The organism is Salmonella sp. 2018103, assembly GCF_026247685.1.
Taxonomy (GTDB): Bacteria; Pseudomonadota; Gammaproteobacteria; order Enterobacterales; family Enterobacteriaceae; genus Salmonella; species Salmonella enterica.
Genome location: NZ_CP111029.1, coordinates 1,664,311 through 1,721,981 on the forward strand (window position 1 = coordinate 1,664,311; position 57,671 = coordinate 1,721,981).

Annotated in this window: 51 protein-coding genes and 1 riboswitch (2 of these 52 only partly in view); of the genes, 26 read left to right on the forward strand and 25 right to left on the reverse strand. The window is 52.6% G+C overall.

Annotation, left to right across the window (positions count from 1 at the left end; genetic code table 11):
- A protein-coding gene (gene dusC / locus OLG56_RS07905; RefSeq protein ID WP_023212310.1) for a tRNA dihydrouridine(16) synthase DusC crosses the window boundary here: on the forward strand, positions 1-903 show its 3' portion. Its footprint begins 36 nt before the window's first position; the window shows 903 of its 939 coding nt (coding positions 37-939); the start codon falls outside the window, past its left edge; its stop codon occupies positions 901-903.
- 57 nt (positions 904-960) lie between these two features.
- Here the strand turns inward: dusC and yohP are convergent, their stop codons facing one another.
- On the reverse strand, positions 961-1,044 hold the full coding sequence (gene yohP / locus OLG56_RS22185) for a small membrane protein YohP (protein ID WP_000698460.1): 84 nt from the start codon (positions 1,042-1,044) through the stop codon (positions 961-963).
- A gap of 317 nt (positions 1,045-1,361) precedes the next feature.
- On the opposite strand from yohP, the gene mdtQ reads away from it, so the two are divergent.
- On the forward strand, positions 1,362-2,798 hold the full coding sequence (mdtQ, locus tag OLG56_RS07915; protein WP_001081464.1) for a multidrug resistance outer membrane protein MdtQ: 1,437 nt from the start codon (positions 1,362-1,364) through the stop codon (positions 2,796-2,798).
- Between the two features lie 65 nt (positions 2,799-2,863).
- Positions 2,864-3,625 carry an SDR family oxidoreductase gene (locus OLG56_RS07920; RefSeq protein WP_058111926.1) on the forward strand — a complete coding sequence of 254 codons (762 nt, stop codon included), beginning with the start codon at positions 2,864-2,866 and terminating at the stop codon, positions 3,623-3,625.
- A gap of 47 nt (positions 3,626-3,672) precedes the next feature.
- Here the strand turns inward: OLG56_RS07920 and OLG56_RS07925 are convergent, their stop codons facing one another.
- Positions 3,673-4,242 (reverse strand): DedA family protein, encoded by a 570-nt coding sequence (locus tag OLG56_RS07925; RefSeq protein ID WP_001523476.1) that lies wholly within the window; start codon positions 4,240-4,242, stop codon positions 3,673-3,675.
- A 158-nt stretch (positions 4,243-4,400) separates the two neighbouring features.
- On the opposite strand from OLG56_RS07925, the gene OLG56_RS07930 reads away from it, so the two are divergent.
- Together OLG56_RS07930 and pbpG are read left to right on the forward strand one after the other, a co-directional pair.
- Positions 4,401-4,988 (forward strand): Yip1 family protein, encoded by a 588-nt coding sequence (locus OLG56_RS07930; RefSeq protein ID WP_001017057.1) that lies wholly within the window; start codon positions 4,401-4,403, stop codon positions 4,986-4,988.
- Between the two features lie 165 nt (positions 4,989-5,153).
- A complete protein-coding gene (gene pbpG / locus OLG56_RS07935; RefSeq protein WP_000911551.1) occupies positions 5,154-6,101 on the forward strand; it encodes a D-alanyl-D-alanine endopeptidase in 948 nt (315 codons plus the stop codon).
- Positions 6,102-6,159: 58 nt separating this feature from the next.
- On the opposite strand, the gene dld is transcribed toward pbpG, so the two are convergent.
- Complete coding sequence (gene dld / locus OLG56_RS07940; RefSeq protein ID WP_000095234.1) at positions 6,160-7,890, reverse strand: D-lactate dehydrogenase; 1,731 nt, start codon at positions 7,888-7,890, stop codon at positions 6,160-6,162.
- A gap of 266 nt (positions 7,891-8,156) precedes the next feature.
- Between dld and bglX the strand changes: the two genes are divergently transcribed.
- The 5 genes from bglX to OLG56_RS07965 all read left to right on the forward strand — a co-directional run bounded on the left by bglX (position 8,157) and on the right by OLG56_RS07965 (position 14,380).
- Complete coding sequence (gene bglX, locus OLG56_RS07945; RefSeq protein ID WP_061377522.1) at positions 8,157-10,454, forward strand: beta-glucosidase BglX; 2,298 nt, start codon at positions 8,157-8,159, stop codon at positions 10,452-10,454.
- Positions 10,455-10,634: 180 nt separating this feature from the next.
- Positions 10,635-11,552 (forward strand): glycine betaine ABC transporter substrate-binding protein OsmF, encoded by a 918-nt coding sequence (gene osmF / locus OLG56_RS07950; RefSeq protein ID WP_061377523.1) that lies wholly within the window; start codon positions 10,635-10,637, stop codon positions 11,550-11,552.
- 3 nt (positions 11,553-11,555) lie between these two features.
- The gene (locus tag OLG56_RS07955) at positions 11,556-12,725 is read left to right on the forward strand and encodes an ABC transporter permease (RefSeq protein ID WP_001278099.1); all 1,170 of its coding nucleotides are present in this window, start codon (positions 11,556-11,558) and stop codon (positions 12,723-12,725) included.
- Complete coding sequence (locus OLG56_RS07960) at positions 12,718-13,665, forward strand: ABC transporter ATP-binding protein (RefSeq protein ID WP_000569166.1); 948 nt, start codon at positions 12,718-12,720, stop codon at positions 13,663-13,665. The genes OLG56_RS07955 and OLG56_RS07960 overlap by 8 nt, the downstream gene beginning before the upstream one ends.
- Entirely contained in the window at positions 13,649-14,380 is a 732-nt protein-coding gene (locus OLG56_RS07965; protein WP_000824854.1) for an ABC transporter permease, read from the forward strand. Before OLG56_RS07960 ends, OLG56_RS07965 begins: the two co-directional genes overlap by 17 nt.
- Here the strand turns inward: OLG56_RS07965 and OLG56_RS07970 are convergent.
- Both OLG56_RS07970 and mlrA read right to left on the reverse strand, forming a co-directional pair.
- Positions 14,361-14,468 carry a protein YohO gene (locus OLG56_RS07970; protein ID WP_001261696.1) on the reverse strand — a complete coding sequence of 36 codons (108 nt, stop codon included), beginning with the start codon at positions 14,466-14,468 and terminating at the stop codon, positions 14,361-14,363. The genes OLG56_RS07965 and OLG56_RS07970 overlap by 20 nt on opposite strands.
- 59 nt (positions 14,469-14,527) lie before the next feature.
- On the reverse strand, positions 14,528-15,259 hold the full coding sequence (gene mlrA, locus OLG56_RS07975) for an HTH-type transcriptional regulator MlrA (protein ID WP_001240418.1): 732 nt from the start codon (positions 15,257-15,259) through the stop codon (positions 14,528-14,530).
- Positions 15,260-15,481: 222 nt separating this feature from the next.
- Here mlrA and OLG56_RS07980 point away from each other — a divergent pair, with 222 nt between their 5' ends.
- Genes OLG56_RS07980 through OLG56_RS07990 form a run of 3 tightly spaced genes read left to right on the forward strand, consistent with a single transcriptional unit; the run spans position 15,482 to position 18,397 of the window.
- On the forward strand, positions 15,482-17,167 hold the full coding sequence (locus tag OLG56_RS07980) for a sensor histidine kinase (protein WP_000272850.1): 1,686 nt from the start codon (positions 15,482-15,484) through the stop codon (positions 17,165-17,167).
- Positions 17,164-17,883, forward strand: coding sequence for a two-component system response regulator BtsR (gene btsR / locus OLG56_RS07985; RefSeq protein ID WP_001645191.1), 720 nt, complete (start codon positions 17,164-17,166; stop codon positions 17,881-17,883). Before OLG56_RS07980 ends, btsR begins: the two co-directional genes overlap by 4 nt.
- A 46-nt stretch (positions 17,884-17,929) precedes the next feature.
- The gene (locus OLG56_RS07990) at positions 17,930-18,397 is read left to right on the forward strand and encodes a YehS family protein (protein ID WP_000950412.1); all 468 of its coding nucleotides are present in this window, start codon (positions 17,930-17,932) and stop codon (positions 18,395-18,397) included.
- Between the two features lie 56 nt (positions 18,398-18,453).
- Here the strand turns inward: OLG56_RS07990 and OLG56_RS07995 are convergent, their stop codons facing one another.
- From OLG56_RS07995 to metG, 3 genes are all read right to left on the reverse strand, one after another.
- On the reverse strand, positions 18,454-18,984 hold the full coding sequence (locus tag OLG56_RS07995; RefSeq protein ID WP_001645190.1) for a YehR family lipoprotein: 531 nt from the start codon (positions 18,982-18,984) through the stop codon (positions 18,454-18,456).
- A gap of 171 nt (positions 18,985-19,155) precedes the next feature.
- The gene (locus OLG56_RS08000) at positions 19,156-19,614 is read right to left on the reverse strand and encodes a YehR family lipoprotein (RefSeq protein WP_001645189.1); all 459 of its coding nucleotides are present in this window, start codon (positions 19,612-19,614) and stop codon (positions 19,156-19,158) included.
- 240 nt (positions 19,615-19,854) lie between these two features.
- Positions 19,855-21,888, reverse strand: coding sequence for a methionine--tRNA ligase (gene metG, locus OLG56_RS08005; protein ID WP_023215239.1), 2,034 nt, complete (start codon positions 21,886-21,888; stop codon positions 19,855-19,857).
- A gap of 164 nt (positions 21,889-22,052) precedes the next feature.
- Between metG and apbC the strand changes: the two genes are divergently transcribed.
- The 6 genes from apbC to OLG56_RS08035 all read left to right on the forward strand — a co-directional run bounded on the left by apbC (position 22,053) and on the right by OLG56_RS08035 (position 28,828).
- On the forward strand, positions 22,053-23,162 hold the full coding sequence (gene apbC / locus OLG56_RS08010) for an iron-sulfur cluster carrier protein ApbC (protein ID WP_001005424.1): 1,110 nt from the start codon (positions 22,053-22,055) through the stop codon (positions 23,160-23,162).
- Positions 23,163-23,439: 277 nt separating this feature from the next.
- The gene (locus tag OLG56_RS08015) at positions 23,440-23,721 is read left to right on the forward strand and encodes a DUF2574 family protein (protein WP_207011600.1); all 282 of its coding nucleotides are present in this window, start codon (positions 23,440-23,442) and stop codon (positions 23,719-23,721) included.
- 278 nt (positions 23,722-23,999) lie between these two features.
- Positions 24,000-24,533 (forward strand): fimbrial protein YehD, encoded by a 534-nt coding sequence (yehD, locus tag OLG56_RS08020; RefSeq protein ID WP_000830680.1) that lies wholly within the window; start codon positions 24,000-24,002, stop codon positions 24,531-24,533.
- 61 nt (positions 24,534-24,594) lie between these two features.
- Entirely contained in the window at positions 24,595-25,275 is a 681-nt protein-coding gene (locus tag OLG56_RS08025) for a fimbrial assembly chaperone (RefSeq protein ID WP_061377525.1), read from the forward strand.
- Positions 25,276-25,303: 28 nt separating this feature from the next.
- Positions 25,304-27,790 carry a fimbrial biogenesis outer membrane usher protein gene (locus OLG56_RS08030; protein ID WP_061377526.1) on the forward strand — a complete coding sequence of 829 codons (2,487 nt, stop codon included), beginning with the start codon at positions 25,304-25,306 and terminating at the stop codon, positions 27,788-27,790.
- Positions 27,791-27,805: 15 nt separating this feature from the next.
- Positions 27,806-28,828 carry a fimbrial protein gene (locus tag OLG56_RS08035; protein WP_000825909.1) on the forward strand — a complete coding sequence of 341 codons (1,023 nt, stop codon included), beginning with the start codon at positions 27,806-27,808 and terminating at the stop codon, positions 28,826-28,828.
- 43 nt (positions 28,829-28,871) lie between these two features.
- Here the strand turns inward: OLG56_RS08035 and rcnB are convergent, their stop codons facing one another.
- Complete coding sequence (gene rcnB / locus OLG56_RS08040) at positions 28,872-29,186, reverse strand: Ni(II)/Co(II) efflux transporter accessory subunit RcnB (protein WP_000837534.1); 315 nt, start codon at positions 29,184-29,186, stop codon at positions 28,872-28,874.
- Positions 29,187-29,467: 281 nt separating this feature from the next.
- Positions 29,468-29,564: riboswitch (TPP riboswitch) on the forward strand.
- A 31-nt stretch (positions 29,565-29,595) separates the two neighbouring features.
- On the opposite strand from rcnB, the gene thiM reads away from it, so the two are divergent.
- Genes thiM through OLG56_RS08055 form a run of 3 tightly spaced genes read left to right on the forward strand, consistent with a single transcriptional unit; the run spans position 29,596 to position 31,962 of the window.
- Positions 29,596-30,393 carry a hydroxyethylthiazole kinase gene (gene thiM / locus OLG56_RS08045; protein WP_001182171.1) on the forward strand — a complete coding sequence of 266 codons (798 nt, stop codon included), beginning with the start codon at positions 29,596-29,598 and terminating at the stop codon, positions 30,391-30,393.
- The gene (thiD, locus tag OLG56_RS08050; RefSeq protein WP_000822248.1) at positions 30,380-31,180 is read left to right on the forward strand and encodes a bifunctional hydroxymethylpyrimidine kinase/phosphomethylpyrimidine kinase; all 801 of its coding nucleotides are present in this window, start codon (positions 30,380-30,382) and stop codon (positions 31,178-31,180) included. Before thiM ends, thiD begins: the two co-directional genes overlap by 14 nt.
- Positions 31,181-31,215: 35 nt before the next feature.
- Positions 31,216-31,962: a GntR family transcriptional regulator gene (locus tag OLG56_RS08055; RefSeq protein ID WP_000434062.1), complete on the forward strand. Its 747-nt coding sequence runs from the start codon at positions 31,216-31,218 to the stop codon at positions 31,960-31,962.
- Here the strand turns inward: OLG56_RS08055 and OLG56_RS08060 are convergent.
- The 3 genes from OLG56_RS08060 to OLG56_RS08070 are packed head-to-tail and all read right to left on the reverse strand — an operon-like array spanning position 31,936 to position 35,170.
- Complete coding sequence (locus OLG56_RS08060; RefSeq protein WP_001012673.1) at positions 31,936-32,901, reverse strand: PfkB family carbohydrate kinase; 966 nt, start codon at positions 32,899-32,901, stop codon at positions 31,936-31,938. The genes OLG56_RS08055 and OLG56_RS08060 overlap by 27 nt on opposite strands.
- Positions 32,898-33,902: an ADP-ribosylglycohydrolase family protein gene (locus OLG56_RS08065; protein WP_023226716.1), complete on the reverse strand. Its 1,005-nt coding sequence runs from the start codon at positions 33,900-33,902 to the stop codon at positions 32,898-32,900. The genes OLG56_RS08060 and OLG56_RS08065 overlap by 4 nt, the downstream gene beginning before the upstream one ends.
- Positions 33,899-35,170 (reverse strand): nucleoside permease, encoded by a 1,272-nt coding sequence (locus tag OLG56_RS08070; RefSeq protein WP_001606221.1) that lies wholly within the window; start codon positions 35,168-35,170, stop codon positions 33,899-33,901. Before OLG56_RS08070 ends, OLG56_RS08065 begins: the two co-directional genes overlap by 4 nt.
- A 253-nt stretch (positions 35,171-35,423) precedes the next feature.
- On the opposite strand from OLG56_RS08070, the gene fbaB reads away from it, so the two are divergent.
- Positions 35,424-36,476, forward strand: a complete 1,053-nt coding sequence (gene fbaB / locus OLG56_RS08075; RefSeq protein ID WP_000129590.1) for a class I fructose-bisphosphate aldolase — start codon at positions 35,424-35,426, stop codon at positions 36,474-36,476.
- Positions 36,477-36,528: 52 nt separating this feature from the next.
- On the opposite strand, the gene yegS is transcribed toward fbaB, so the two are convergent.
- Complete coding sequence (gene yegS, locus OLG56_RS08080; RefSeq protein ID WP_001273393.1) at positions 36,529-37,428, reverse strand: lipid kinase YegS; 900 nt, start codon at positions 37,426-37,428, stop codon at positions 36,529-36,531.
- 558 nt (positions 37,429-37,986) lie between these two features.
- Between yegS and steD the strand changes: the two genes are divergently transcribed.
- Both steD and OLG56_RS08090 read left to right on the forward strand, forming a co-directional pair.
- Entirely contained in the window at positions 37,987-38,322 is a 336-nt protein-coding gene (steD, locus tag OLG56_RS08085; protein ID WP_031602137.1) for a type III secretion system effector SteD, read from the forward strand.
- A gap of 121 nt (positions 38,323-38,443) precedes the next feature.
- Positions 38,444-38,860: a CesT family type III secretion system chaperone gene (locus OLG56_RS08090; RefSeq protein ID WP_079900503.1), complete on the forward strand. Its 417-nt coding sequence runs from the start codon at positions 38,444-38,446 to the stop codon at positions 38,858-38,860.
- A gap of 29 nt (positions 38,861-38,889) precedes the next feature.
- On the opposite strand, the gene sseK2 is transcribed toward OLG56_RS08090, so the two are convergent.
- The 11 genes from sseK2 to mdtA form a co-directional block, all read right to left on the reverse strand.
- Entirely contained in the window at positions 38,890-39,942 is a 1,053-nt protein-coding gene (sseK2, locus tag OLG56_RS08095; protein ID WP_079900502.1) for a type III secretion system effector arginine glycosyltransferase SseK2, read from the reverse strand.
- Positions 39,943-40,392: 450 nt separating this feature from the next.
- Positions 40,393-41,754 carry a prephenate-dependent tRNA uridine(34) hydroxylase TrhP gene (trhP, locus tag OLG56_RS08100; RefSeq protein WP_001606214.1) on the reverse strand — a complete coding sequence of 454 codons (1,362 nt, stop codon included), beginning with the start codon at positions 41,752-41,754 and terminating at the stop codon, positions 40,393-40,395.
- 115 nt (positions 41,755-41,869) lie between these two features.
- Positions 41,870-43,981 (reverse strand): DUF4034 domain-containing protein, encoded by a 2,112-nt coding sequence (locus tag OLG56_RS08105; protein ID WP_207011599.1) that lies wholly within the window; start codon positions 43,979-43,981, stop codon positions 41,870-41,872.
- Positions 43,982-43,991: 10 nt separating this feature from the next.
- Positions 43,992-44,708: a DUF1266 domain-containing protein gene (locus OLG56_RS08110; protein ID WP_057394939.1), complete on the reverse strand. Its 717-nt coding sequence runs from the start codon at positions 44,706-44,708 to the stop codon at positions 43,992-43,994.
- A complete protein-coding gene (locus OLG56_RS08115) occupies positions 44,708-45,910 on the reverse strand; it encodes a cytoplasmic protein (protein ID WP_057394938.1) in 1,203 nt (400 codons plus the stop codon). The genes OLG56_RS08110 and OLG56_RS08115 overlap by 1 nt, the downstream gene beginning before the upstream one ends.
- A gap of 268 nt (positions 45,911-46,178) precedes the next feature.
- Positions 46,179-46,901 carry an envelope stress response regulator BaeR gene (baeR, locus tag OLG56_RS08120; RefSeq protein ID WP_000137854.1) on the reverse strand — a complete coding sequence of 241 codons (723 nt, stop codon included), beginning with the start codon at positions 46,899-46,901 and terminating at the stop codon, positions 46,179-46,181.
- Positions 46,898-48,301, reverse strand: a complete 1,404-nt coding sequence (gene baeS, locus OLG56_RS08125; RefSeq protein WP_000870081.1) for an envelope stress sensor histidine kinase BaeS — start codon at positions 48,299-48,301, stop codon at positions 46,898-46,900. Before baeS ends, baeR begins: the two co-directional genes overlap by 4 nt.
- On the reverse strand, positions 48,301-49,713 hold the full coding sequence (locus OLG56_RS08130; RefSeq protein ID WP_000137815.1) for an MFS transporter: 1,413 nt from the start codon (positions 49,711-49,713) through the stop codon (positions 48,301-48,303). Before OLG56_RS08130 ends, baeS begins: the two co-directional genes overlap by 1 nt.
- A complete protein-coding gene (gene mdtC, locus OLG56_RS08135; RefSeq protein ID WP_001210106.1) occupies positions 49,710-52,790 on the reverse strand; it encodes a multidrug efflux RND transporter permease subunit MdtC in 3,081 nt (1,026 codons plus the stop codon). The genes OLG56_RS08130 and mdtC overlap by 4 nt, the downstream gene beginning before the upstream one ends.
- Positions 52,791-55,913 (reverse strand): multidrug efflux RND transporter permease subunit MdtB, encoded by a 3,123-nt coding sequence (mdtB, locus tag OLG56_RS08140; protein WP_001197800.1) that lies wholly within the window; start codon positions 55,911-55,913, stop codon positions 52,791-52,793. It lies immediately after the preceding gene.
- Entirely contained in the window at positions 55,913-57,154 is a 1,242-nt protein-coding gene (gene mdtA / locus OLG56_RS08145) for a multidrug efflux RND transporter subunit MdtA (protein ID WP_000678803.1), read from the reverse strand. Before mdtA ends, mdtB begins: the two co-directional genes overlap by 1 nt.
- Before the next feature lie 282 nt (positions 57,155-57,436).
- Here mdtA and OLG56_RS08150 point away from each other — a divergent pair, with 282 nt between their 5' ends.
- Positions 57,437-57,496: a type I toxin-antitoxin system Ibs family toxin gene (locus OLG56_RS08150; protein WP_105887528.1), complete on the forward strand. Its 60-nt coding sequence runs from the start codon at positions 57,437-57,439 to the stop codon at positions 57,494-57,496.
- Between the two features lie 98 nt (positions 57,497-57,594).
- Here OLG56_RS08150 and yegD read toward each other — a convergent pair whose 3' ends face one another.
- Positions 57,595-57,671 carry the 3' portion of a molecular chaperone gene (gene yegD, locus OLG56_RS08155; RefSeq protein ID WP_000469623.1) on the reverse strand. 1,276 nt of this gene lie beyond the right edge of the window, so the window shows 77 of its 1,353 coding nt (coding positions 1,277-1,353); its start codon lies beyond the right edge, outside the window — the gene reads right to left on this strand; its stop codon occupies positions 57,595-57,597.

Sequence of the window (57,671 nt, forward strand, 5' to 3'; positions counted from 1 at the left end):
GACGCGTTAGTGCGCGAGCTGCTGACCGAAGTGAATGATTACGATCTCTGCATCACCGAATTTGTGCGCGTGGTGGATCAGCTGCTGCCGGTAAAAGTGTTTCATCGCATCTGCCCGGAGTTGCATCACGCCAGCCGCACGCCGTCCGGCACGCCGGTGCGTATTCAGCTTCTGGGCCAGCACCCGCAGTGGCTGGCGGAAAACGCCGCGCGGGCGACGGCGTTGGGATCGTATGGCGTGGACCTGAACTGCGGCTGTCCGTCAAAAGTGGTGAACGGCAGCGGCGGCGGCGCGACATTGCTCAAAGATCCCGAACTCATCTATCAGGGCGCGAAAGCGATGCGGGCCGCGGTACCGTCGCATCTGCCGGTGACGGTAAAAGTGCGTCTCGGCTGGGATAGCGGCGATAGAAAATTTGAAATCGCCGATGCGGTGCAGCATGCCGGCGCCAGTGAACTGGTGGTGCATGGCCGTACCAAAGCGCAGGGCTACCGCGCCGAGCATATCGACTGGCAGGCGATCGGCGAAATACGCCAGCGTCTGACTATTCCGGTTATCGCGAATGGCGAAATCTGGGACTGGCAGAGCGCGCAGGCATGTATGGCGGCCAGCGGCTGCGATGCGGTGATGATTGGCCGTGGGGCGTTAAATATTCCTAACCTGAGCCGGGTGGTGAAGTATAACGAACCGCGTATGCCGTGGCCGGAAGTGGTAACGTTATTACAAAAATATACCCGACTGGAAAAGCAGGGCGATACCGGTTTATACCATGTCGCGCGTATTAAACAGTGGTTGGGATATTTACGTAAGGAATATATTGAGGCGACGGAACTCTTTCAGTCGATTCGGGCGTTAAACCGTTCGTCCGAGATTGCGCGGGCGATTCAGGCTATTAAAATCTAATCTCTACAGCGTCCAGAACGTGTGCCGGACAGATACTATCGCTGCCCGGCGCAGGAATCAGAAAATCATCTTAAACACGCCCGTTACCACCAACAGCCCAATCAGAAAAATAATTAAGATTGCCCATAGAAGAATTTTCATTGTTTGTCCCTTTATTGGTAAATACAAACAAAGTATAGGAAAGTATTAAGCCATCTGCTGCTTTGTTGGGCACGGCGACGTTTAACTCATGAAGGCTGCTGGCGCGTATTGCAGCAAAATCGTTCATTTATTAACGGGTTAATGGGACTTTACATTGAATCATTACATCAAAAAATGTATCAGATGAAATTATTTGCTAATCATATAAATTTCAAAATATGTCTTTTGTTGTCTGATGATGTATTGCCACGCGTAACTAAAAAATAGATCGTCGTAAGACGTACTCTCTGCGCACCTTTTTTTATCAGAACACCTCCATGAATCGTAATTCTTTCCTTGCCGCGACAGCGAGCTTACCGCTTTTTATTTTGCTGGCGGGCTGCGCCCCAATGCACGATACCCGCCAGTCGCTGACCCAGCAGACGCCCTCTTCTCATGTTGATTCCAGCCTGCCGGCGGCATTGAAAAACGGTTGGCCGGATAGCCAGTGGTGGAAGGCGTATCACGATACGCAGCTTGACGCGCTGATTGATAATGCCATACAGCATTCGCCGGATATGCAGGTGGCTGAACAGCGTATTCAACTGGCGGAAGCGCAGGCGAAAGCGGTTGAGGCGCAGGACGGCCCGCAGCTCGACTTTTCTGCCGACATTGAGCGCCAGCGAATGTCCGCAGAAGGACTGATGGGGCCATTCGCGATTACCGACCCCGCGGCGGGAACGACCGGGCCGTGGTATACCAACGGTACATTCGGCCTGACGGCGGGCTGGGATCTGGATTTATGGGGGAAAAACCGCGCTGAAGTTACTGCGCGGATCGGGGCGGTCAAAGCGCGCGAAGCGGAGCAGGAGCAGACCCGACAATTGCTGGCAAGCGGCGTGGCGCGACTCTACTGGGAGTGGCAAACACAGGCAGCGCTGAAAAATGTGCTGATGCAAATCGAGCATGAGCAGCAAAACGTGGTGACGGTAAACCGGGAGCTGTATCAACACGGCATTACTTCTTCTGTTGAAGGGGTCGAGACCGATATCGACGCCAGCAAAACCCAGCAGCAGCTGAATGACGTTAACGGTAAAATGAAGGTGATTGAAGCGCGGCTCAGCGCGTTAACCAATACGCAATCGGCGGCGCTCAAGCTGCGTCAGGTGAGTCTCCCCGCCGTTGAAAGCCAGTTACCGTCGCAACTGGGGTATTCGTTGCTGGCGCGCCGGGCGGATCTACAGGCCGCGCACTGGTACATTGAATCCTCGTTGAGCAGCATTGACGCCGCGAAGGCCGCGTTTTATCCCGATATCAATCTGATGGCTTTTTTACAGCAGGATGCGTTACATCTGAGCGATCTGTTCCGCCATTCCGCACAGCAATATGGCATTACCGGCGGGCTGACGCTGCCGATTTTCGACAGCGGCAGGCTGAATGCCAACCTCGATATCGCCAAAGCGCAAAGCAACCTTTCTATCGCCAACTACAACAAAGCGGTGGTAGATGCGGTTAATGATGTGGCGCGCGCCGCCAGTCAGGTAGAGACGCTGGCGCAGAAAAACCAGCATCAGCAGCAGATTGAGCATGATGCGCAGCGTGTGGTCGGTCTGGCGCAAGCGCGCTTTAATGCCGGCATTATTGCGGGTTCCCGCGTGAGCGAGGCCAAAATCCCGGCACTGCGCGAGCAGTGTAACGGCTTGCTGTTGCAGGGCCAGTGGCTGGATGCTTCTATTCAGCTTACCAGCGCGCTGGGCGGCGGTTATCATTCCTGATTTTTCCGAATGATTCAGACAGGGTTCCTATACTTAGGCTGTGTATGAATCATCCGGAGAGGAATATGACCAAAGTCGCAATTGTAACGGCATCAGATTCGGGAATTGGCAAAGCGTGTGCGTTGTTATTAGCACAAAACGGTTTTGATATTGGTATCACCTGGCATTCCGATGAACGCGGCGCGCAGGAGACGGCGAAAAAAGCGGTGCAGTTTGGTGTGCGGGCAGAGACCATTCATCTTGACCTGAGCCAGTTACCCGAGGGCGCGCAGGCCATTGAACATCTTATCCAGCGCCTGGGGCGCGTTGACGTGCTGGTCAATAATGCCGGGGCGATGACCAAATCCGCGTTTATTGATATGCCGTTTACGCAGTGGCGGCAAATTTTTACCGTGGATGTCGATGGCGCATTTCTCTGCGCGCAGATCGCCGCCCGGCATATGATTAAACAAGGAGAGGGAGGGCGTATTATCAACATCACCTCCGTCCATGAGCATACGCCGCTTCCGCAAGCCAGCGCCTATACCGCGGCGAAACATGCGCTGGGGGGATTGACTAAATCCATGGCGCTGGAACTGATTGAGCATCATATTTTGGTCAACGCCGTCGCGCCAGGCGCTATCGCCACGGCGATGAATGATATGGATGACAGCGATATTGAGCCGGGATCGGAACCCTCGATCCCTATCGCCCGACCGGGTTCTACGCATGAAATAGCCAGCCTCGTCGCCTGGCTGTGTTCGGAAGGCGCAAGCTATACCACCGGTCAGTCGCTGATTGTCGACGGCGGGTTTATGCTGGCGAATCCGCAGTTCAACGCAAAATAAACGCCGGGGCCGGATGGCGGCGTTATGCCATCCGGATACCATCGGGTTTAACGGGCCTCCGCTTTGCCGCGTCTTTTCAGCCACCAGCGCACGCCCACCACCAGGACGATGGCCAGAATCAGCCAGACCCCGTGCCTGAGATGCTGATCGAGGTCGTGCAGCCATGGCGCGATCACCTCGCCGCCAAGATATCCCAGCGTGGTAAACAGCAGCGCCCAGATCAGCGCGCCTACAATATTCAGCGGCAGAAAAATTTTAGGCGGCAGGCGGCTGGCGCCAATCAGCAGCGGGCCAACCACCCGGAAGCCGTACATAAAACGCGTGCCGATCACAAACAGATACGGATGGCGTTGGATCATTTTCTGCGCGCGACGAATCTTCGTATGATAACGTGGGAAACGACGCAGGATCTTCCCGCCATAGCATCGTCCTAACAGGTAAAGTAGCTGATCGCCCATCATCCCTCCCAGCGCGACGGCCGCCGCCACCAGCGGAAACTTGAGCAATCCCTGATGCGCCGCGACGCCCCCCAACAGGGTAACGGTTTCACCTTCGGCCATACTGCCGATAACCAGCGCCGCATAGCCATAATGCGTAATAAGCGTGTTGATATCCATGCGTAAACCACCTCCGGCATTAAGCATACACCCTGGCAAGAGGCGTGCGTGGCAAAGCCGACGTTTTGCCGGAGACTATTTCACTGTTGTTCATAAAATAACCAGAAACTGAATTATACTTGAACATACTGGCATCTGAGGCAGCAGAAGGGGGCAGTATGAACCATGTATGGGGGCTTTTTTCCCATCCCGATCGGGAAATGCAGGTGATCAAAAGCGAAAACGAAACCGTTTCGCATCACTATACGCACCATGTTTTGCTGATGGCGGCGATTCCCGTCGTCTGCGCCTTTATCGGCACGACGCAAATCGGCTGGAATTTTGGCGACGGCAACGTGTTACAACTCTCGCTGTTTACCGCTTTTGCGCTGGCGGTCTTGTTCTACGGCGTGATGCTGGCGGGCGTCGCGGTGATGGGACGCGTCATCTGGTGGATGGCGCGAAACTATCCGCAACGGCCATCGCTTGCGCGCTGTATGGTTTTTGCCGGCTATGTCGCGACGCCGCTGTTTTTAAGTGGTCTGGTGGCGCTCTATCCCCTGGTATGGCTATGCGCTTTGGTCGGCGCTGTCGCGCTCTTTTACACCGGCTATTTGCTGTATTTGGGTATTCCGACTTTCCTTAACATTAATAGAGAGGAAGGATTAAGCTTCTCCAGTTCGACGCTCGCTATCGGCGTGCTGGTCCTGGAGGTGCTACTGGCGATCACCGTGATCCTGTGGGGATACGGCTACCGCCTGTTCTGATGCGAAAAAGGGCTGGCGCAAAAGCCAGCAATGCAGCATTTGCTGACGATTCTTCTGTAGCGGCAACGCTGGCGTGCCGCTATGATGCCACTGCTAGCTTGAGTATAATCTTAGCTCAGGCGGTGTGCGTTACGACGCGCGTGAATCATTATCAGAAATCTCATCATGCTGAAATTCCGAGCTTCATTCCTGAGCCTTGCTCTGATGTTGGCCGTACCTTTTGCCCCGCAGGCTGTGGCGAAAACGGCAGCGACAACCGCGGCGTCTCAACCTGAGATTGCCTCCGGTAGCGCAATGATTGTTGATCTCAACACCAATAAAGTGATCTATTCGAACCACCCGGATCTGGTGCGTCCGATTGCTTCAATAACCAAATTAATGACGGCGATGGTCGTGCTCGACGCGCGATTGCCGCTGGATGAAATACTGAAGGTCGATATCAGCCAGACGCCGGAAATGAAAGGGGTTTACTCCCGCGTGCGCCTGAACAGCGAAATTAGTCGCAAAAATATGTTGCTGCTGGCGTTGATGTCATCCGAAAACCGTGCGGCGGCAAGCCTGGCGCACTATTATCCTGGCGGTTATAACGCGTTTATTAAAGCGATGAATGCGAAGGCGAAAGCGCTGGGCATGATGCATACCCGCTTCGTTGAGCCGACGGGGCTGTCGATTCATAACGTCTCGACCGCGCGGGATTTAACAAAACTGCTGATTGCCACGAAGCAATACCCGCTGATTGGCCAGCTAAGCACCACGCGCGAAGACATGGCGACATTCTCGCATCCGGCGTATACGCTGCCGTTTCGCAATACCAACCATTTGGTCTACCGTGATAACTGGAATATCCAGTTAACGAAAACCGGCTTTACCAATGCGGCGGGGCATTGCCTGGTGATGCGTACCGTGATCAATAACAAACCGGTCGCGCTGGTGGTCATGGACGCGTTCGGCAAATATACTCACTTTGCGGACGCCAGTCGCCTGCGTACATGGATTGAAACCGGTAAAGTCATGCCCGTTCCGGCTGCCGCGCTGAGCTATAAAAAGCAAAAAGCCGCGCAAATGGCGGCAGCCAGCGCCAGCGCCGGAGCGCAAACCGCACAGAACGATTAAGTCGCCGCAGGCCCGGCAGGCATCGCGCCGCCGGGCATTCACGGTAAACCGCACGGTGTTAATGCGTTTCGTCGGGCGTATTTTCCTGCCAGAATTTCCGCTTACTCGTTTTGCCGATACCGGGGTTCATACTGTTGGTCGGGTCATTTTGCCGATAAAAACGCGTCAGCGTTTCCGGCGCTTTATACAGATGTCCCACGTTGTGCTCCGCCGGGTACTGCGCCCCGCGCGCCTGCAATAGCTCCAGCATTTGCGCTTTCAGCGCATGGACGTCGACGCCTTTCTTCACGATATAGTCCTGATGAAAAACGTGGCACATAAAGTGACCGTAATAGAGTTTATGTACCAGTTGGCTGTCGATTTCCGGCGGCAGATGCTCGAACCAGTCGGTATCGTTGCGGCGCAGAGCGATATCCAGCGCCAGGATATCTTCCACTTCATCAGCGTGTACGGCCTGATAACGAATCGCCGCGCCAGCAGCGGCGAAGCGGTGCAGGAAGGCTTTGCTGCCTTCTTCCGGCGTACAGGTGAAGAAACCGCCCTCAGCGGATTTAAAAAATTCATTCAGCCAGCGTTGCGCTTCTGCGACGCCGTCTCCCGCCATTTTTAACAGCAGATGATGCTCATATTTATCGCGCCAGTTTTTCATTCGCGGCGGCAGATGGCTGGGAAACAGGTGGCCGAATTTCTGCATCGCGCGGTCGGTGAAATGCGGACGGAAAAATTTTACTTTTTCCAGCATCGCATCGGTTCGGCCTTTTAGCGTGAAAAAGAATGGCATCTTGTCGGTGCCGAGTTTATCGATCATCAGAAAGGTATCTTTACCGTACTGCTCCGCAATATCGTAGATATCGCGATGCATATATTCTCCCGCCACTGGCAGATTGTCGAAGTTCGCCAGAATATGCCGACGGATTTCAGTCAGTACCGCGGGCTGATTGGTGCCGATATAAAAAACCTGCTGATTTTTTTCCGCTGCAAAGGTATCAAGGCGAACGGCAAAAACCGCCAGTTTTCCGGCGCAGCCGGAAGATTCAAACAAACGGTCCGGGTCGGCGTTATAGCGGGCGGGCGTATCGGCGTTGATATCTCGTACCCGCGTCACGTAGTCGTGATCGTGCGCATGACGACCATCGTGACGCACATCCTCATCTTTAATCCGTTCATCATCCAGCTTGCTCAGGATCTGCTCCGGGGTATGCCCAAGATCGATACCCAGATGATTGACCAGTTGCAGTTTGCCTTGCTCGTCAATACGGGCAAAGAGCGACATCTCGGTATAGGCCGGGCCGCGTTGCACCAGCGAGCCGCCGGAGTTATTACAGATGCCGCCGATGACCGACGCGCCGATACACGACGAACCAATCACCGAGTGCGGTTCACGGCCCAGCGGTTTAAGCGCTTTTTCCAGCGCATAGAGCGTCGTACCGGGCCAGGCCAGAACCTGTTGGCCGTTATCCAGTAAGTGCAGCTTATCCAGCCGCTGGGTGCTGATAATCACAATATCGCGATCGTAGTCGTTGCCGTTCGGCGTGGAGCCTTCCGTCAGACCGGTGTTGGCGGCCTGCATCAGAATAATTTTGTCAGCGTTAACGCAGGCGTTGAGCACACGCCACAGTTCCAGTAATGAACCCGGGAAAACAACGGCCAGCGCGTCGCCCTGACCGGAACGGAAACCCTTGCGATAGCGGGCGGTTTTGGCGGGGTCTGTCAGCAGGTGAGAATGGCCTACCAGGCGGGCCAGCTCATTCAGGAACGTTTTATTATCAGTCATTGTTATGGAAGACATTCTCCACTCCTTGTGGTGGGGCAAAATATCAGCGTTAAGCATAGCGCTTTGTATGACAATACGCTTTCTCATTCAAATTGTCTCTGTGTTGGTAGTATTCATTTGCCGCCTTGATACCATTTGCTGGCGGTTGCGTATTCGACTGTGCGGAAAATTAGGAGAATAACCTTCGCTTTCTTCTCCTCTCGCGTTTAGGCTTATGGCAAACTGCGGTTTTTATTCTGTTTTTACCGCCTCGTCGGGATAAAGATAAAGAGAGACTCAACATGAAATGGTTATGTTCAGTAGGTGTTGCTGTGAGTCTGGCGATGCAGCCAGCATTGGCGGAAAACCTGTTTGGCAATCACCCGCTGACGCCCGAAGCGCGCGACGCGTTCGTCACGGATTTACTCAAGAAAATGACTGTCGATGAAAAAATTGGTCAGTTACGTCTGATTAGCGTCGGCCCTGATAACCCGAAAGAAGCGATTCGCGAGATGATCAAAGACGGGCAGGTAGGGGCGATTTTCAATACCGTCACCCGCCAGGATATCCGTCAAATGCAGGATCAGGTGATGGCGTTGAGCCGCCTGAAAATTCCTCTCTTTTTTGCCTATGATGTGGTACACGGCCAGCGAACCGTCTTCCCGATAAGCCTCGGTCTGGCTTCTTCTTTTAATCTGGATGCGGTAAGAACCGTAGGACGCGTATCGGCGTATGAAGCGGCGGACGACGGTCTGAATATGACCTGGGCACCGATGGTGGATGTCTCCCGCGATCCGCGTTGGGGGCGCGCCTCCGAAGGCTTTGGCGAAGATACATATTTAACCTCCATCATGGGCGAAACCATGGTGAAAGCGATGCAGGGCAAAAGTCCGGCGGATCGCTACTCGGTGATGACCAGCGTGAAACATTTTGCCGCCTATGGCGCCGTTGAAGGCGGTAAAGAATACAACACCGTGGATATGAGTTCCCAGCGTCTGTTTAATGACTATATGCCGCCTTACAAAGCGGGGCTGGATGCGGGGAGCGGCGCTGTGATGGTGGCGCTGAACTCGCTGAACGGCACGCCTGCGACGTCAGATTCCTGGCTATTGAAAGATGTCCTGCGCGATGAGTGGGGCTTTAAGGGAATTACCGTTTCCGACCACGGCGCTATTAAAGAACTGATTAAACACGGCACCGCGGCCGACCCGGAAGATGCGGTGCGCGTGGCGCTAAAGGCAGGGGTGGATATGAGCATGGCGGATGAGTATTACAGCAAATATCTGCCGGGTCTGATTAAATCGGGCAAAGTGACGATGGCGGAACTGGACGACGCGACGCGCCATGTGCTCAACGTAAAATATGACATGGGATTGTTTAACGACCCCTATAGCCATCTGGGGCCGAAAGAGAGCGACCCGGCGGACACCAATGCCGAAAGCCGCCTGCATCGTAAAGAGGCGCGGGAAGTGGCGCGGGAAAGTGTGGTACTGCTGAAAAACCGGCTGGAAACGCTGCCGCTGAAAAAATCGGGCACCATTGCCGTTGTTGGGCCGCTGGCCGACAGTCAACGTGATGTCATGGGGAGCTGGTCTGCTGCTGGGGTCGCGAATCAGTCGGTGACGGTGCTGGCGGGTATTCAAAATGCCGTCGGCGACGGGGCGAAGATCCTCTATGCCAAAGGGGCGAATATCACTAACGATAAAGGCATCGTCGATTTCTTAAACCTGTATGAAGAGGCGGTGAAAATCGATCCGCGCTCACCGCAGGCGATGATTGATGAGGCGGTACAGGCGGCGAAACAGGCCGATGTGGTGATCGCAGTGGTAGGCGAGTCGCAGGGGATGGCGCATGAAGCCTCCAGCCGTACCAATATCACCATTCCGCAGAGTCAGCGCGACTTAATCACCGCTCTGAAAGCCACCGGTAAGCCGCTGGTACTGGTATTAATGAACGGCAGACCGCTGGCGCTGGTAAAAGAAGATCAACAGGCCGATGCGATTCTGGAGACCTGGTTTGCCGGGACGGAAGGCGGCAACGCCATTGCCGATGTGCTGTTTGGCGATTACAACCCGTCAGGCAAACTGCCGATATCCTTCCCGCGTTCGGTGGGACAAATTCCGGTCTATTACAGCCATCTCAATACGGGACGCCCGTATAATCCTGAAAAGCCAAACAAATACACCTCACGTTATTTTGACGAAGCAAATGGACCGCTCTATCCGTTTGGTTACGGTCTGAGCTACACCACATTTACGGTGTCTGACGTCACGCTCTCCTCACCGACAATGCAACGCGACGGCAAAGTCACGGCCAGCGTAGAGGTCACGAACACCGGTAAACGCGAAGGGGCTACGGTCATCCAGATGTACTTACAGGATGTCACGGCGTCAATGAGCCGCCCGGTGAAGCAATTAAAAGGCTTTGAAAAAATCACCCTCAAGCCCGGCGAAAGTAAAACCGTGAGTTTCCCGATTGATATCGAGGCGTTGAAGTTCTGGAATCAGCAGATGAAATATGACGCGGAACCCGGCAAGTTCAACGTCTTTATCGGCGTGGATTCCGCTCGCGTTAAACAAGGATCGTTCGAGCTACTGTAAGCCTGCCGTCAACAGGGCGCGATAGCAGCGCCCTGTCTGGCAATGACTTTTCCTGTCCCCCCTTTTATTGCCTGCCACGTCACTTAAACTGCCGGAAAATCCCAGGTTAAACGCAGACTTTTCAACTATGCTTTTTTCTCAAGTCTCTGAAAAAGGCCGTAAAAGGATGAGGAAAGCATCATGACGATCTCAAAGCTATGGGTAAGTTCGCTGGCGTTGCTGGCGACGGTGAGTTTACCTCTACAGGCGGCATCGCCCGTGACGGTCGGGTCAAAGATTGATACCGAAGGCGCACTGCTCGGCAACATGATTTTGCAGGTACTGGAAAGCCACGGCATTAAAACGGTCAATAAAATTCAGCTCGGGACGACGCCAGTCGTTCGTGGCGCGATTACCGCCGGAGAGCTGGATATCTATCCGGAATACACTGGTAACGGGGCGTTCTTTTTTAAAGATGAAAACGATCCGGCATGGAAAAATGCAAAGCAAGGCTTTGAGAAAGTCAAAAAACTGGATGCGGAGCAGAATAAGCTGGTCTGGTTGACGCCTGCGCCGGCCAATAACACCTGGACCATCGCGGTACGCCAGGACATCGCGGAAAAAAATAAACTCTCCTCGCTTGCCGATCTCAGCCGTTATCTGAAAGAGGGCGGCACTTTTAAACTGGCGGCGTCTGCGGAATTTATCGAACGGGCGGATGCGCTGCCGGCATTTGAAAAAGCCTATGATTTTACCTTGAATCAGAACCAGCTCTTGTCGCTGGCGGGCGGCGATACGGCGGTCACGATCAAAGCCGCCGCGCAACAAACATCCGGCGTTAACGCCGCGATGGCGTATGGCACCGACGGCCCTGTCGCCGCGCTGGGTCTGCAAACCCTGAGCGACCCGAAAGGCGTCCAGCCTATCTATGCCCCCGCGCCGGTAGTGCGTGAATCGGTGTTACAAGCCTATCCGCAGATAGCCGACTGGCTGCAGCCCGTTTTCGCCAGCCTTGATGAGAAAACGCTGCAACAGTTGAACGCCAGAATCGCCGTAGAAGGGCTGGATGCGAAAAAAGTCGCCGCAGATTACCTCCGACAAAAAGGGTGGGTGAAGTAATCTGTGAGTGACGCTGCCAAAAAAATTACGGTTAATCGTGTGCTGTTGCTGTTGGTTGTTCTGGCCCTGCTTGCTGTCGCGCTACCTTTCATTAATTACGCCCCGAATCGTCTGGTGAGCGGCGAGGGGCGCCAGTTATGGGAGATCTGGCCGGCGACCATCTGGATGCTGACTGGCGCGGGATGCGCGCTGTTTACGTTGTGCTTTGTACCCGGTAAACGCGGTAGTGTACTGACGCTGATGATGGCGCAGACGCTTTTTATTGTCATGCTGTGGGGAGTCGGCAGGGCGGCGACCCAGTTGGCGCAGGAGGGCAGTCCGCTGGCGCGTACCAGTCTGGGAAGTGGATTGTGGCTGGGCCTCGGTCTGATGCTGCTGGCCTGTAGCGATGCGATCCGCCGTATTACCACTGGGCCGCTGTGGCGCTGGTTGCTGCACGCGCAAATTGTCATTGTCCCGCTGGCGCTGCTGTTTTCAGGCACGTTCGACAACCTCTCGCTTCTGAAAGAGTATACCAATCGCCAGGATGTTTTCGATGCCGCGCTGGTGCAACATTTGATGTTACTGGCGGGCACGGTGCTGCCGGCGCTGGCGATCGGACTACCGTTGGGCGTCTGGTGTTATTTTTCCGCCTCACGCCAGGGGCCGGTGTTTACCGTGCTGAATGTGATCCAGACTATTCCTTCGGTCGCGCTGTTTGGCCTGCTGATTGCGCCGTTGGCCGGGCTGGTGAAACAGTTTCCGTGGCTTGCCGCATTCGGCGTCGCGGGAACCGGCATGACGCCTGCGCTGATAGCACTGGTGCTCTATGCGTTATTGCCGCTGGTGCGCGGCGTGGTCGCCGGGCTCAATCAGGTGCCGCGCGATGTGCTGGAGAGCGCAAGAGCAATGGGAATGAGTAGCGGCCAGCGCTTCAGGCATGTGCAACTGCCGCTGGCGCTGCCGGTCTTTTTACGTAGCCTGCGGGTAGTAATGGTCCAGACAGTGGGAATGGCCGTCGTCGCCGCGCTGATTGGCGCGGGAGGTTTCGGCGCGCTGGTGTTTCAGGGGCTATTGAGCAGCGCCATTGATTTAGTCCTGTTGGGCGTCATTCCGGTGATTGCGCTGGCGGTAGTGATCGACGCGCTGTTTGATTTATGGATCGCGTTTTTGAAGGGAGCAACCGATGATTGAATTTAACCATGTCAGTAAAACCTTCGGCGATCAACAGGCTGTTAGCGACCTCAATTTGCACTTTAGCGAAGGCAGCTTTTCGGTGTTAATTGGCACCTCCGGCTCGGGAAAATCGACCACTCTGAAGATGATTAACCGGCTGGTAGAGCATGATAGCGGAACGATCCGTTTTGCCGGGGAAGAGATCCGCAGCCTGCCGGTGCTTGAACTGCGCCGTCGCATGGGCTATGCCATTCAGTCTATCGGTCTTTTTCCCCACTGGACGGTGGCGCAAAATATCGCCACCGTACCGCAACTACAAAAGTGGTCGCGTGCGCGGATTAACGATCGTATTGACGAACTGATGGCATTATTGGGTCTGGAAAGCGCGCTGCGCGATCGCTATCCGCATCAGCTTTCCGGCGGGCAACAGCAGCGGGTCGGCGTTGCGCGGGCGCTGGCTGCCGATCCGCAGGTATTGCTGATGGACGAGCCTTTCGGCGCGCTTGATCCGGTAACGCGCGGCGCATTGCAGCAGGAGATGACCCGCATTCATCAGCTACTGGGACGCACCATCGTACTGGTGACGCACGACATCGACGAGGCGCTACGCCTCGCCGACCATCTGGTGCTGATGGACGGGGGCCACGTTATCCAACAGGGATCGCCGCTTTCTATGCTGACCTCGCCGGAAAATGATTTCGTGCAGGCGTTTTTTGGCCGCAGCGAGCTGGGCGTAAGGCTGCTTTCGTTACGTAGCGTAGGCGATTATGTACGCCGGCATGAACAGCTCAGCGGCGACGCGCTGGTGGAAGAGATGACGTTACGCGATGCGCTATCGATGTTTGTCGCCCGCCGGTGCGACGTCCTGCCGGTGGCGAATCAGCAGGGCGAGCCCTGCGGTACGCTCCATTTCCGCGATCTGCTTTCGGAGACGTCCCCCCGTGAAACGACTGTGTGATCCGCTTCTCTGGCTTATTGTTCTGTTCTTGCTTCTGCTGTTTGGATTGCCTTATAGCCAGCCGTTCTTCGCCGCGCTGTTTCCCGATTTACCGCGCCCGGTCTACCAACAGGAGAGTTTTGCCGCCCTCGCGCTCGCCCATTTCTGGTTGGTGGGCATCTCAAGTTTGTTTGCCGTCGTGGTGGGCGTCGGCGCAGGGATTGCGGTCACGCGAGAAAGTGGGAAGGAGTTTCGTCCCCTGGTGGAGACTATCGCTGCCGTCGGGCAGACCTTTCCGCCGGTCGCGGTACTGGCGATCGCGGTACCCGTCATGGGTTTTGGTCAGCAACCGGCCATTATCGCCTTGATCCTGTATGGGGTGTTGCCCATCCTGCAGGCGACCCTGGCCGGGCTGGGCGCGGTGCCTGCCAGCGTGATGAGCGTTGCCAGCGGTATGGGAATGAGCCGTCGCCAACAGTTGTATCAGGTTGAGCTGCCGCTGGCCGCGCCGGTGATTCTGGCGGGCATCCGAACCTCGGTGATTATTAATATTGGTACGGCGACCATCGCTTCAACGGTGGGGGCCAGTACGTTAGGCACGCCGATCATTATCGGGCTTAGCGGCTTTAATACGGCCTATGTTATCCAGGGGGCGCTGCTGGTGGCGCTGGCGGCGATCATTATCGATCGCCTGTTTGAAAGGCTGACACGCGCGCTTACCCGGCACGCAAAATAAAACTGTAACCTGCCAGCATCACGCCGCCGATACCGCCAATAGCCATCAGCAGGAAAAGGGCGATCACCCCGATTTTCGCTACGCGCATTATGTACTCCTTATGTTAATAAAAGGAGTATACATTAAAGCGAATTTGTTAGCTGCTGTTTAAACGCCAAGGGGATGAATGTCGCGTCCCTGGGCGCGCCAAGCCAGGAGTTGCTGCTGCTGCGCCAGCGTCTGGTTTTCTCCGCACCATACCAGTAACGTCTTGCCGTCAAACAGTTCCGGGCGGAACTGGCTAAGCGAGTGCGCCAGCACGTCGATTCGCCATCCCTGTTGGCTGGCGACCCAACCTTCCAGCCACAGGCGGGTGGTATCATGGATATTCCAGCCGATCACCAACGCATCTTTTCCCTGTTTCTTACGCGCAGACGCCAGGCAGAGCGCAATATAGTTGATCAGGATACCGTCAAGAATGCCGAGCAGCGCCTGAAGGGCAGGTTGTTGGCACTGTAACCGTCGCCGCAGCGGGACGAACAGGTTCGTGGTCAATGTTTGGGCTGGATAATCCTGACCGCGTTCTTTGACCCATAACCGTAAACTGTGCAGATTACTGCTTTGCAGGTAGTGCAGCAGGATCTCCTGCTGTTCGCGCCAGCCGTTAGGTTGTTCGCTACTGTCGCTACTGAGCAGCACTTTGACTTTGCTGACCTGGACGCCGTTATCTATCCAGCGCTTGATTTCGCGGATTCTGTCGATATCGGCATCGTTAAACAGACGATGACCGCCATCCGTTCGCTGTGGTTTTAAAAGTCCATAACGTCTCTGCCACGCGCGCAACGTGACAGGATTGATATCACAAAGCAAAGCCACTTCACCAATTGTGTAAAGCGCCATCGTTTCACCCTTGCTCGCGAGGTCCCGGTTTAACTTTAGACGCTCTTTTAGGAACCAGGAAGTTTTGCCTGTTTTTTATGCATTAAAACGCGAAGTAGCGGGTTGCGGCGCGGCGTTTAAGTGATCGTATTCACGAATTCATATTTTTATGCAACAGTTCAAAGAAAGTTAATCGTACTCAATGTATGTTACGCGCTTTTAATTGAAGTGTGGTTTGCGGGTATGTACGAGTTTAATCTGGTGTTGCTGCTGCTTCAGCAGATGTGCGTGTTTCTGGTCATTGCGTGGCTAATGAGTAAAACGCGCCTGTTCATCCCGCTTATGCAGGTCACGGTTCGTCTGCCGCACAAGCTTCTGTGTTACGTCACGTTTTCTATCTTCTGCATTATGGGCACTTATTTTGGGCTGCATATCGAAGATTCAATTGCCAATACCCGCGCGATTGGCGCGGTGATGGGCGGCCTACTCGGCGGGCCGGTCGTCGGCGGGCTGGTCGGTCTGACCGGTGGGTTACATCGGTATTCTATGGGCGGCATGACTGCGCTGAGCTGTATGATTTCCACCATCGTCGAAGGGCTGCTGGGCGGGTTGGTACACAGCGTTCTCATACGTCGCGGACGCCCGGACAAAGTGTTTAGCCCGCTGACGGCGGGAGCAATTACGTGTGTTGCCGAACTGGTGCAGATGCTGATTATTTTATTGATAGCCAGGCCGTTTGACGATGCCCTGCATCTGGTCAGTAATATTGCCGCGCCGATGATGGTGACGAATACCGTTGGCGCCGCGCTGTTCATGCGTATTTTGCTCGATAAGCGCGCCATGTTCGAAAAATATACTTCGGCATTTTCTGCTACCGCGCTGAAGGTCGCCGCGTCAACGGAGGGGATTCTGCGTCAGGGATTTAACGAAGTGAACAGTATGAAGGTGGCGCAGGTGTTATATCAGGAGCTGGATATCGGCGCCGTCGCCATCACCGATCGCGAAAAACTGCTGGCTTTTACTGGTATTGGCGACGATCACCATCTACCGGGCAAACCCATTTCATCAGGTTATACGCTGAAAGCAATTGAAACCGGAGAGGTGGTTTATGCCGATGGCAACGAAGTGCCGTATCGCTGTTCGCTACACCCGCAGTGTAAACTCGGCTCAACGCTGGTGATCCCGCTGCGTGGCGAAAATCAGCGAGTCATGGGCACCATTAAATTGTACGAAGCGAAAAATCGACTGTTCAGCTCAATTAACCGCACCCTGGGAGAGGGTATTGCGCAGCTTTTATCCGCGCAGATCCTGGCCGGGCAGTACGAACGGCAGAAGGCGTTGCTGACGCAGTCAGAGATCAAGCTGTTGCACGCGCAGGTGAATCCGCATTTTCTGTTTAATGCGCTCAATACCATTAAAGCGGTGATTCGCCGCGACAGCGAACAGGCCAGCCAACTGGTGCAGTACTTGTCGACCTTTTTTCGCAAAAATTTAAAACGCCCGTCGGAAATTGTCACGCTGGCGGATGAAATTGAACACGTAAACGCTTATCTGCAAATTGAAAAAGCGCGTTTTCAGTCGCGTCTGCAGGTACAGCTTGATGTTCCATCGACGCTTTCACGTCAGAAATTGCCTGCGTTTACATTACAGCCGATTGTTGAGAACGCCATTAAACATGGCACGTCGCAACTGCTTGATACCGGCAACGTCGCTATTCGCGCCCGGCGCGAAGGGCAGCATTTGATGTTAGATATTGAAGATAATGCGGGACTGTATCAGCCTTCCGCCGGCAGTAGCGGGCTGGGGATGAGTCTGGTGGATAAACGTCTGCGCGAACACTTTGGCGATGATTATGGTATTAGCGTGGCCTGCGAGCCGGACTGTTTTACCCGAATTACATTACGACTTCCACTGGAGGAGGACGCATGATTAAAGTGCTGATTGTGGATGATGAGCCGTTAGCGCGGGAAAATCTGCGGATTTTGCTCCAGGGGCAGGATGACATTGAGATTGTGGGAGAGTGCGCGAATGCGGTAGAAGCGATTGGCGCGGTACATAAGCTGCGACCTGATGTGCTGTTTCTGGATATTCAGATGCCGCGTATCAGTGGACTGGAGATGGTAGGAATGCTTGACCCGGAACACCGCCCATATATCGTTTTTTTAACCGCGTTTGACGAATACGCCATCAAAGCCTTTGAAGAACACGCTTTTGATTATCTGCTCAAGCCGATAGAGGAGAAACGGCTGGAGAAAACGTTACATCGTCTGCGTCAGGAGCGCAGTAAACAGGATGTTTCGTTGTTGCCGGAAAACCAGCAGGTGCTTAAATTCATTCCCTGTACCGGACACAGCCGGATCTATTTGTTGCAAATGGATGATGTCGCCTTTGTCAGTAGCCGTATGAGCGGCGTTTATGTGACCAGCAGTGAAGGTAAAGAGGGGTTTACCGAGCTGACGCTGCGTACGCTGGAAAGCCGGACGCCGCTACTGCGTTGTCATCGTCAGTTTCTGGTGAATATGGCCCATTTGCAGGAAATTCGGCTGGAGGATAATGGGCAGGCAGAGCTGATTTTACGCAACGGCCTGACGGTGCCGGTAAGCCGTCGCTATCTGAAAAGTTTAAAAGAGGCGATTGGCCTGTAAAAGACTGTTAGAATATCGTTTTGCCATAGAAACGACCGAAGGCCTCATGCTGAGTAACGATATTCTGCGTAGCGTGCGCTACATTTTAAAAGCTAATAATACCGATCTGGCGCGTATCCTGGCGCTGGGTAACGTTGATGCTACGCCGGAGCAGATAGCAATCTGGTTGCGCAAAGAAGAGGAAGAGGGGTTTCAGCGTTGCCCGGATATCGTGTTGTCCTCATTTCTCAATGGCCTCATTTATGAAAAACGCGGCAAAGATGAGGCGGCGCCTGCATTGACAGCGGAACGTCGTATCAACAACAATATTGTGCTGAAAAAGCTGCGTATTGCCTTTTCGCTAAAAACAGATGATATCCTGGCGATACTTACCGATCAGTTGTTTCGTGTCTCGATGCCAGAGATCACCGCGATGATGCGCGCGCCGGATCATAAGAACTTCCGCGAATGCGGCGATCAGTTTATGCGTTATTTTCTGCGCGGTCTGGCGGCCCGTGAACACGCGGCGAAGTAATTCTGCGGTATTGTTCCCGGCAGCGTCCTGTCTGACCGGGAAAACGCATTATTATACTAATTGATTCTATGATACCCGCTCTCTTCCAACAGTTTCTGCGAGCGAATCATTGACAGATAGTGCGCGGAACAGTTGTCAATTGATGATCCTGGCAATTTACAGAGGTCGCTCATTTTTGCCTGGGTAAAATCAATATTCACATATTCCGTAGCATAGCTATCATAATAGTCGATTCGCTCAGTCAAACCCGGTATACCCTGATAAGAGTCGCTGACTTGACTTAGCATTTTTTGTGCTTCTTCTTTATTATTGGCTTTCAGGGTTTTATAAAGTATTTTATTTTCAGATGCTTGACGTAAAACGATATCCCCTTTGTAGTAATAGGTTAACTTGATTTCAATACCGTTGAGATTACCTACATAGCGTTGTGTTTCCTCTGACTCTTTGTTAGCGGCTATCTTTTTGATAAACGCTGTCATGTTATTTTGCTTTCCCTGGAAAGTATCGTTTTTCTGATCGCAGCCAGTTATGCTAACCGATAGAGAGAGCGCGAATAGTGGCAGCGCCATAAGGCGTAGAATCCGCATAACAATTCCTTGTCGTTAAGTATTGGTGTAGCCAGGAATTCAGGGATTATAGGCTTTGGCGAGGGGACTTACAGCGAGGCTGTCTTTTTTCGGAATTCATAAAGAAAAGACGCTGCCGAAGCAGCGCCCTGAGCGACTTTACCAGTCGATGCAATACATTATGCCTGCCAGTTATTTCGCTTCTTTAAAACCAGCAGCTTCCAGCAGCGTCTGGGTTTGTTTCATGCTGATACCTTTGCTGGTATCGCCGGACACCATTGTCCCAGAGATTCCCTGTAACGCTTTAAAGTCCACTTTTTCCATATCCACAGAGACGTTTTCCTGGGCATAGGTATCTTCATAGGTTAATTTTTCTTCTACTCCGGCGATATTTTTATATTTCGCGCTCAGCGGATCGAGAATTTTGGCGGCATCTTCTTTCGTTTTAGCGCCTACAGTGGCATAGCTGATTTTACTTTCAGACGTCTGCTTAATGATTTTGTCACCTTTATAGGTGTAAGTAATTGAAATTTCTGTCCCCGCCAGGTTTGCGTTAAAGGTCTTTGATTCTTCTTTATCGCCACAGCCAGCAAGAGAGAACACCAGTACGGAAGACAAAGCCGCGGACAATAACTTGCCAGAAATTTTCATCTAAAACTCCATTTTATATAATGATTGGGTTTTTAAAATAATTTCAATGAATTAATTTAACCCAGTAATAGCAATGTATCAGGGAGGGATAGAATATGACTTTTAGCCGTTATTTAGCAGTCCGGATATGGAGTCTTAGCGCTATTGCTTATTAAGGAAAAAGTTAAAACGTGCGGAGGGGGCGATATGCCAGTCAGGATTAAGCGGTTAAAAAAGCCGGAGCATGCTCCGGCTTGTTGCTTATTTCACCTGCTGGCCAGGCTTCGCGCCCTCATCAGGGCTTAACAGGAAGATATCTTTCCCGCCAGGTCCTGCGGCCATCACCATTCCCTCGGAGACGCCAAAGCGCATTTTGCGCGGCGCGAGGTTGGCGACCATTACCGTCTGGCGGCCAATCAGCGCCTGCGGGTCCGGGTAGGCGGAACGAATGCCGGAGAAGACGTTACGCTTCTCGCCGCCCAGATCCAGCGTCAGACGCAGCAATTTGTCAGAGCCTTCCACAAACTCGGCATTTTCAATCAGCGCCACGCGCAGATCGACTTTCGCAAAATCGTCAAAGGTGATGGTTTCCTGAATCGGGAAGTCGGCTAACGGGCCGGTAACCGGCGTGGCTGCGGCTTTCACCTCTTCTTTAGACGCTTCAACCAGCGCTTCAACTTGCTTCATGTCGATGCGATTGTAGAGCGCCTTAAAGGTGTTGACCTTGTGACCGAGCAACGGCTGTTCAATAGCATCCCAGTTCAGTTCGCTGTTCAGGAAGGCTTCAACGCGTTCAGAAAGCGTCGGCAGTACCGGTTTCAGATACGTCATCAACACGCGGAACAGGTTGATGCCCATTGAGCAAATGGCCTGCAGGTCAGCGTCGCGGCCTTCCTGTTTAGCCACCACCCACGGCGCTTGCTCGTCAACATAACGGTTAGCGACGTCGGCCAGCGCCATAATCTCACGGATAGCTTTGCCGAATTCACGGCTTTCCCATGCTTCGCCAATCACCGCAGCGGCGTCAGTAAAGGTTTTATACAATTGCGGATCGGCCAGTTCAGCCGCCAGCACGCCGTCGAAACGCTTATTGATAAAGCCTGCGTTACGGGATGCCAGGTTGACTACTTTATTGACGATATCGGCATTGACGCGCTGGACAAAGTCTTCCAGGTTCAGGTCTATGTCATCAATGCGTGAAGAAAGCTTCGCGGTGTAGTAGTAGCGCAGGCTGTCGGCGTCAAAGTGTTTCAGCCAGGTGCTGGCCTTAATAAAGGTGCCGCGAGACTTAGACATCTTCGCGCCGTTCACCGTCACGTAACCGTGAACGAACAGGTTGGTCGGCTTACGGAAGTGGCTGCCTTCCAGCATGGCAGGCCAGAACAGGCTGTGGAAATAGACGATGTCTTTGCCGATAAAGTGGTACAGCTCGGCGTCGGAGTCTTTCTTCCAGTATTCTTCAAAGCTGGTTGTGTCGCCGCGCTTATCGCACAGATTTTTGAAGGAACCCATATAGCCAATCGGCGCGTCCAGCCAGACGTAGAAATATTTGCCCGGCGCGTTCGGGATTTCGAAACCAAAATACGGCGCGTCGCGGGAAATGTCCCACTGCTGGAGGCCGGATTCAAACCACTCCTGCATTTTGTTCGCCACCTGCTCCTGCAGCGCGCCGCTGCGGGTCCACGCCTGCAGCATTTCGCTGAATGACGGTAGGTCAAAGAAAAAGTGCTCGGAGTCACGCATTACCGGCGTCGCGCCGGACACCACGGATTTCGGCTCGATAAGTTCGGTCGGGCTGTAAGTTGCGCCGCAGACTTCACAGTTATCGCCGTACTGGTCCGCGGATTTACATTTCGGGCAGGTGCCTTTCACAAATCGGTCCGGCAGGAACATGCCTTTTTCCGGATCGTAGAGTTGAGAGATAGTGCGGTTCTTAATAAAACCGTTCTCTTTCAGGCGCGTATAAATCAGCTCGGACAGCTCGCGATTCTCGTCGCTGTGCGTTGAGTGGTAGTTGTCGTAGCTAATATTAAAACCGGCGAAATCGGTCTGGTGCTCCTGGCTCATTTCACCGATCATTTGCTCCGGCGTAATACCAAGCTGCTGCGCTTTCAGCATGATCGGCGTGCCATGAGCGTCATCGGCACAGATGAAGTTAACCTCATGGCCGCGCATTCGCTGGTAACGGACCCAGACATCAGCCTGGATGTGCTCCAGCATATGGCCGAGGTGGATAGAGCCGTTGGCGTACGGCAGCGCGCACGTTACCAGAATTTTCTTCGCGACTTGAGTCATAGTGGGTATTACTTCTTCTGTTGTAAAAAAGGGCTTTGATAGTACCAAAATGGTAATTACTGCGCCAAGCGATAAGGGCATTTATCCGTAAATGAATAATTGTTACCGCTGGAGTAAACTACAAAGTTACAATCGTACTTTTCAGAACTACAAAAGGAGTCGGGATGAACGAACAATCCCAGGCCAAATCACCAGATACCCTGCGAGCGATGGTCGCCGGGACGCTGGCGAATTTTCAGCACCCAACCCTGAAGCATAACCTCACCACGCTTAAGGCGTTGCACCACGTCGCCTGGATGGATGATACGCTGCACGTTGAGCTGGTCATGCCGTTCGTCTGGAACAGCGCGTTTGAGGTCTTAAAAGAGCAATGCAGCGCCGATCTGTTACGTATTACAGGCGCAAAAGCGATCGACTGGAAACTGTCGTACAACATTGCGACGCTGAAACGCGTCAAAAATCAGCCTGGCATTAATGGCGTGAAAAACATCATTGCCGTGAGCTCCGGTAAAGGCGGGGTGGGTAAATCGTCCACTGCGGTAAACCTGGCGCTGGCGTTAGCGGCTGAAGGCGCAAAGGTCGGGGTTCTCGATGCCGATATTTACGGCCCGTCGATCCCAACCATGCTTGGCGCAGAAGATCAGCGCCCGACATCGCCAGACGGTACGCATATGGCGCCGATTATGTCTCACGGCCTGGCGACCAACTCGATCGGCTATCTGGTGACTGACGATAACGCGATGGTATGGCGCGGCCCAATGGCCAGTAAGGCGCTGATGCAGATGTTGCAGGAGACGCTGTGGCCGGATCTGGATTATCTGGTACTGGATATGCCGCCGGGAACCGGGGATATTCAGCTAACGCTGGCGCAGAACATTCCTGTAACCGGCGCGGTGGTGGTGACTACGCCGCAGGATATCGCGCTAATCGACGCCAAAAAAGGTATCGTGATGTTCGAGAAGGTGGAAGTGCCGGTGCTCGGCATTGTGGAAAATATGAGTATGCATATTTGTAGCAACTGCGGCCATCACGAACCGATCTTCGGCACGGGCGGCGCGCAGAAGCTGGCGGAAAAATACCATACTCAGCTTCTGGGTCAGATGCCGCTGCATATTAGTCTGCGCGAAGATCTCGATCGCGGTACGCCGACGGTGGTTAGCCGTCCGGAGAGCGAATTTACCGCGATCTATCGCGAACTGGCCGATCGCGTTGCGGCACAGCTTTACTGGCAGGGTGAAGTGATTCCGGGAGAAATCGCCTTCCGCGCGGTGTAATCCTCCTGACGTATTCTAAAGAGAATATGGCATTCACTGCATTAATATATATTGATGCAGTGAATGTATTAATAAAATAATAGCCCCCGCATTGTTAATTCCTGCTTAAACAGACAGGTGTTTATCTGAAATAATCGGCAAAAACATTATTTGAATTGATCATACCTATCCTACTGATTTATTTTTTCAATTGGTTTTAAGGTATCGATACGTTCATCCTGCTCATCAGGACGGCCTGCATACTGTTTGACGTTCACCAGAGGAACAATTGCTCACTATGAAAAAATATTTTCTGATGGGAATTATAGTTTCGGCTTATGGGATAAGCGTACCCGTTTTTGCCTCCGACACCGCAACATTAACCATCAGTGGAAAAGTGACCGCGCCAACGTGCAGTACAGAAGTGGTAAACGCACAGTTGCAGCAGCGTTGCGGCAACACTATCCACGCTTCAACGCTGCAAACACCCGCCGCTACGCCGATGAGAGGTGTGACAACGCAGCTATACACGGTGCCTGGTGATAGCACCCGACAGATTGTTGTTAATCATTACGACTAATTCTTATTAATTTCGCAGGCCCATATCATTGATATCAATGATATGGGCTTTTTTATTCGTTGTTTTTATATGTAAGGGCAGTAAATTTCGGAAATTAATAAGTTTACAAAATAATGATAAGCAATGATTATTTGTTGCAATTATATTGCAATCTGTAAATTGTTTTAAATCAACAAAACATCGTGTTTACATTGCGATAACTTCCTGTCTGTGAGAATTTTCTTTGCAAGGGTTAATAACTCTTAACAAATAGAAATTACTTCATTAAGGAAGAGATTATGAAACGTTCACTTATTGCTGCTTCTGTATTGTCTGCTGTATTTATGAGCGCTGGGGCTTTTGCTGCTGATGAAGATATGGGTGAATTAAAAATCAACGGAGAAGTGGTAGGAACATCCTGTACGTTCGAAGGCGCAAATAGCGCGACTATTGAATTATCCCAGGTAGGTGTTGATAGATTGACTGACTTAAACCCTGGCGATATATATACAGGATACACTAGTCCAGAAGCGATTTTAAAAGTAAAATGTTCGAATACAGCTAATCCACGAATTAGTTTTAACCGTTCTCAATTTGTGGATAATATGCAAATCACCAAAAATAATGCTACTAATAATGGTGCGGGCTTCGCTGTTTATCTTGATGGTATTCAGGTGAAACCTGATGAGTCGGGGAATTACACTCTGAATTCAAGTAAGTTTGAAAATGGTGTATATACCCTGAACTTTTCTGCCCGCTATGCCGCCGTTGAAAATACTGTAACACCAGGTTCTGTTGAATCTGTACTGACAATGACGGTATTAACTGATTAACAATCTTTTTTTGGCGGCTAAGCTTTTAGCCGCTTGTATCTCTTTTATAAGGTTATCGGCCATGAAACGGATGATTGCATTATGCCTGGCTTGTGCCGCTATGCCTGCGTGGAGCGGCATTTATATATATGGTACACGTATTATTTATCCGGCGCAGAAAAAAGATATTACCGTACAATTAATGAATGACGGTAAACGAAGCTCACTCATCCAGGCGTGGATTGATAACGGTGATACCAGCCTGCCGCCAGAAAAATTACAGGTTCCATTTATTATGACCCCACCTGTAATTAGAGTCGCGGCAAATTCAGGTCAGCAATTAAAAATAAAAAAACTCGCTAATAACTTGCCTGGCGATCGTGAAAGTCTTTTCTACCTAAATGTACTGGATATTCCACCAAATTCAGACGAGAACAAAGATAAAAACATTATTAAATTTGCGCTACAAAACCGGATAAAGTTGATCTATCGCCCACCGGGGGTACAGAAAGTCGATAAAGCAACATTTTCCCGCTTGCAGTTGCTTCGTGCGCCAGGGAGTATTAGCGTGAAAAATAATTCCGCAAACTGGCTCACTATTCCAGAAGTTAAAGCAAAAAGTAAAGTAAATAAAGAAACCTTATTACTGGCTCCATGGTCATCGCAGAGTATCACCACAACGGCAGTTGTAAATAGTTATACCGTGACGCTAATTGATGATTCTGGGAATTATTTAAACGAGACTATCAAAATAGAAAATTAAAAGCGGGGAATTAACCTAAGGATAGATAATGGAAAAGTTAAACGCCATCACGCTGTCACTTTTTGCAGCGTTGCTTACTTCACCCGCCTGGGCTGAAGAAGAAACATTCGATACTAACTTTATGTTCGGTGGGTTGAAAGGTGAAAAGGTGTCCCGTTATCAGATTGATAGCACCAAACCCATGGCTGGCGTTTATGAGATGGACGTTTATGTCAATAAAGAATGGCGTGGAACTTATGAGGTTAATATTCAGGATGACCCCGATAGTACCTGTATTTCTCCGGATCTGATCGCCAGCCTGGGAATTAAATTTACCCCGCAGAGTACAACAGTAGAAAATGAATGTATTGCGCTGAAAACGGTGGTTCATGGAGGTAGTGTTTCTTATGACACTGCCGCTTTTAACCTTTATCTGAGCGTCCCTCAGGCTTATGTGTTGGAATATGAAGCGGGCTATGCGTCTCCAGAGACATGGGACCGTGGAATTAACGCTTTTTATACATCGTATTATGCCAGCGAATATTACAGCCATTATAAAAGCGGCGGTAGTGAGAAAAATACTTACGCAAATTTTGTCAGCGGATTGAATCTGCTTGGATGGCAATTACATTCTAACGCTAATTTTTCCAAAAGTGACAATTCAGCTGGCAAATGGCAGAGCAATACTCTGTATCTGGAACGTGATTTCCCGGCGGTACTGGGGACAATGCGTCTGGGGGAACAGTACACTAGCGGGGATATGTTTGATACGGTGCGCTTTCGCGGGGTGCGCTTCTGGCGTGATATGCAAATGCTGCCGCACTCTAAGCAAAATTTCGCTCCGGTTGTGCGTGGCGTGGCGCAAAGTAACGCCCTGGTGACGGTTGAACAGAATGGCTTCATTGTTTATCAAAAAGAAGTTCCGCCTGGCCCCTTTGTATTTGAAGATCTTCAGCTGGCAGGGGGGGGAGCCGATCTGGACGTGAGCGTTAAAGAGGCTGACGGTACTGTTTCACGGTTTATTGTTCCGTATTCTTCCGTTCCCAATATGGTGCAGCCCGGCGTAGCAAAATATGATTTCGCCGCCGGACGAAGCAGAATTGAAGGAGCCTCTCAGCAAACTGATTTTCTCCAGGGAACCTATCAGTACGGGGTCAATAACCTGCTAACGTTGTATGGCGGAACGATGTTAGCCAGCGATTATCGCTCATTTACCCTTGGCACCGGGTGGAACACGCTGATTGGCGCGGTATCTGTCGACGGTACGTTGTCTCATAGCAAGCAGGATAATGGCGATGTTTTTGATGGGGAAAGCTACCAGATTGCCTGGAATAAATATCTCCCGCAATCAGCCACCCATTTTTCTCTGGCAGCATATCGCTACTCATCACGTGATTATCGCACTTTTAACGATCATGTCTGGGCTAATAACCGGGACAACTATCGTCGCGATGATGACGATATTTATGATATTGCAGATTATTATGAGAATGACTTTGGGCGTAAAAATACTTTCACTCTCAATATTAATCAGACGCTACCCGATGGGTGGGGATATTTTACTGCCAGCACCCTGTGGCGCGACTATTGGGGGCGTAGCGGTACAGGCAAGGATTATCAGTTAAGCTACAGTAATACCTGGCAGCGGCTCAGTTTTACGCTATCGGCAACCCAGACTTATGACAGCGATAACCGTGAAGATAAGCGCTTTAATATCTATTTATCGATTCCCTTAACATGGGGAGTAAAGGAGAATGGGGGAAATCGTGATATCCATTTATCGAATTCCACCACCTTTGACGATCAAGGTTATGAGGCGAATAACACCAGCCTTAGCGGCACGTTCGGTAATCGCGATCAGTTTAATTATACGACTAACCTCAGCCAGCAGCGACAGGAACACCAAACGACATTCGGGGGATCAGTAACCTGGAACGCCCCGCTGGCGACGGTCGGCGGCAGTTACAGCCAATCCAATCAATATCATCAGGTGGGCGGAAATATTCAGGGAGGGCTGGTTGCATGGGCCGATGGCGTGCATTTAGCCTCTCGCCTTAATGATACTATCGCGATTATTAACGCGCCGTACCTGGAAGGCGCGGCGGTGCAGGGGCGTCCCTATTTACGTACCAATGCAAAAGGTTATGCCGTATTTGAAGCATTGACGCCATACCGGCAAAATTTTATCTCTCTTGATGTCTCCGAGAGTGAAAGTGATGTCGCTCTGCTGGGAAACCGTAAAGTTACAGTGCCTTATCGCGGAGCCGTAGTGGTGGTTGATTTTGAAACAGAGACCAGTAAACCTTTTTATTTCCTGGCGCGGCGCGCAGATGGCGAGCCTTTAACGTTTGGTTATGAAGTGGAAGATGACGAGGGAAATAATGTAGGACTGGTAGGTCAGGGGAGCCGGGTATTTATTCGTACTGAAAAGGTTCCCGTTTCGGTAAAAGTCGCAACAGATAAACAACAGGGTCTTTTCTGTAAGATCACTTTTGATAAACAGATTGATGAAAATAACGTTTATATTTGTCGGTAATCTTTAGGTGACGCCATGAAAAGACTACTATTTTTATTAATAATGATGCAGTTTACGCAGTTGGGTTACGCGGCGTGTAATGCGACCTTAACCAACACGAAGGATTATACGATTCAATCCGATAGCTTAATGCTGGGGGGGGAGGAGTCAGCCATTATTACAAATGGTTTCACTGATGCCAATTGTTCTAATAGTGATGTTGTGACTAAATTAGAGACATCCGATCATATTATTGGTATGGGGCCGAATGATAGTGTTAAGTTAAAATTAAAAGTTGAATGGCAAAGCAGTAGTGCGATAAATATGCGCAACCAAAACGGTGTAATTGAAGCCCCCTATAAGATAACGATTTCAGAAATAAACTCACTGGAGGCGGTGACTGTGTCTGCCAGGGGGGGATACTCGGTTACGATAGATAATATAACGGTGATGTCGGGTGCAAAGAATCAATGGAGCGGTAGCGATTGGGTGGTATTTATTTTAAAATATATTGGCTGTTGGGGGAATAGAGAGTGTGTTGCGAACGTTATCACTGATCTGAATGGGAAAGGCGTTTATAAAGCCAATTTAACGATAAATTACAACCGTAAAGAAACTACCTGCGCTCCCCAGAATCTCACCATCACGTTGGACCCGGTGCCTATGACTAAACTCCGCACTAAAGGAGAGGTTAGTGAATTTTCTAAGCAGGGTGATATTATTCTGGATTGCAAAAATCAGGTACGGAATGCGATGCTGACATCACGGCAAATAGCGGTGAATCTACGTAGTGATTTAGTCTGGGATGAGAATGAAGCAGTCCTGAAACCGGATAACGATAATGGCGTTGGGTTTATCTTAAGAGATTCAAATCGGAGCCTGCTTAAAATAAACAAAGGAGCAGCGATAAACAGTATTTTCAAAACCTATGCCAAAGGCAGTGCAGTGAATTCGGTGGAAGCTATTCCTGTCTTTGCCACATATTATGTTCTTGATCCTGCAAAAGTTAAAGCGGGGCCATTACAATCGAAAGCATTAATCGTGGTATCTTATAATTAATTTTATGCTGTACGCACTCTTTATACAAAGAGTGCGTATATCATTATCGATGATAAAAAATCTCGCCATCATAGGCTTTGATGATTTTTCCATCGGTATCGTTAATCAGTACATACGCGCCGCCCATATAGGTCCAGTGAGTACCGGCATCTGGCGCGGGCAGATTACGTAATTTCCACTGTTTAATATTATACTCATCGGTGCGGTACATCTGCGGAACGGTATCGCCGGGCTTGAAGTGGGTGAAGTCGGCGATAAAACTTTTTAACTCATATTGATCAATGCCCGTTGTCGCGGGGGCGGCCCATGCAAAACTGGTTGCAAGCAACAGCGCGCAAGGCAGCAACTTACTTTTCATACTTTTACCCTCCACATATGCGGGTCAGTTAACATCGTGTGTATCATTTCTGCTGGTGGCGTATCTGACAAGCGCTATTTTGTTATCTCACGCCCCTTTTCGTAAAAAGTGTAAACGAAAGCGTCGTGCAGCAACATATCCGCCAGCAAGTTTGCCAGAACCGAATAGGTTTTGAGAACTATCTGATAACGCTGAAATTATCGTCCGCCGCTGGCTGTAAATTTACATTGTCTGGCGCAGACAGTATGCTTAATAGCGAAACCCCGCTTAACACGGCGGGGCTTGACGACTCGGGGTGCCCTTCGTTGTGAAGGCTGAGAAATACCCGTACCACCTGATCTGGATAATGCCAGCGTAGGGAAGTCTGACACTGCTCGTGTCCCTTCTTCACGCGGGCAGGAGCTGAACCATGCAGCCTGACCTGCACTGCCGCACGCTTGCGGCGCATACGTTAAAACACTTTCGCGCGCTCTCCCCGCTTACGCACTGTATGACGAATGACGTCGTACAAACGTTTACCGCCAATACGTTGCTGGCGCTGGGCGCTTCACCCGCCATGGTGATTGATCCTGTCGAGGCCAGACCGTTTGCCGCCATCGCCAACGCCTTGCTGGTTAATGTCGGAACATTAACCGCCTCACGCGCTGAAGCGATGCGTGCGGCGGTAGAAAGCGCTTATGATGCCAAAACGCCGTGGACGCTTGATCCTGTCGCAGTAGGCGCGCTGGAATTTCGTCGGCGATTTTGCCTGGATCTCTTGTCCCTGCGCCCGGCGGCAATACGCGGCAACGCCTCGGAAATCCTGGCGTTATCCGGCATGGCGCTGGGCGGACGCGGCGTAGATACCACCGAGGCGGCGTTGGCCGCACTGCCTGCGGCGCAGGCGCTGGCGCGTCAGATAGACTGCATCGTGGTGGTCACCGGCGAGGTAGATTACGTCACTAACGGTCAGCGCACGCTGAGCATTCCCGGCGGCGATCCGTTAATGACTCGCATTGTAGGCACCGGCTGCGCGTTGTCGGCGGTCGTCGCCGCCAGTTGCGCGTTACCGGGCGCCGCGCTGGACAATGTCGCGTCGGCCTGCTGCTGGATGAAACTGGCTGGACAGACCGCGGCAGAGCGTAGCGAAGGACCGGGCAGCTTCATCCCGGCTTTTCTTGATGCGCTCTATCATCTGGATGTAGAGGCGGCCAATGAAGAGAATTAACGCGCTGACGATTGCCGGTACCGATCCCAGCGGCGGGGCCGGTATCCAGGCGGATCTCAAGACCTTTTCCGCGCTGGGCGCATATGGCTGTTCGGTCATCACCGCGCTGGTGGCGCAAAATACCTGTGGCGTACAGTCGGTGTACCGGATAGAGCCGGACTTTGTCGCCGCTCAACTTGATTCCGTGCTCAGCGATGTGCGCATTGATACCACGAAAATCGGGATGCTGGCGGAAACCGATATTGTCGAGGCCGTGGCGGAACGACTACAGCGCCATCATGTACGTAATGTGGTGCTGGATACGGTGATGCTGGCGAAAAGCGGCGATCCGTTGCTCTCGCCCTCTGCGATAGAAACATTACGCGTCCGGCTGTTGCCGCAGGTATCGCTGATTACGCCTAATTTGCCGGAAGCCGCAGCGTTGCTGGATGCGCCCCATGCGCGTACGGAACAGGAGATGCTGGCGCAGGGGCGGGCGTTACTGGCGATGGGGTGTGAAGCGGTATTGATGAAAGGCGGGCATTTAGAGGATGCGCAAAGCCCGGACTGGCTCTTTACCCGTGAGGGCGAGCAGCGTTTTAGCGCGCCGCGTGTGAACACCAAAAATACGCATGGGACGGGCTGTACGTTGTCGGCGGCGCTGGCGGCGTTACGGCCCCGGCATCGCTGTTGGGGAGAGACGGTAAACGAGGCGAAGGCATGGCTTTCGGCGGCGCTGGCGCAGGCGGACACGCTGGAAGTGGGGAAGGGCATTGGTCCGGTACATCATTTCCACGCGTGGTGGTAGTATACTGCCTACAGACCCGTCGTCAGGAAAGATAAATGGAACAAGCGCATACCCGGCTCATCGCGCAACTGAATGAACGAATTTCAGCGGCGGATAATACGCCGCTATACATGAAATTCGCCCAGACGGTAAAGGATGCCGTGCGCAGCGGTATTCTTGAGCACGGTAATATTTTGCCTGGCGAACGCGATCTCAGCCAGCTTACTGGCGTCTCGCGCATCACGGTACGAAAAGCGATGCAGGCGCTGGAAGAAGAGGGTGTCGTCACGCGCGCCCGCGGCTACGGTACGCAAATCAATAATATCTTTGAATATTCCCTGAAAGAGGCGCGGGGATTTTCTCAGCAGGTTGTCTTGCGCGGCAAAAAACCGGATACGCTATGGGTTAACAAACGCGTGGTAAGTTGTCCGGATGAGGTCGCGCAGCACCTGGCGATCCCCGCAGGCAGCGACGTCTTTTTACTCAAACGCATTCGTTATGTTGATGAGGACGCGGTATCGATTGAAGAGTCCTGGGTGCCCGCGCATCTGATTCATGATGTCGACGCGATTGGCATTTCGTTGTATGACTATTTTCGTCGCCAGCACATTTACCCTCAGCGTACCCGATCTCGCGTCAGCGCCCGGATGCCGGATGATGAGTTTCAGTCGCATATTCAAATGGATGGTAAAGTGCCGGTGCTGGTGATTAAGCAGGTGGCGCTCGATCAGCAGCAGCGGCCTATTGAATACAGCATCAGTTATTGTCGTAGCGACCTATACGTTTTTGTGTGCGAGGAGTAGCGCCTCGCGCGTGGGCGCGCAGTCGCCGCCGCGATGCCCGACCACCCAGCTTGCCACCGCATTTCCCAGCAGTACGGCATCCGCGAGCGACCAGCCTGACGCCAGTCCTGCCAGCACGCCGCCAGCATGGCTGTCGCCCGCGCCGATGGTATCCACCACGGTTGCCGGAAACGCTGGCACAACGCCGGAAGATTGCGCGCTAAAATACCACGCTCCGTCTTTATCGTGGCGCACCACCAGCGGCGCGGAAAAGCGGTTTACCCATGCTTCGCCGAAAGTGCGCGTATCGGTCGCAAGCCCGGCGCGTTCCGCGGCGATGATGCCTTCCTGGCGATTGAGGGAGACGATGGGTCGGCAGGCCATAATGCGCGCCATTGTATCGTCTGTAATATCACCGATTCGTGGGCCAAAATCGATAAAAGGCGTTACATCGTCGACGGTTTCCAGCCACTGGATCAGTGGCTCGCCACAGGACGAGGCCAGTTGATAGCCAGACAGGTAGACAAGACTGCCCCGCGGTGTCCTGAGCTGCGACAGCCAGTCCGCATTCCACTGGTTTTCCACGCCGCTAAAAGACATAAACGTGCGTTCGCCATCCGGTTCGACTAACGCCAGACACCAGCCGTTATCCCCTTCAACCGCGTCAATCACGCTGGATAATCCCTCTTTTGCCAGACGGCGGCGAATCCTCTCCGCCCACACGCCCTGGCCCAGCGGCAGCGCATTGCTGGCGTCAATCCCCAGTCGTTTCAGCGCCACGGCAATATTCAGCGCACAGCCGCCGACATTGACGCTCTGTTGTTGCAGTTCAATATCGCCTCCGCGACGCGGCAACGTCCAGGCGTCGGCAATGATATCGATCACTGCCGCGCCGATAACGGTGAGCGGACGCCGGGTATGCAGGGTCGGTAATAATGTCTGCAACCGTGCGCCGTTCATAGTGCCTCCCGCCGTTGACGATAACTCGCCAGCGCAACGGCATAGCGCGCAAAATCCAGCTGATTAACCTCGTCCAGCGTTTGCTTTAACTGGGGGTTAATGGCGCTTACCCCGTGCAACGCGCCGCAAATGGCGGTAGCCATCGCGCCGATAGTGTCGGTATCGCCGCCGAGGTTAGCGCACAGCACGGCACAGCGGTTAGGATCGGTATTCGCCAGTTCCACCATGGCGATAGCGCAGGGAACCGATTCAATGGTGCTGGTTCCCGCGCCGATGATCTGATAGAGCTGTTCGCTGGCAGATTCGACGCCGTCGGCGCGGCGGACAATGTTTAGCGCCAGTTCCAGACGTGCCGATAGCGAGGCGCTAAACGTGGTAATACGCGCTGTCTGCGCCTGATGGGCGACGGCGGGGAGCGAGTCGGCAATACTTTGCCACGTGTCGCCGTTAACCGCTCGCGAGACGGCCCAGGCGACAACCACGGCGCCAGCCACCGCCAGATCGGATTTATGCGTCGGGCTGGAGGCTAACGCTACTTCTGCTATAAAGGCTGTCAGGTTAGTTGGCGGCAACAGGCAGCCCAACGGCGAAACGCGCATGGCCGCGCCGTTAGTCACGCCGTTATTTTCCAGCGCCGCGATGGGTTTGCCGTCGCGAATCGCATTCAGCGCAATTTTTGACGTCGGGCCGAGTACATTTTTATTGAACGCATCAAAGCGTTCCGCCCAGGCGAGGATGTTACGTCCAATAATCTCGGGATCAATGTTGCCTTCGCATTCGAGTAGCGCGTCGGCCAGGCAGAGCGCCATTGCGGTATCATCCGTAAACTCCGCGCGGTTAAAATAGCAGGCGGCATTATTCTCTTTTGGCCCGGGCAGAAAGCGGTCAATCCAGCCGAAATGCGCTTTGACGCGCGTTCTCGGCCACAGCTCAGAGGGCATTCCCATCGCATCCCCTAACGCTTGCCCGTAAAGAGCACCGAGAATACGTTCTGCTTTCATTTTACTTCCCCTTGTGTCAACGCAATATCGCGATCGTCAATAGCAGTGATCTCTTTGTCCGATTCGCGAAAGAAAATCATAAACAGTAGCGCGATGACGGCAATCATCACTGCGCCAAACGTCCACATGCCCGCCCAGTTGAATGTCAGACCGTTAACCGGTTGCGGATAAGCAAACATTTTTTCCATCATCACGCCGCCGAGACGATACCCCAGCAGGCTGCCGAATCCCTGACAGCAGAGGGTGATAAGCCCTTGCGCAGCGGTACGCATATGAACCGGCGCTTTTTTATCGACATAAATGTAGGCGGTGACGTAGTAGAAATCGTAACTTACGCCGTGCAGCAAAATACCGAGGAACAGCAGGGCGTAAGTGAAGTACGTCTCCGCGCCGCCATAGACAAAAAAGCCGTAGCGGATCGCGGCGGTAATAAGACCAAGCAATAATACCTTTTTAATACCAAAGCGCTTAGTGAAAAAGGGCAGCGCCAGCATAAAGAAGATTTCAGAGAACTGGCCGAGCGTCATCCAGCCGGTGGCGTTTTTCATTCCCACTTCTGTCAGATAGCCGTTAGCGAAGATGTAGTAGAAGGCCAGCGGCATCGCAAACAGGAAGGAGCAGATGAAGAAAACGAGAAAGTTTTTATCGCGCAGCAGGATCAGCGCATCCAGCCCCAGCATCACTTTAATATCCATCTTGCCGGTGCTTTTTGGCGGCGTGTCTGGCAGACAGGACGCAAATACGCCCAGCAATGCTGAACTTGCGGCGGTTATGAGCAGTGGAATGTTGGTGGGGGAAATATCGTTATAGCCTAACATTTGCGGCAGGAATCCACAGGCGAGGCCGGAGGCAATCCACCCAATGGTTCCCATAACGCGAATGCGTGGAAAATCGCGTTCAACGTCCGGTACGTTAGCGAAGGCAATGCTGTTTGTCAGCGCGATGGTCGGCATATAGGTCAATGAATAGGCCAGAAGCAGCGGAAAGAATCCGGCAAAGGTGGTTTGCTGCGCCGCGAAATACATCAGTACGGCCCCCGCAAACATCAGTACCGCCAGGACTTTTTGCGCCGAGAAAAAACGGTCGGTAACGGAGCCGACCAGAATCGGCGACAGGATCGCCGCAATGGCGGTACAGGCATAAGACCAGCCTATTTCACCGGCGGAAAACCCGCTTTTATTTAGCCATAGCCACAGGGGGACGAACCAGGCGCCCCAGATAAACCACTCCACGAACATCATGAACGACAGTTTAAAGGTCGTTTTCATTTTTGAATCCTTCATGACAGGTAAGGTACGCCACGACAATACCATTTAATAATACCTTTTAAATACCATTGAGCATTAATTTTGACCGATCTAACACTTTTTCGGACGTGAATCGAGTCAGCAGATAGCGCCGAAAAAATGCGCTAAAGTTGGCAAAAATGGTCGGTCAGTACCAGGCTTATTGCGACCCGCAATCTGCGGGGCAGGACTATTCACCTTCCGATACCCTATCGGAACTTACGGGAGCATAGCTATGACTGATATTGCGCAGTTGCTTGGCAAAGACGCCGACAGCCTTTTACAGCATCGTTGTATGACCATTCCTTCCGATCAGCTTTATCTACCCGGCAAGGATTACGTTGACCGGGTGATGATTGACAATAATCGTCCACCAGCCGTTCTGCGTAATATGCAGACGCTCTATAATACTGGACGCCTGGCGGGAACAGGATACCTTTCGATACTGCCCGTCGATCAGGGGGTGGAGCACTCCGCCGGCGCTTCTTTTGCGGCCAACCCGCGCTACTTTGACCCAAAAAATATTGTTGAATTGGCGATTGAGGCCGGCTGTAACTGCGTGGCCTCTACCTACGGCGTACTGGCCTCGGTTTCACGGCGCTATGCGCACCGTATTCCGTTTTTGGTCAAACTGAATCACAACGAAACATTGAGCTATCCGACAGAGTACGATCAGACCCTGTACGCCAGCGTTGAGCAGGCGTTTAATATGGGCGCCGTGGCGGTAGGCGCGACGATCTATTTCGGTTCGGAACAGTCTCGTCGCCAGATTGAAGAGATCTCCGCCGCTTTTGAGCGTGCGCATGAGCTGGGTATGGTGACCGTATTGTGGGCTTACCTGCGTAATTCTTCCTTTAAAAAAGACGGCGTCGATTACCATGTATCCGCTGACCTGACGGGGCAAGCCAACCATCTGGCCGCAACGATTGGCGCGGATATTGTGAAACAGAAAATGGCCGAGAATAATGGCGGTTATAAAGCGGTCAACTTCGGCTATACCGACGACCGCGTGTACAGCAAACTGACCAGCGATAACCCGATTGATTTGGTACGTTACCAGTTGGCGAACTGCTATATGGGACGCGCCGGGCTTATCAACTCCGGCGGCGCGGACGGCGGCGACACTGATCTCGGCGACGCGGTTCGTACCGCGGTGATCAACAAACGAGCCGGTGGAATGGGGCTAATTCTGGGACGTAAAGCCTTTAAGAAATCGATGGCTGATGGCGTGAAGTTGATTAACGCCGTACAGGATGTCTATCTGGATAGCAAAGTCACCATCGCCTGAGTTCAACGAAGAAAAGCCGGATGTGAGCGCATCCGGCCAGCGACAGGTGTTATTAACGTAGCAACGGGCAGTCTGGCGGCAGCCGACAGCGTAATGCGCCAGGTAGCACCTCAATATGAAATTCTTGTCCGCTGAGTGGTTCGCCATCCAGATTAAACGTGATTTCATGCGGTGCATGAATATCAAACCACGCCGAGGCGCCGTCAATAATATTCGGATTGTCATCTGACTGCGTGAGTGTGGAAAACAGCGCCGGCAGCAGCTCTTCGCCGGTAAAAATCCGTAGCTGTAACAGCCCGTCGTTAATCAGCGCGGTGGGACATAATTGCTGCCCGCCGCCGGCCTGACGACCGTTGCCGATGCCGATCACCAGCGCATCTCCCTGCCAGTGAAAGTTTTCGCCACGTATTTCGCAGCGGTCAGGGGTCAGCGTATCCATTCTCATCAGACCGTGGATAAGATAGGAGACGCCGCCCAACGCGGCTTTGAGTTTTTCCGGCGTTTCAGTGGTAATGCGGGTGCCAAAACCGCCCGTCGCCATATTGATAAAACAGGTTTTATCATTGACCCTGGCCATATCAATTTCCATCGCGTTTCCGGCAATCGCCAGTTTCAGCGCTTTGTCCAGCGCTTCAGGAATACCGGCGCTGGTGGCAAAATCGTTGGCAGTGCCGAGCGGCAAAAGGCCCAGTGCAGGGGCTACGCCGTCGCGGATCTGGATGAGCGCGGTCGACACTTCATTAATGGTACCGTCTCCGCCGCCGGCAATCACCGTTTCAACGCCCAGTCTACGGGCTTCATCAACGTAACGCTGCGCGTCGCCTTTTTCCCAGGTTACCCGAACGTGAATCTGTATGCCTTCGTCGCGAAGGAGAGTAATGGCCTCACGTAGCGGCTGGTTATCAGCGCTTTTGCCATTGAGGATCAGTAAGCTGGCGGGAAAGTTAGCCATCCGTTATGCCTTAATAGGTTGAACAACAATCTCCAGAAAGTGTATAGCAGAAATGAAAAAGCGAGGTCAGAACAGGATGAAAATTGAAATGTTGCGCACTTATTGCTTTACCGTTTTTCTTCCTGCTGTACGCAGCGGTAAGAGAAGCATAGTTTAAGGCAAATGGCGACAAGAGAGATGCCGGTATGCGCATTGAGTAGCGCTTGTGAGGGTGCAGGGAAACCACAAGGGGGAGTCAGACGCTTTCCGATATAGCGCCTTTAATAACGAAACGGAGGATTAACAAGACGAACATACGTCAGTTATCAGTATTAATTTCAAACACCATAATATCAGATAAAAACCTGATATTTATTACCAAACATAATTTTTAATAGCATAAAATCGAAATGTTCTTTAGACTGCTTTGGCAGGAACAAGGCGCACTATTAGCAGTACACTATTCTTGTTATCAAATAAAACCTATTTAGATGATGACTTAGCGCGGTGTCTTATAGTCGTGCCTGAGGTACCGCTTTTCTCATAAACATAAACAGGCATGTGCATGAAGAGGTTTATATGAATGTCACTTCAGGCGTGAATGCGCAAACGCCATTGCTCCCTCCTTCTGAACGGGGTAATGACGAAAAACCAGTAGCTGAAATCGTTGAGTTTAACGCTTACGGCAATAAACCCAGATGTTTAATGTGCCTGGGAACCACGGCATTGTTTACAGGTGTTTTCAGTGGGGTATGCTCAGGGGCTGTCGCCAGTGTCAGTAGTGGTGCTGCATATACTACCGCTCTGACGGTTTTAGGCGCATCGTTTGGCATGGGGGGAATTGGTATGATGGGAATATGCGCCGGACTATACCTTAGCGCAAATGGCATCAGAACCCGGCCAGCCTGGCCATAAATGAGCAAACACAGCAAGTCATAGGGAAAAGATGAATTCCGACGATGACACGGGGTGTTAAGCGTCCAGACAAGAGGCTTATGACTTATATAGAAACTCTTTAAATAGAGTATGGGGTGTTATGTATTCAAGAGCCGATCGCTTATTAAGACAGTTTTCACTAAAATTAAATGCCGATTCAATTGCCTTTGACGAAAACAGATTATGCTCATTTATTATAGATAACCGTTACCGTATCTTACTAACAAGCACTAATAGCGAGTATATAATGATATACGGTTTTTGCGGAAGACCTCCGGATAATAATAATCTTGCTTTTGAATTTCTCAATGCTAATTTATGGTTTGCAGAGAATAATGGGCCACATTTGTGTTATGATAATAACTCACAATCATTATTACTGGCTCTCAACTTCTCACTCAATGAAAGTTCTGTAGAGAAACTTGAATGTGAAATTGAGGTAGTTATTAGATCAATGGAGAATCTGTATCACATTTTACAGGATAAAGGAGTAACTCTGGATACCGATTATACGTGACGGTGGGAAGGGCGAGTAAAACAAGGCTATCATGATTTCCTCCACGAGCTGGTAGTTAAACTGCTTGTGTTCATAATGATATTTTCGTGTTTAAATTCAATAAAATCACAAAATGTGTTATAATCTTGCGTAACAGAACCTTCAAAATAATGTCTCAACCCTTTACTGAGCCAATCATTATACGGATCGCCATAAGGTTTACTGTGCATAATTTCGAGTCCTTTTATTAATGCTGGATGCTCGCTGCGGTTAACAGCAATAATCCCATTTTCAAGGCTAACATGATTATCTTTACGACTTACATGGATAGCGATACCATCAGGTAAATACAAAGTACCGAGTTTATCAGTAAGTAACATATCTGCATCAAGATATATGTACCCACTGCCTGGTTGCAGATGATGACAACCAGGTTTACCAGCTTCCAGAAAGGCATCGCTTCCTTTTAGCAGGAAAAGATTTCTGTAGAAGTCAAACCATAAGTGACCTTTGTCTTTATTATGAGATGAAATAAGCGTTTCCTCCGGATTGTTTTTCAAGACATCTTCCAAGCTTTTTTTTACCCCGTTAAGCAAGGCCTCATCTCGTTCACTTGCTGACTGAGCTTCCAGTTTGGTGATGTTTTCTAAATAAATCGTCGTTAACTTTTTATCATACATGCTATAATTAAGGTCAGAATTATAAATAACCTTTATGTTTCTATAATTTTGTTCCAATTTTGCCAATGCTTTTCTTTGTCCCTTGCTAAAATCGCCATCAACGAAAATACCAATAATTCTTTCTTTTTCTATTATAGCAGCATTGATAATATTATTAAGATAAGGGTTTTTCTGCGTATTGATAATGGGAATTTCGTTTTGACCAAATCTATCTGGATTGCGTTCAAACCACTGAAAAACGAGCGGCGTTTGGTGATCTAGTGGTAATAGAGGATAATCAACCCCAGCAAAACTTACATGGCCTGATGAAGGTAGACTGAGCGTAGGTGCGATGGTTTGAGTATTACTTTGACATGAAATCAAACCTCTAATCCGGGAAAACATTATTTTAATCCTTGTAAAAACGGCATTAAAACGTGCCATATTTTTACACGCTTAAATTATCAGTTTTTAACCTTAATTTAATAACCTGGAAACTTTTTGTGTAAGTCCGCACAAAGCAGTTATTGATTTAATTCACTGATGTTAAACGTAAACGTCAGAATGCTAAGTCCTGAGTCTGACCGGATGCGGGAGGATTGTGACTTGCTGGCTGGCCATGAATAGTGGAGGTCTGTAAACCTAAGCGCCCATTTGCGCTTTGGTTAGTGTGGTCAATTTTTGGATGTGGCGGAAAGTACCACTTTTTTATTGATTATACGCAAAAAATAAGCCTGCGTAAGGGAGATTACGCAGGCCAAGGAGGTGGTTCCTGGTACAGCTAGCATTTATGGGTTATGTTTTTCAGCGCGTTGAATAATACCCGCATTGAGCGAAGCGGTATGTGATCAATTTCTAAGAATCTTCCCGCCATGAAAAAATAACCGCAATTAACTACTTAGCATGGGGGTTACGCGTTGATTCGCCTGAGAAATTACGCATCAATAGTGCGTAATCCAGCGTAACGTCCTGCGGGACGGGCATCCAGACGGTATAGCCATCGCCAGGCGCCACCGGCATAGCGTCGCCTTTGGCGTTCTCCATCTGTTCCAGGGTGAAATTGATATTTCCCTGCGGTGTCATCAGCTCCAGACTATCGCCAACGGAGAATTTATTTTTCACCGCCACGGCCGCCAGTTGGCCTTTACGCTCGCCGGTGAACTCGCCGACAAATTGCTGGCGTTCGGAAACGGAGTACCCGTACTCGTAATTCTGGTAATCGTCGTGCGTATGGCGACGCAGGAAACCTTCGGTATAGCCGCGATGAGCCAGACCTTCCAACGTTTCCAGCAGCGTAGGGTCGAAGGGTTTACCCGCGGCGGCGTCGTCGATGGCCTTACGGTAGACCTGCGCGGTACGGGCGCAGTAATAAAAGGATTTGGTGCGGCCTTCGATTTTCAGCGAGTGGATGCCCATTTTCGTCAGGCGCTCCACGTGGGCGATAGCGCGCAAATCTTTTGAGTTCATGATATAGGTGCCATGCTCGTCTTCGAACGCGGTCATGTATTCGCCCGGTCTTTGGGCCTCTTCTATCATAAACACTTTATCCGTCGGCGCGCCGATACCGAGCGTCGGCTCAACGTTCTGTACCGGAATCGGTTCGTGCTTATGCACGATGTTGCCGACAACGTCTTCTTTTCCTTCCTGCACGTTATATTCCCAACGGCAGGCATTGGTGCAGGTGCCCTGATTCGGATCGCGTTTATTGATGTAGCCGGAAAGCAGGCAGCGGCCAGAATAGGCCATGCATAGCGCGCCGTGGACGAAAATTTCTATTTCCATATCCGGCACCTGCTGGCGAATTTCCTCAATCTCTTCCAGCGACAGCTCGCGGGAGAGAATCACACGGGTCAGCCCCATCTGCTGCCAGAATTTTACCGTCGCCCAGTTTACGGCATTAGCCTGTACCGACAGGTGAATCGGCATTGCCGGGAAGTGCTCGCGTACCAGCATAATCAACCCTGGATCGGACATGATCAGCGCATCCGGGCCCATCTCGACGACGGGTTTCAGGTCACGGATAAAGGTTTTGAGCTTGGCATTATGCGGGGCGATGTTCACCACCACGTAGAATTTTTTTCCGAGCGCGTGGGCTTCGTTGATGCCAAGCTGCAAATTTTCGTGATTGAATTCGTTATTACGCACGCGTAAAGAGTAGCGTGGTTGGCCCGCATAGACGGCATCGGCACCGTAAGCGAAAGCGTAACGCATATTTTTCAGCGTTCCCGCCGGCGAAAGAAGTTCTGGTTTAAACATCATTTTCTCGTTCTGATGACAGGTCAGATCCGCCTCACCTGATGAGGCGGCTGGAGGAGAGTCCTCACTTTAAGGGCGGGCATTGTAGCGCCGTGGGAGAGGGGAGTAAACCACCTTACACCATTGAGTTGACCTGTCCCGGCAGCTCTGAATTCGGGATGCGGACGGTATACCAGGCGAAACGAAAGCGTTTCCAGAAAGAATCGAAATGCAGGTGGTCCAGGCAGTCTATAACGATTTCATTATCCGGATAAAGCGTGAAGGCAAAATGCGCCCAGCGTGCGCTTAGCTTCATATTAAACAGCGTTCGATCGTGTTTATTACCGTGCAGGCGCGATAGGGTCACCATAGCGTGTAGCGTGCCTTTGTTGGCCTCTTGTTGCACCAGTTCCAGATGCTTATGCGCCAGCGTAATATCCTTCACTTCAAAAATATTCAGCAGGAACAAGCCCCAGGCCTCTTTATGTCCGAACTGATGCGCCAGCCAGAGATTATCGAGTAGTTCTTTTTCATAAGCGGAACGTTTTTCGGTATCAAATTCTTGTTTACTCAGACGCTGGTTGCAGACGCCGATGCTGAAATGAATATTTTGCAGGTCATTTTCATAGTCGGTATAGCCTCCGTTATCTATTAATTTGTACGGGGTGCTCTCGCACAGAGCTAACTGCCGGTGCAAAATCTCCGCCGCGCGCTGAAAATACCCTAACGCGATGGCAGGATCGTAAGGTAGTAGGCCGTTGTTCTCTTTATTATTGTGTTCAAGGCCCAGCAGGTTTAGCGCGGCGGGTATATTTCTTTGTGCGCCCAGCTCTGCCAGCGGCACGAAATGTTCCGGGAGCCCGAACCAGTTGAAATTTTTAATCGCCGCCCGCCAGTGATGGTTATATTTAATGTCGGAGACGCTATCTAGCCAGGCAAGGCTTTGTGCCTCATCCTTTTCGAAACCCAATAGCCCGGCGTACTGAAAGTAGCCACGACGGATTTTCGGCACTGCGAATTCCGTTTGCTGCGCATTCTGACAGAGAAAATTATAAATCCACCAGGTGTCAGGAAAATCGCGCAGGGCGAACTTTATCGTGCCATCAGAGAAGTAATTGTTGAGCTTAACTTTTTCCACGATCGAACGCTGAAGGGTTCGCCAGAGCGCGTCATTATCGTCCAGATCGCTATAGCAGACCCGCAGCCACTCCAGCGCGTTGTGGCGAGATTCCTGGATATGCGCTCGCAGGCTAATCTCTTCGGCTTTGGCGATAATGCGTTCCTGTTCTGCCGGGGAGTCAACCTCTTTAATGCGCAGATCGCGGTGATCGTCCCACCAGATTAATAGCTCCAGATGTTCACGTTCTGCGGCAGAAAGGTGATCGCATACGCTTGATTCCAGAAATTCGCGGATTTCCTCGTGAGACCCTCCCCAGCGCGGCATACGAAACGGGATATATTCATCCAGCACGTAAAATGCCGTCGGGAAAATAGCCAGGCAGACGGCGAGCCAGTATTTTTGCCCGGCATCGTCATCGCACTCCGGCAATACGGACGGGCGCGGCAAATTTGGGCAAACCGCGTCGGCAAACGACAGCCCGGAATGGGCCATCAGCGCGTCCACCTCCTGCGGTGAATGGCGATGATATTCAGCCAGATCTTCCATTAATGGCTGCCCGGCAACATTCGCGCCCACAAGGAACTCAACCAGCCAGCCGGGCTGGTCGAAGACTTTTGAGTTGGTGCTGGTCAGGGCCGCGGCCATCCACTGGCGCGGTTCACAGTCGATAGCATTGAGCACGGCGATGACCATCCGTTCGTTGCAGGCGGCAGCGCAGATCCACATCGCTCGGGTGGTTTCTCTCGCCCAGCCATAGCTGCGATACAGCCACGCACGGTGATTCCAGTATTGCGCCTCGGCAAGCCAGGCGTGAGTAGAGCGGGGGCGGGCGCGCTGCCAGTTTTTGATCAGTGCTAATCCTTGCGGCCCGGCCTCAACCAGCGTGTCCATATCGTAAAAAGGGTTGTCCATTTGATTCCAGGCGAAGAAATAGCGCTTTTCCGCTTCGCGGCTGGTAAAGCTCTCCGTCAGCGCCTGGTTGTAGCGTTCGTCCAGTTCGTCATAGCGTTCTTCGCGCAGCAGGCCGGAAATATCGGCGATATGCCACTCTCGTTGCCCGTCATTGAGGGGATTTTTGTGGTTGCACATCTCAAACATAGCGTTGAGCAGACGATCATCCTGTTCCATAAAGCGTCCTTTAAATCGGCTCGAAAATTTTGAATTCATTCCACGGCAGTTGTCGCCAGCGGCTGACAGGGTCTTGCAGATAATGGGTGGCTTCCTGTAAATCCCGTCCGGCAGGCGCTGTTGGCGTGTCACGTAGCGTGAGCCATACCCGGCGGGCGCGAACGTAGGCGGTGGCGTAATCCTCCCAGGAATCAAAACAGTCCTGAGCGCGCTGGGCGTTAAGTAACAACACCAGCCAGGCCTGATGTACGTCGCACCAGCCGAGCCCGGCGATACAGCGGGTCAGAAAGGCGGTGCGCATGCAGTCGAAGGCCAGCGCGTCGCGGACCTGGCCCTGGGCCGCCAGATGATGATAAAACGTGCGCGGCGAGCTGCCGATGCCCGCAGGCCAGCGGCGTAAGATATCCTCAACCTTGTGGCGTAACGCCGCGCCGTCGAGGTTTTCGCTCAAGCCCAGCTCTTTTTTTACCTGCTGCGCCAGATAGCGGCGTTTGTCATCGTCAAGTTTGAAGACCAGCTCAACGCCTTTGATCGGTAGCCCGTTGCGCCGGGCAAGGATATCAGCTAGCGCCAGCGCCCATTGACGCCGCCGGGTATCGCGACGCAGATCCTTCAGGCGATCTTTTTCTTTCTCCTCGGCGATACGGGACGCAATCAGCGGTTTGTTTTTTTTGTAGTTGCGCCAGCTAAAAAATAGGGCGGCAATAATAAGAACAATCCAGAACATTAGCGCTCCTCCCTGGTTGCAGAAAGATAGCGCGTGGTTTGTAGCGTCAGGCTTTCAATTTCGAAAGGTTCACTACTGGTGTTTTTTCCGGCAAGCGTAGGGTGCCATTCATGCCGTGGAAACAGCATTTCCGCAGCCGTCGCCACGTTAGGATCAACAACCTGAAGATAGCGCAGCGCCTCCGGGGCGCTGTGCAGCAGCAGCCACTGTAAAGCCACCGGAGGCGTAGGGAAGTGCTCCATTAAATGAAAATTGTCATGCAGCACATTGAGCAGAAAATTGAGGTCATGAATATGAGTAATAAATTTCCAACCTGAATATTCCGGCGTTGCTTCATAAACTATTCCCATCTCTTCGCAATCGGCGTGGCGCTCAGGAAGTGGTTGCAGATGGCGTAACAGAGATAAAACATCGTTAGCATATTTCTTAATAGGATGGCGATTTTGCTTACCTTTAATCTGATCAATGCTCAGGCCGTTATTACCAACCACCAGGCTTATTGTGACGTGGGGAATATTATTGCCGTCGCGCAGGCTGAACAGGCGAAGTTTTTGTTGTTCAATTTGCCGGGCGTAGTAATCGCCGTAGCCGCCGGAAAGCGCACCTTTATTATCAAAATCTCCGACGCAGTGTTGCATATGCCAGGATTCATACGCCATCTCACTGCGCAGGCCGGGGTTTGTTGCATCAAGCTCAACCAGCACGCCGTTATTCACCGTCATCACCGGTTTTAGCGCCTCGCTGTTGGAGGGATACCAACCTTGTTCACGCAGGCGCTGCATTTTTTGATGCTCCGCTTCGCGCATTGCCAGCACGGTAAAGCAGTTGATGCGCTGTAGTTTAGTTTCCAGCCGCGTTCCTTCCTGACGCGAAAGAAATTCCACTAAATCTCTTTCCATTGCCACAAGTTGCGGGTGCTGAACGTTAAGGTAGTAAAAGCGCTCATCGCCACCCAGCTTTGGCGCCAGCCAGGCGGGGACTTCTGTATCAGCGCTAAAATAAACGGCATAATCGGCGACGGAGCGCACAGGATAAACATGAGGAAAGTCACCAATGATCCAACGATAAAAATGGTTGCTTAACCAGCGCTGGATAATTTCGCTGTCGCCGCGTTGTTGGCTCCGGGAAAAAATAGATGATTTTACATTTGGCGCATTTATTATATTGCGTGGTTTATAGCGGTGAGATGACGTTTCTGTCATAAAAATCCATGTATAATTAAGCTGGTATTATGTTTATGTATTTTTAGATTCACTTAATGAATTAATGCGCAATAAGTTTAAAAAACTACTCACAGTATATCGGTAAACTAAAAAGAGCGGCCAAATAATTTATTGTCTCCGATCGCGTTCGTTGTGGTTTTCGGGATACCGCTCGGCCAAAGGAAAGAGGGCAGTGTGTTAATTCCGCCAGAATAGCGTTGGCGGAAAATATCGTCTTACGACCTTGTTATTGTTATGCCAATAATCATTATACCAGGCGACACGCATCCGCTTCCCAGCGATATCCCACCCCGTAGACTGCGCGTATAAATGACTGTTCGGCATCCAGCGATTCCAGTTTACGGCGCAGGTTTTTAATGTGGCTGTCGATAGTACGATCGGTCACCACACGGTAGTCGTCGTAGAGGTGGTTTAACAACTGCTCGCGGGAAAAAACTTTACCCGGTTCAAGCGATAAGGTTTTTAGCAGGCGGAATTCAGCGGGGGTTAAATCCAGCGCTTTACCACACCAGGAGGCCTGAAAGCGGCTTTCATCAATCATTAACGGGCTTTCGGCATCCTGCTGCTGGAGTTCGCGCTGCGGTTTACAGCGGCGCAAAATGGTTTTCACGCGGGCCACGACTTCGCGCGGGCTGTAAGGCTTACAGATATAATCATCGGCGCCGATTTCCAGCCCAAGCAGCCGGTCGATCTCTTCGATTTTGGCCGTGACCATCACAATGGGGATGTCGGAAAAACGGCGAATCTCCCGGCATAGCGTCAGACCATCGGTACCCGGCAGCATCAGATCCAGCAGGATCAGATCCGGCGGCGTTTGACGCACATACGGCAGTACCTTGTCGCCATGATTGATGAGCGTGGGGGCGTAACTTGCCGCGCGTAAGTAGTCAATAAGCAGCTGTCCCAGCTTGGGTTCATCTTCAACAATCAAAATGCGCGGCGTGTTTTCATCAATGGGTAATTCAGTCATACTTCTCTCTGTAAATCGCGATCCAGCGGTAACTCTACTGTAATGCTAACCCCGCCAAAAGGCGAATGAGCGGCGTGAAGATGACCGTTATGCGCGTGTACAATATTGACGCATATCGCCAGCCCCAGTCCAGAACCGCCGCTGGCGCGGTTACGGGACACTTCCGTGCGGTAAAAACGGTCAAAAAGCTTTTGTAACTGTTCATCGCTGACGCCCGGTGCAGAATCGGCAAAGGTCAGGAATAATGATTTATCGCGTTGTTCGGCGGAAATATGCAGGCCGCCGCCGCTGTCGGTGTAGCGCAGACTGTTTTCCAGCAGATTATTAAACAGTTGCATCAGGCGATCCGGGTCGCCGAAGACGGTCATGCTATCCGGCAACGCGTAATGTAGCGTTAGCCCCCGGCTGGTAAAGCGTTCTCTGAACGCGCCGCCAGCGACTTCCAACAGGGGAACAAGATCGACGGTCGTTTTTTGGTAAGCCAGCGCGCCCTCGTCAGACAACGAAAGCTGATGCAGGTCGTCAACCAGTTTGGTAAGCGTACCGACTTCCGCCTGTAGGGAGGTAACCGATTCTGGCGTGAACTGGCGAACGCCATCCTGAATGGCTTCCAGTTCGCCGCGCAATACCGCCAGCGGCGTGCGCAGTTCGTGGGAAATATCCGCCATAAAGTCGCGGCGCATCTGCTGATTTTTTTCCAGCGTGCTGGCAAGCTGGTTAAAGTCCTGCGCCAGTTTTCCCAGCTCATCGGCGCTGGTTGGGGTCACGCGCGTGGTAAAATCCCCCGCCGCCAGTCTGTGCGTACCCTCGACCAACCGTTTGACCGGGGCGAGCAGGCCACGCGCCAGCAAAAATGTCGCCAGCGCGGCCAGCAACGTTGATAATGCCACGATCATCCAACTGGCGCGCCGCTGCTGCATATCAAAATTAATATCCGTATTGCGCGTCAGCCGCTCGACAGGAGAGGCGATAATCGCGCCGACTTCGACGCCATTGACCAGAATGGGGCGGCGAGTACCGTCATGCGGCACCGGACCGCGTGGGCCGACCAGCACCCGGCCATTTTGATCGACGACCCAGAACTGGGTGCGCCAACCGTGCGGCGGCATACCGGGGCCGGGTTTATCCCGGTCGTTGTCATGCTCAAATGAACGCAGAATCTGGAAAACGAAGCGATCGTTGTTGCGTAAAAAACGCCAGTTGCCGTGTTGCTGGTACTGGTCGCCCAGCGCATCGCCCAGCATTTGTAGCCGCTGCTCGTTGCCGTGTTTGATATAGTCAATAAATCCGCGTTCAAAACTGACGCGCACGGCCCAATGCATACTGATCAGCAGCACGATGCAGGTGGCGAAAATCGCCAGAAACAGCTTGCCGGTGATTCCGGGCCGCCAGACTTTCATTACAGGCTCCTTTTACGCCGTGAAATGACCATGTTTTGCTGTGTATCGTTCGGCACGCGGGCAAAAATTATCGCCGGTAGCGCGATAATAACCGCCATACATAACCAGGTGTACATAAAGACGTGATGTGTGGCGCTACTGTCTATCCCGATATGCTGTTGGCCAAACATACCCAGCAGCATTCCGGCAATAGTGACGCCAATACTCATCGAGAGCTGCATAATCATCGATAATAAGCTATTGCCGCTGCTGGCCAGCGTATCGGGAAGGTCTTTTAGCGTTAAGGTGTTCATGGAAGAAAAGCGCGCCGAGTTCACCATTCCCTGCAAAAGCAGTACCAGCGGCAGGAGATAATACCAGCCGAGCAGCGCGACCGACATAAACAACAGGCTAACCAATGCCAGTCCGAGCGTGGTCGCCACCAGAACCCGACGATAGCCAAAACGGTTAACTATCTGCACCACAATCCGCTTCATTCCCATGCTGCCCAGCACCATGGGGATCATCATCAAACCGGCATGAAACGGTGAAAAACCAAGACCAATTTGCAAAAAGACCGGCGTCATAAACGGCAGCATACCGCTGCCGATACGCCCGGCAAAACTGCCCAGCAACCCCAGTGAAAACGTGGGCGTGCGGAACAATCGCAGGCTGAATAACGCGCCTGAGTTTTTTTTGGCATGGAGGAGATAGAGCAGAATGGCTGCCGCGCCGCCCGCAGCAAGTCCGGCTAATGTCCAGGGCGAAATCCCCATGCTTTTACTACCATCCAGCGCCAGCGTGAGTACCGCCATGCCGATAGCTAACAGCAGGAACCCCGGCAGATCAAAGCGCCGGGTCTCTATGGTGTAGTTTGGCATCAGCATAAAGGTTGCAATAGCGCCGACAATTCCCACCGGGATATTGATCAGAAAGATCCAGTGCCATGAAGCATATTCCACCAGCACCCCGCCCAGCGCGGGGCCGAGTAACGGCCCGATCTGTCCCGGTAGGGTGACGAAGGTCATCGCCGCCATATATTGCGCGCGCGGCACGATTTTCATGACCGTCAGGCGTCCGACCGGTACCATCATCGCGCCGCCTACGCCTTGTAAAACCCGCGCTAATACCAGTTGATTAAGCGTGCCGGAGAGGGCGCAAAACAGCGAACCCAGCGTGAACAGCACAATGGCGGCAAAGAAGATATTACGCACGCCGATTTTATCTGCCAGCCAGCCGCTGGCGGGGAGCATTACGGCGACGGTAAGAACATATGACACCACTACCATGTGCATATGCAGCGGGCTTTCCCCCAGGCTTTTCGCCATGGAGGGCAGCGCAGTGTTGACGATGGTGGTATCCAGCGACTGCATAAAAAAGCCGAATGCCACAATCCAGAGTTGCCAGCGGGTGTTGTCAGGAAGTTCTGTCATATTTCTACTACCGGTTTGCTATTTTTACGCGAAAAACGCAGCCGCAGACGATCGAAAAAGAGGTACACCACCGGCGTGGTATAGAGCGTCAGGAGCTGGCTCATGACCAAACCGCCGACAATGGTTATCCCCAGCGGCTGCCGTAATTCCGAACCGTCTCCGCCAGATAACACCAATGGCAGTGCGCCGAACAGCGCCGCCAGCGTGGTCATCATTATTGGACGGAAGCGTAACAAGCAGGCCTGGAAAATGGCTTGTTCCGGCGTCAGGCCGCCGCTTCGTTGCGCTTCAAGCGCAAAATCGACCATCATAATGGCGTTTTTCTTCACAATGCCAATTAATAGCATGATCCCTATCAGGGCGATTAGGCTGAAAGGGGCATTGAAGAGTTCCAGCGCCAGAAGCGCCCCAACGCCCGCCGATGGCAGAGTAGAGAGAATGGTCAGCGGATGGACGTAGCTTTCGTACAGTATCCCCAGCACAATGTAGACGGTAGCGATCGCCGCCACTATCAAAATAAGCTGTGAATTCATGGTCTGCTGGAAGACTTGCGCCGTTCCGGAAAAACTGCCGCGTACCGTCGGGGGGACGCCAAGCTGCGTCATTGTGCGATTAATGGCCTCCGTCGCCTGCGATAACGATGTGCCGGTCGGCAGGTTAAAGGCAATCGTGGACGCCGCGGAAAGTCCCTGATGGTTCACCGACAACGGCGCATTGGCGGGCCGCCATTGGGCGAAATAAGAGAGGGGGATCGCTTTTCCGTCGCGGTTGATAACAAACATTTTCTCCAGCGCGCTGATATCCTGGCTATAGCGCGGATCGACTTCCATCACCACTTTATACTGGTTCATCGGCTGATAAATGGTGGAAATTTGCCGCTGGCCGAAAGCATTATTTAACAGACTGTTTGCGGCCTGAACATCAATGCCCAGTCGTGACATGGTGTCGCGGTCGTAGATAAGGTTCATCTCCGCGCCGTTATCCTGCTGGTCGGAGTTTACGTCCGCCAGTTGCGGCAGGGCCGAGAGCGCTTTGCGTATTTTCGGCTCCCACTCGCGCAGCGCCGCCAGAGAGTCAGACAGCAACGTATATTGGTAACTGGCGTTAGCCTGCCGCCCGCCGACGCGAATATCCTGTACCGCCATCAGAAACAGCCTGGCGCCGGGTTCTTTTGCCAGTTTGACCCGCAGTCGATCAATGATTTGCTGCGCCGTCTCTTTGCGTTCGCCGCGCGGCTTCAGCGTAATAAACATCATGCCGCTATTCACCCGCGAGCCGCCGGTAAAACCAGTGACATTATTCACCGCCGGATCGTCGCGAATAATTTTCATAAAATCCTGCAGCTTGCCGCGCATGGCCTGGAAAGAGATGCTCTGGTCAGCCTGAATACCGCCCATCAACACGCCGGTGTCCTGCTCCGGAAAGAATGTTTTAGGAATGGCGATATAAAGCCAGATGTTCAGCGCAACGGTGCCAAGAAAAACCACACCGACAAGACGCGTATGGTTAAGCACCCATTTTAATGACGTGCCGTAACCCTGTTGCAAGGCGACCAGCAAACGGCCAACGCCCCGTTTACGCGGTTGGGTGCGCGGTTTGCTTGATTTAAGCATCCAGCCGCACATCATCGGCGTCAGTGTGAGCGAGACCACCAGCGAAATGCCAATCGCCACCGAGAGGGTAACGGCGAATTCCCGTAATAATCGCCCTGGCAGGCCGCCCATTAACAGCAGCGGCAGAAATACCGCCACCAGCGACAGACTCATGGAGATGACCGTAAACCCGACTTCCCGCGTACCCTGTAATGCCGCCTGCAAAGGTTTCATTCCCGCCTCCAGATGGCGGGCGATATTTTCCAGCACCACAATGGCATCATCAACGACAAATCCGGTTGCGATAGTCAGCGCCATCAGCGACAGATTGTTGAGGCTGAAGCCGCACAGATACATGGCGGCGAAGGTGCCGATGAGCGAAACGGGAACGGCGACGGCGGGGATTAGCGTGGCGCGCCCGGAACGCAGGAATAAAAACACCACCAGGATCACCAGCGCGACAGAGATAGCCAGCGTCTCTTCTACCTCTTGCAGCGACGCGCGAATCGTCGGCGAACGATCCTGGGCGATTTGTAAATCGATAGCGGCGGGGATCATTGCCCGCAGTTCCGGCAGTTTTGCCCGGATGCCGTCGACCGTCTGAATAATGTTGGCCTCCGGCAGCTTGCGGATCATCAACAAAATAGCGGGTTTAGCGTTCGTCATCCCGGCGTTACGGACATCCTGCACCGAGTCGATGACGCTGGCGATGTCGCCCAGGCGTACCGCCGCGCCGTTGTTATAGTGAATAATCAGCGGCTGGTATTCGGCGGCGGTTTTCAGTTCGTCGTTGGTCTGGATTTGCCAGCGGTGGACGCTATCTTCAATTGCGCCTTGCGGTCGGCGTACGTTGGCGCTGTCGATCGCTTCGCGGACCTCATCCAGCGAGACGCCCTGGTTAAAGAGCGCCTGCGGGTTTAAGCCTACACGTACTGCGGGCAGGGAGCTGCCGCCGACGTCAACATCGCCGACGCCGTCAATTTGCGCGATGGTTTGCGCCAGTTGGGTAGAGGCGAAATCATACAGTTTGCCCTGTGACCAGCTCTCCGAGGTGAGCGTTAAAATCATAATCGGCGCGTCGGATGGATTGGCCTTGCGATAAGTCGGGCGGCTGGGCATTCCGCTTGGCAACAAGCTTTGCGCGGCGTTGATGGCGGCCTGCACGTCGCGCGCCGCGCCGTTAATATCACGATCGAAATTAAATTCGAGAATAATGCGCGTACTGCCGAGCGAGCTGCTGGAAGTCATTTCATTGACGCCTGCAATGCGTCCCAAAGAACGTTCCAACGGCGTCGCCACCGACGAAGCCATGGTTTCCGGCGAGGCGCCCGGCAGCGAGGCGCTAACCATAATCACCGGGAAATCGACCTGCGGCAGCGGGGCGACCGGCAACAGACGAAAGCCCAGAATGCCGCACAACGTAATGGCGGCGGCAATCAAAATGGTGGCGACCGGGCGGTAGATGAAAAGGGCGAAAAAGCGCATCTACGCCTCCTCTTTATGGCGCGGAAAGCGACTTTTCACGTACAGCGACAGGCGGTCAAACAGGAGATAAATCACCGGTGTGGTAAACAGAGTTAATACCTGGCTGACCAGTAGGCCGCCCACCATCGCGATCCCCAACGGGCGACGTAATTCCGCGCCAACGCCGGTACTCAACATTAATGGCAATGCCCCGAGCAACGCCGCCAGCGTGGTCATCAGAATCGGTCGAAAACGCAGCAGACAGGCCTGGAAGATAGCGTCGCGCGGACTCATCCCCTGTTCGCGTTCGGCGGCGAGGGCGAAGTCAATCATCATGATGGCGTTTTTCTTCACGATGCCGATCAGCAAAATAATGCCGATAATGGCGATAATATCGAGCTCGCTACCAGCGATGATCAGCGCCAGCAGCGCGCCGACGCCCGCCGTAGGCAGCGTTGAGAGAATCGTGATCGGATGGATAAAACTCTCATACAGCACGCCGAGCACGATATACATCGCCACCACGGCGGCGACAATAAGCCAGACGGTGCTGCCCAGCGCCGCCTGGAAGGCGAGCGTACTGCCCTGAAACTGCGTTGTAATATCCGCTGGCAGGGCGAGCGTTTTTTCCGTATCGAGAATCGCCTGCACCGCATCGCCGAGCGAATAGCCCTCCGGCACGTTAAACGAAAATGTCGTGACCGGGAACTGATCTAAATGATTGATGGAGAGCGGAGCGAAGCGCTGCTCAATGCGGGCAATCTCGCTAAGCGGTACGGTGCCGCCGTCGCGGCTCGTCAGGCGAATCGTCTCCAGCGCCGCCAGTCCCGGCGTGCTGGCGGTATTATGTTCCAGCACGACGCGGTACTGGTTCGCCTGGGTATAAATCGTTGAAATCAGGCGTTGCCCGAACGCGTTGTAGAGCGCGTTATCCACATCCGCCATGCTGATACCCAGACGGCTGGCGCTGTCGCGGTCGACATTCACCCAGGCCGCTAATCCTCGATCTTGCCAGTCGCTGCTTACCTCAGAGAGCTGTGGTAACGACTGTAGCGCGTTCTGCAGTTTTGGCACCCAGTGGCTGAGCGCATCGAGCGTCGTGGCCTGCAGGGTAAACTGATACTGCGTGCGGCTGACCTGCGTGTCGATGGTTAAATCCTGCGTCGGCTGGAGATACAGCGCTACGCCGGGAATCGTCGCCACGGCGGTTTGCAGCCGGGAGATCACTTGCTGCACGCGGTCATCACGCGCATCCAGCGGCTTGAGGTTAATTTGCAGGCGCGCGCTATTCAGCGTGGGGTTAGCGCCGTCTACGCCAACAAAAGTCGTCAGGCTTTGTACCGCCGGGTCCTGTAATATCCGCTCCGCCACCTGACGCTGACGTTGCGCCATACTGGCATACGATGACGATTGTGGTGCCTGCAGCGTCCCCTGGATAATGCCGTTATCCTGTACCGGAAAGAATCCTTTCGGGATGACTATCCACAGCATAACGCTGAGCAGGAGCGTGGCGAATGCCACGCTCAATGTAAGCCACGGATGGTTGAGTACTTTCGCTAATCCGCGTCCGTAGCTGGCGATCACGCGGTCAAACATCCGCTCGCAGGCGCGGGAAAAGCGGTTTTGTTTACGCAGAGACTGCTGGCTGAGCATACGCGCGCACATCATGGGCGTGAGCGTCAAAGAGACGACGGCGGAGATTAAAATCGCTACCGCCAACGTCACCGCAAATTCGCGGAACAGTCGACCAACAATATCGCCCATAAAGAGCAACGGGATCAGCACCGCAATCAGTGAAAAGGTGAGGGAAATAATGGTAAAGCCGATTTCGCCCGCGCCTTTGAGCGCCGCCGCCAGCGGTTTTTCTCCTTTTTCGATGTAGCGCGAGATGTTCTCAATCACCACAATCGCATCGTCCACCACGAAACCCGTGGCGATAGTGAGCGCCATCAGCGTCAGGTTATTAATGGAAAAATCCAAAAATACCATCACCGCAAAGGTGCCGATAAGCGACAGCGGTACGGCGACGCCGGGAATAATTGTGGCGGGAATATTACGTAAAAACAGATAGATAATCATGACGACCAGCGCGATCGCCAGCATCAGTTCAAACTGGGTATCGCGCACGGAAGCACGAATATTGGTGGTGCGATCGGACAGGACCGTGACCTTCACCGATTTCGGCAGGCTTTCGGTAAGTTGGGGCAGCATCTGGCGAATGCTGTCCGCTGTCGCAATGATATTGGCGCCGGGCTGGCGTTGAACGTTCATCACGATAGCCGGCGCTTGATTCGCCCATGCGCCGAGCCAGCTATTTTCCGCCCCCTGTTCGACGGTGGCGACATCGCCCAACCGTACCGGCGCGCCGTTTTGATACGCGATGATAAGCCTGCGGTATTCGTCGGCAGACTGCATCTGATCGTTAGCAGAAAGCGTCACCGCCCGTTCGGGGCCATCCAGACTGCCTTTCGCCGAGTTGACGTTGGCGCCGGTAATTGCGGTACGGACCGTTTCGCTGGTCAGACCGAGTGCGGCGACAGCCTGAGCATTCAGTTTTACGCGTACCGCAGGGCGCTGCCCGCCGGCAAGCGTCACCAGTCCGACGCCGGAGACCTGCGAGATCTTCTGCGCCACGCGGGTTTCTACCATGTCTTCTACTTGGGTCATCGGCATCGCGTTTGAGGTGACGGCAAGCGTCATAATCGGCGGGTCCGCCGGGTTGACTTTGCTGTAAATCGGCGGATTCGGCAGGTCGGAAGGCAATAAATTGGTGGCTGCGTTAATCGCCGCCTGTACTTCCTGCTCGGCAACGTCCAGCGGCAGCGTCAACTGAAACTGTAGCGTTACCACCGATGCGCCGCCGGAGCTTTGCGACGACATCTGCTTAAGTCCCGACATCTGGCCGAACTGGCGCTCAAGCGGCGCGGTGACGGCGGAGGTCATGACATCCGGGCTGGCGCCAGGGTAGAGCGTAACAACCTGAATAGTGGGGTAGTCGACCTCCGGCAAAGCGGCGACGGGCAGGAAGCGATAGCCGATAATCCCGGCGAGTAAAATCGCCGCCATCAGCAGAGTGGTGGCCACGGGGCGCAGAATAAACAGACGCGAAGGGCCGCCCGTGCTGCCCGGAGGTAATACCTGCATCAGGCGCGTGCTCCTTTTTGACCTTCATGGCGGGAAGGGGATTTTTCATCCGCCACGGTGGTTTGCGGCTCAACGACCTCGACTTTTGCGCCTTCCGTCAGCCGATCAATACCATCGGTAACGACGCGATCGCCTGCCGACAAGCCTGCGCTGATCACCACGTTTCGGTTATCCTGAATACCGATTTTTACCCGCTTCTTGCTGACGTTATTTTCGTCGTTCAGCACCCACACAAAGTGGCCCTCATTGCCCATTTGCACCGCCGCGGCAGGCACCACAACGGCATTTTGTTCGGTATCGACCAGCATCCGGGCGTTCACAAATTGATTGGGGAACAGCGTATCGTCCTGATTGGTAAAGCGCGCTTTAATTTTGATCGTTCCCGTCGTGGGATCAATCTGGTTGTCCAGACTGAGCAACACACCTTCGCTCAATTTGTGCGAGTTAGTCCGATCCCAGGCTTCTACGACCAGCGCTTTCCCCGCTTTCTGTGCCTGAACTACGGTCGCGATATCGCTTTCCGGCAGAGTAAAAATGAGATCAATCGGGTGCGTTTGCGTAATGACGACAATACCGGCGGTATCGCTGCTGGAAATCTGGTTGCCGACATCCACCTGTTTCAGACCCACGCGTCCCGAGACCGGGGCCGTGATACGACTCCAGTCGAGCTGTAACTGCGCGCTGGCGACATTGGCTTCATCCGCTTTAATGGTTCCCTGGGTTTCGTTGACCAGCGCCTGTTGCGCATCCAGTTCCTGACGGGAAACCAGATTGGTTTTTGCCAGTTGCTGATAGCGCGCCAGATCACGACGCGCATTCGCCAGCGTAGCGTTATCTTTCGCCAACTGTCCCTGAGCCTGCGCCAGGGCGACCTTAAACTGGCTGGGATCGATTTGCGCCAGCAGATCGCCTGCGTTGACCTGCTGACCTTCCTGAAAGTGCAGGGCGATGAGTTGACCATCCACGCGGCTACGCACCGTAACGGTATTCGCTGCGGTCACGGTACCCAGCCCGCTCAGATAGCGCGGTACGGCTTGCGTGGTCGCGGTCGCGGCCTGTACCGGCGCCAGAGGGCCGTCGCGCATACCGCGGCGACCTGCGGCGGCGGTATGCGGCGCTTGCGCGGCGACGCCCGGCGCGGCGGTCGGGCTTTCGCTACGGTTATGCCAGAACCAGAATGCGGCGGCGGCTACTACAACCCCAATCGCTATTGCCCAGCGGAAAGTATTACTGCCTTTCATCGGTATAAGTTTCTCATCCTGAAACGTTTTGCGGAATGTTGCTCCCTCTATTGTAGTCAGCAGGGAAGGGAGAAAAATGGAGGAATTATGGAACACGGTCGGGATTATTCTGAATGGCGGCCCGCTTTGCGAGGCGCTACGCAACTCTCATCGGTGAAAATCGTTAGCGTGCCGGAGTGCGGTAAAGTGGCGGCACGGCAATGAAGGTAAGCCACCGATTTCAGCAGGACGCTGAAACGGAAAAGCCCCTCCTGAGGAAGGGGCCAAAATAAGGAAAGGGTTATGATGAAGGTAGTCATCATACTGGTGATACTCTTAGTGATTAGCCTACCAGCTTACTAAGACACCAGGGGGAGGAGGAATCCTCCCTTACCCTCACTCCTGACGTTAAGCCACATCAAGAATAATGTCAATCCATCAGCACTGAGCTTGCGAGGCGCTTAGCGGAAAACAACCTCCGCCCAGCGCGCCAGTCCTGCGGTGACGGAGCCGAAATCATCGCCGCCAGCGACGGGTA

Coding starts and splice junctions, on each gene's coding strand:
- yohP (WP_000698460.1), bottom strand. CDS start 1,044: ATGAAAATTCTTCTATGGGCAATCTTAATTATTTTTCTGATTGGGCTG.
- mdtQ (WP_001081464.1), top strand. CDS start 1,362: ATGAATCGTAATTCTTTCCTTGCCGCGACAGCGAGCTTACCGCTTTTT.
- OLG56_RS07920 (WP_058111926.1), top strand. CDS start 2,864: ATGACCAAAGTCGCAATTGTAACGGCATCAGATTCGGGAATTGGCAAA.
- OLG56_RS07925 (WP_001523476.1), bottom strand. CDS start 4,242: ATGGATATCAACACGCTTATTACGCATTATGGCTATGCGGCGCTGGTT.
- OLG56_RS07930 (WP_001017057.1), top strand. CDS start 4,401: ATGAACCATGTATGGGGGCTTTTTTCCCATCCCGATCGGGAAATGCAG.
- pbpG (WP_000911551.1), top strand. CDS start 5,154: ATGCTGAAATTCCGAGCTTCATTCCTGAGCCTTGCTCTGATGTTGGCC.
- dld (WP_000095234.1), bottom strand. CDS start 7,890: ATGTCTTCCATAACAATGACTGATAATAAAACGTTCCTGAATGAGCTG.
- bglX (WP_061377522.1), top strand. CDS start 8,157: ATGAAATGGTTATGTTCAGTAGGTGTTGCTGTGAGTCTGGCGATGCAG.
- osmF (WP_061377523.1), top strand. CDS start 10,635: ATGACGATCTCAAAGCTATGGGTAAGTTCGCTGGCGTTGCTGGCGACG.
- OLG56_RS07960 (WP_000569166.1), top strand. CDS start 12,718: ATGATTGAATTTAACCATGTCAGTAAAACCTTCGGCGATCAACAGGCT.
- OLG56_RS07970 (WP_001261696.1), bottom strand. CDS start 14,468: ATGCGCGTAGCGAAAATCGGGGTGATCGCCCTTTTCCTGCTGATGGCT.
- mlrA (WP_001240418.1), bottom strand. CDS start 15,259: ATGGCGCTTTACACAATTGGTGAAGTGGCTTTGCTTTGTGATATCAAT.
- OLG56_RS07980 (WP_000272850.1), top strand. CDS start 15,482: ATGTACGAGTTTAATCTGGTGTTGCTGCTGCTTCAGCAGATGTGCGTG.
- btsR (WP_001645191.1), top strand. CDS start 17,164: ATGATTAAAGTGCTGATTGTGGATGATGAGCCGTTAGCGCGGGAAAAT.
- OLG56_RS07990 (WP_000950412.1), top strand. CDS start 17,930: ATGCTGAGTAACGATATTCTGCGTAGCGTGCGCTACATTTTAAAAGCT.
- OLG56_RS07995 (WP_001645190.1), bottom strand. CDS start 18,984: ATGCGGATTCTACGCCTTATGGCGCTGCCACTATTCGCGCTCTCTCTA.
- OLG56_RS08000 (WP_001645189.1), bottom strand. CDS start 19,614: ATGAAAATTTCTGGCAAGTTATTGTCCGCGGCTTTGTCTTCCGTACTG.
- metG (WP_023215239.1), bottom strand. CDS start 21,888: ATGACTCAAGTCGCGAAGAAAATTCTGGTAACGTGCGCGCTGCCGTAC.
- apbC (WP_001005424.1), top strand. CDS start 22,053: ATGAACGAACAATCCCAGGCCAAATCACCAGATACCCTGCGAGCGATG.
- OLG56_RS08015 (WP_207011600.1), top strand. CDS start 23,440: ATGAAAAAATATTTTCTGATGGGAATTATAGTTTCGGCTTATGGGATA.
- yehD (WP_000830680.1), top strand. CDS start 24,000: ATGAAACGTTCACTTATTGCTGCTTCTGTATTGTCTGCTGTATTTATG.
- OLG56_RS08025 (WP_061377525.1), top strand. CDS start 24,595: ATGAAACGGATGATTGCATTATGCCTGGCTTGTGCCGCTATGCCTGCG.
- OLG56_RS08030 (WP_061377526.1), top strand. CDS start 25,304: ATGGAAAAGTTAAACGCCATCACGCTGTCACTTTTTGCAGCGTTGCTT.
- OLG56_RS08035 (WP_000825909.1), top strand. CDS start 27,806: ATGAAAAGACTACTATTTTTATTAATAATGATGCAGTTTACGCAGTTG.
- rcnB (WP_000837534.1), bottom strand. CDS start 29,186: ATGAAAAGTAAGTTGCTGCCTTGCGCGCTGTTGCTTGCAACCAGTTTT.
- thiM (WP_001182171.1), top strand. CDS start 29,596: ATGCAGCCTGACCTGCACTGCCGCACGCTTGCGGCGCATACGTTAAAA.
- thiD (WP_000822248.1), top strand. CDS start 30,380: ATGAAGAGAATTAACGCGCTGACGATTGCCGGTACCGATCCCAGCGGC.
- OLG56_RS08055 (WP_000434062.1), top strand. CDS start 31,216: ATGGAACAAGCGCATACCCGGCTCATCGCGCAACTGAATGAACGAATT.
- OLG56_RS08060 (WP_001012673.1), bottom strand. CDS start 32,901: ATGAACGGCGCACGGTTGCAGACATTATTACCGACCCTGCATACCCGG.
- OLG56_RS08065 (WP_023226716.1), bottom strand. CDS start 33,902: ATGAAAGCAGAACGTATTCTCGGTGCTCTTTACGGGCAAGCGTTAGGG.
- OLG56_RS08070 (WP_001606221.1), bottom strand. CDS start 35,170: ATGAAAACGACCTTTAAACTGTCGTTCATGATGTTCGTGGAGTGGTTT.
- fbaB (WP_000129590.1), top strand. CDS start 35,424: ATGACTGATATTGCGCAGTTGCTTGGCAAAGACGCCGACAGCCTTTTA.
- yegS (WP_001273393.1), bottom strand. CDS start 37,428: ATGGCTAACTTTCCCGCCAGCTTACTGATCCTCAATGGCAAAAGCGCT.
- steD (WP_031602137.1), top strand. CDS start 37,987: ATGAATGTCACTTCAGGCGTGAATGCGCAAACGCCATTGCTCCCTCCT.
- OLG56_RS08090 (WP_079900503.1), top strand. CDS start 38,444: ATGTATTCAAGAGCCGATCGCTTATTAAGACAGTTTTCACTAAAATTA.
- sseK2 (WP_079900502.1), bottom strand. CDS start 39,942: ATGGCACGTTTTAATGCCGTTTTTACAAGGATTAAAATAATGTTTTCC.
- trhP (WP_001606214.1), bottom strand. CDS start 41,754: ATGTTTAAACCAGAACTTCTTTCGCCGGCGGGAACGCTGAAAAATATG.
- OLG56_RS08105 (WP_207011599.1), bottom strand. CDS start 43,981: ATGGAACAGGATGATCGTCTGCTCAACGCTATGTTTGAGATGTGCAAC.
- OLG56_RS08110 (WP_057394939.1), bottom strand. CDS start 44,708: ATGTTCTGGATTGTTCTTATTATTGCCGCCCTATTTTTTAGCTGGCGC.
- OLG56_RS08115 (WP_057394938.1), bottom strand. CDS start 45,910: ATGACAGAAACGTCATCTCACCGCTATAAACCACGCAATATAATAAAT.
- baeR (WP_000137854.1), bottom strand. CDS start 46,901: ATGACTGAATTACCCATTGATGAAAACACGCCGCGCATTTTGATTGTT.
- baeS (WP_000870081.1), bottom strand. CDS start 48,301: ATGAAAGTCTGGCGGCCCGGAATCACCGGCAAGCTGTTTCTGGCGATT.
- OLG56_RS08130 (WP_000137815.1), bottom strand. CDS start 49,713: ATGACAGAACTTCCTGACAACACCCGCTGGCAACTCTGGATTGTGGCA.
- mdtC (WP_001210106.1), bottom strand. CDS start 52,790: ATGCGCTTTTTCGCCCTTTTCATCTACCGCCCGGTCGCCACCATTTTG.
- mdtB (WP_001197800.1), bottom strand. CDS start 55,913: ATGCAGGTATTACCTCCGGGCAGCACGGGCGGCCCTTCGCGTCTGTTT.
- mdtA (WP_000678803.1), bottom strand. CDS start 57,154: ATGAAAGGCAGTAATACTTTCCGCTGGGCAATAGCGATTGGGGTTGTA.